A 57,617-nucleotide genomic window follows, 5' to 3' on the forward strand; every position below is an offset into this window, starting at 1 on the left:
GTCATGACCCTGCAATTGATGGCGCTGGGCGTCGTCGGCGGGATCATCCTCGGCACCCTCCTGGCGCTGATGCGCCTGTCCCACAGCAAGCTGCTGTCGAACATCGCCGGTGCCTACGTCAACTACTTCCGTTCAATCCCGTTGCTGCTGGTCATCACCTGGTTCTACCTGGCGGTGCCGTTCGTGCTGCGCTGGATCACCGGCGAAGACACCCCGATCGGCGCGTTCGCCTCCTGCATCGTGGCCTTCATGATGTTCGAAGCGGCGTACTTCTGCGAAATCGTCCGGGCCGGTGTGCAGTCGATCCCCAAGGGTCAGATGGGTGCCGCGCAAGCGCTGGGCATGAGCTATGGCCAGATGATGCGTTTGATCATCCTGCCGCAAGCGTTCCGCAAGATGACCCCGCTGTTGCTGCAACAGAGCATCATCCTGTTTCAGGACACTTCGCTGGTCTACGCGGTCGGCCTGGTGGACTTCCTCAATGCCTCGCGTGCCAGTGGCGACATCATCGGTCGCTCCAATGAGTTCCTGATCTTCGCAGGTCTCGTGTACTTCACAATCAGCTTTGCCGCCTCGCTGCTGGTCAAGCGTCTGCAAAAAAGGTTTGCCGTATGATCTCTATCAAGAATGTCAACAAGTGGTATGGCGACTTCCAGGTACTGACTGACTGCAGCACCGAGGTCAAAAAAGGCGAAGTGATCGTGGTGTGCGGGCCGTCCGGCTCCGGCAAATCCACCCTGATCAAATGCGTCAACGCACTGGAACCGTTCCAGAAAGGCGACGTGGTGGTCGATGGCACGTCCATCGCCGACCCGAAGACCAACCTGCCGAAACTGCGCTCGCGCGTCGGCATGGTGTTCCAGCATTTCGAACTGTTCCCGCACCTGACCATCACCGAAAACCTGACCATCGCGCAGATCAAGGTGTTGGGCCGCAGCAAGGAAGAAGCCACCAAGAAAGGCCTGCAACTGCTTGAGCGCGTCGGCCTGTCGGCTCACGCCCACAAGCACCCGGGCCAGCTCTCCGGTGGCCAGCAACAGCGTGTGGCAATTGCCCGTGCGCTGGCGATGGACCCGATCGTCATGTTGTTCGACGAACCGACCTCGGCGCTGGACCCTGAAATGGTCAACGAAGTGCTCGACGTGATGGTGCAACTGGCCCACGAAGGCATGACCATGATGTGCGTGACCCACGAAATGGGCTTTGCCCGCAAAGTGGCGGACCGTGTGATCTTCATGGACCAGGGCAAGATCATCGAAGACTGCAAGAAAGAAGAGTTCTTCGGCGACATCACCCACCGCGCCGAGCGTACACAGCATTTCCTTAACAAGATTCTGCAGCACTAAGAAAAACACCGCTCCCCAAATGTGGGAGCGGGCTTTTGTGGTGAGGTGGTTTTGTGGCGAGGGGATTTATCCCCGTTCGGCTGCGCAGCAGTCGTCAACCCATCGCATGCGGTTTAACTATGAAATGCTGGGGCCGCTTCGCAGCCCAACGGGGATAAATCCCCTCGCCACAGAAACCCACTCACCGCCCTAGCCAGCTCCCACAAGGGGCCGGCGGCGATATGGAGATTTGTGTTGTGGTTGACCCAAGGCATCTGTGATGAAATGCGACCCCACTCTCTATCGCGCCGCGCCGCCATCACTCGCCGTGAAACCCCGTCTGATTCGCCATCTGTTCCTGCCGCCGCTGGTCATCGCCCTGATGATCGGATTGGGTTACCTCGGCTTCTGGGTCAGTGAACACTACGGGATTCGCAGCCTCAGCGAGAACGGCCAGCGTCAGCTCGAACTGCACGCCCGCGCCGTCGAGAGCGAGATCAGCAAGTACACCTACCTCCCCAGCCTGCTGGAACTTGAATCCAGTGTTTCAAAACTGCTGGCCGACCCGTCACCGGAACACCGGCAGACCGTCAACGACTACCTCGAAGGCCTGAACCGGCGCAGCCGCAGTCGGGCTATCTACGTGATGGACACCACCGGCCGCGTCATGGCCACCAGCAACTGGCGCGATGTCGACAGTTACCTGGGTGAAGACCTGTCCTTTCGCGCCTATTTCCAGAACGCCGTGCGCGGTCAGTCAGGACGCTTCTACGGCATCGGCAGCACCAGCGGCGAACCCGGTTACTACCTGGCCCACGGCCTGGAAGAACACGGCAAGATCATCGGCGTCGCGGTGGTCAAAGTGCGCCTCGAAGCCATGGAAGAACGCTGGCAGCGCGCGCGCCTCGAAGCCTTCGTCAGCGACGAGAACGGCATCATTATTCTGTCCAGCGATCCGGCACGACGGCTGAAGTCGGTTGTGCCATTGAGCGACGAAACCAAAGAGAAACTGGCCCGCAGCCTTCAGTACTACTGGTTCCCGCTGAACGAACTGCAACCGCTGGCCCGGGAACAACTGGCTGAAGGCGAGGAAAAACTGACCTTCCCCGCCAACAGCGAAGTGGAATCAGATGAAGAGGACATCAGCTACCTCTCGCAGACCCGCCCCTTGAGCGACACCCCGTGGAACTTCACCCTGCTCACGCCGCTCCAGGATTTGCGCCGTGAAGCGATCAATCAGGGGATTCTGGTGGCGGTGGCGTTTGCCCTCGTGGCGTTCCTGCTGATCGCCTGGAACGAGCGGCGCAAGGTGATCGCCACCCGCCTCGCTGCCCGTGAAGCCCTGCAGGAAGCCAACAATCAACTTGAACGTCGGATTACCGAACGCACCACCGACCTGCGCGCCAGCAACGAACGACTCAAAGGCCAGATCCGCGAACGGCGTCAGGCCGAAGAGACGTTGCGCCGCGCCCAGGATGAACTGGTGCAGGCCGGTAAACTCGCCGCCATCGGGCAGATGTCGACCAGCATCGCCCACGAATTGAACCAGCCGCTGGCGGCGCTGCGCACCTTGTCCGGCAACACCGTGCGCTTTCTCGAGCGCGGTCAGCTGGACGTCGCCAGCACCAACCTCAAGACCATTAACGAATTGATCGATCGCATGGGCCGGATCACCGCCAGCCTGCGTTCCTTCGCCCGTCGCGGTGACGACAAAGGCCGGGCCAGCCTCGGCAAAGCGGTGGATGCTGCCTTGCAACTGCTGGGCGGTCGCGTGGAAAGCGCGCACCTGAAAGTGCATCGTGACTTCAACGATGTGCAGGTGCAGATCGACCAGACCCGCCTGGAGCAGATTCTGGTCAACCTGATCGGCAACGCCCTCGACGCCATGCAGGCTCAACCGTTGCCCGAGTTGTGGCTCGAAGGCGAAGCGTTCGATGGCAAATATCGCCTGCGCGTACGCGATAACGGCCACGGCATCGACGCCGAAGCGCGCAAGCACTTGTTCGAACCCTTCTTCACCACCAAACCCGGCGAACAAGGTCTGGGCCTCGGCCTGACCCTTTCCGCCAGCCTGGCCGCCGCCACCGGAGGGCATCTGGGTGTCGAACACCCGGCCAGCGGTGGCACCACCTTCGTCCTCAGTTTACCGTTGGTAAGCCCCACTCACGCCGAGCCAATATGAACAACGACCTTAGTGTGCTGATCGTCGAAGACGACCCCCATGTGCTGCTCGGCTGCCAGCAGGCGCTGACCCTGGAAGACATCCCCAGCGTGGGCGTGGGCAGCGCCGAAGAAGCGCTGGAGCGGGTCGGCGACAACTTTGCCGGCATCGTCATCAGCGACATTCGCCTGCCGGGCATCGATGGCCTGGAACTGCTGACCCGACTCAAGGCCCGCGACCGCAGCCTGCCGGTGGTGTTGATCACCGGTCACGGCGACATTTCCATGGCCGTGGGCGCAATGCAGAAAGGCGCCTATGACTTCATGGAGAAACCCTTCTCGCCGGAACGCTTGGTGGATGTCGCCCGTCGCGCGCTGGAGCAACGCAGCCTGGCCCGGGAAGTCTCTTCGTTGCGCCGGCAACTGGCGGAGCGCGATTCCCTGGAAGGCCGCATCATCGGCCGCTCGCCGGCCATGCAGAACCTGCGCGAATTGATCGCCAACGTCGCCGATACGTCGGCCAACGTGCTGATCGAGGGCGAGACCGGCACTGGTAAAGAACTGGTTGCGCGTTGCCTGCACGACTTCAGCCGCCGGCACACCAAACAGTTCGTCGCGCTGAACTGCGGCGGCCTGCCGGAGAACCTGTTCGAAAGCGAAATTTTCGGCCATGAGGCCAATGCTTTCACCGGTGCCGGCAAACGGCGCATCGGCAAGATCGAACACGCTGACGGCGGCACGCTGTTCCTCGACGAAGTCGAAAGCATGCCCCTGCCCTTGCAGATCAAACTGCTGCGGGTGTTGCAGGAACGCACCCTTGAACGCCTGGGTTCGAACCAGAGCGTGGCCGTGGATTGCCGAGTCATTGCGGCGACCAAGTCCGACCTCGACGAATCGAGCAAGGCCGGCGAGTTTCGCAGTGACCTGTATTACCGCCTGAACGTGGTGACGCTCGAATTGCCACCGCTGCGCGAACGTCGCGAAGACATCCTGCAACTGTTCGAACACTTCCTGCAGCAGTCGTCCCTGCGCTTCGACCGCGCCGTGCCGGAGCTGGACAACCAGACCCTGTCGAACCTGATGAGCCACGACTGGCCCGGCAACGTGCGCGAACTGCGCAACGTCGCCGAGCGTTTTGCCCTCGGCCTGCCGGCGTTCAAGAAGTCCGGCGCCAGTGGCAGCAATCAGGGCCTGGCCTTCGCCGAAGCGGTGGAAGCGTTCGAGCGCAATTTGCTCGGCGACGCATTGCAACGCAGCGGCGGCAACCTGACCCAGGCCAGCCTGGAACTGGGGATGGCCAAGACCACGCTGTTCGACAAAGTCAAAAAGTACGGGCTGAGCCACTGATGGACCTGATTCTGAAAGCGGCGTTGGGTGCCGCAGTGGTCCTCATCCTCGCGGCACTGGCCAAGACCAAAAACTATTACATCGCAGGCCTGGTGCCGCTGTTTCCGACCTTTGCGCTGATTGCGCATTACATCGTCGGCAAGGGACGTTCGGTGGATGATTTGAAGACCACCATCGTGTTCGGGATGTGGTCGATCATTCCGTACTTCGTTTATCTGGCGACGTTGTATGTGATGGTCGACCGGATGCGGTTGGAGGCTTCGTTGGCCGTGGCGGCGGTGGCGTGGTTGATGGCGGCCACCGTGCTTGTCACCGTGTGGGTCCGCCTCCACGCCTGACCACCGCCAACCCCTGTGGGAGCGAGCTCCCACAGTAATACGGCTCGCCGCGAGATCAGCTAACGGTGCCGCCTTTTGATTCGCTCATGATCTGCCGGATCGCTCCAACAAAGGTTTCCACCGGCTGTCCACCGCTCACCGCATACTGCCCGTTAAACACCACCGTCGGCACCGAACTCACCCCGCGCGACAGCCACAGCTGCTCTTCTTCAAGCACCTCTTTGGCAAACTCATCGGACGCCAGAATCGCCGCCGCCCGCTGCCGATTCAACCCGACGCTTTCCGCAATCTGCGCCAACTGCTGGTGATCGGACGGATTACCGCCATCGGTGAAGTACGCTTTGAACAGCGCTTCTTTCAAATTGAATTGCAACCCTTCCAGCCCCGCCCAGAACAGCAACCGATGGGCATCAAAGGTGTTGTAGATGCGGCTGTTGCCATCCGTGCGAAACGCAAACCCGACCTCGGCGCCACGGGCGCGGATCATCTCGCGGTTCTTCTGCGATTGCTCAGGGGTCGAGCCGTACTTTTCGCTGATGTGTTCGGTGATGTTCTGCCCTTCCGGCCCCATCTTCGGGTTCAGTTCAAACGGCTGGAAACGGAGCTCGGCCTGGACCTCATCGCCCAGCAAATCCAGGGCCCGGGTCAGGCCATACAGGCCGACCACGCACCACGGGCAGGACACGTCGCTGACGAAATCGATTTTCAGGGGGGTACTCATCATTCACCTCGCAGGCTGGAAAGGCGGCGGAAAGTTTGAACGATACACCTGACAGCACTGAGGTGGGAGCCGTTGCTGAATTCGCCTGTGGGACAGAGGTGGCAGTCATTCCACTATTCCCTGTGGGAGCGGGCTTGCTCGCGAAAGCGGTGTATCAGTCAAGCAGATAGCGACTGACTCGACGCCTTCGCGAGCAAGCCCGCTCCCACAAGGTATTTTCAGTGTTTGGGAGGGGGTGTTTAGTTCTGTTTAAGGTTACTTCCTGAAAGCTACAGCGCCTTGCGCCGTCGCCTACAACAACGTCAGAATCCGCCGGCTTGTGCGCCTGGGGGGCCGTCGGTAACTTGGTTCGTGTCACTGATTCCCAGTGATCGGGTTTAGTAGCCCGGCTTTTCCAATTCGGACGTACATGCGTCATCTATTCAGGCATTCGCCTGCACTTGATGGTAGCTGTGCGCATGGCGTCCTCGGACGCGCCGGTTTTGGATTGGTGGCCGGTCTACTAACTTGCGCACAGCTGCCACCCTTCCGTTTAGTAGCGAGACAGGTTGCGGCTCTATTAACAGGAGTACCAATCCAATGTTCAAGATCACACCAAATCCACCAGAAACCGACGACGTCTCCCCCTACGAAACCCCAGACTCCAAAAAACTCAACGATGCCGCCGACCGCGCCCTCGATTACTACCTCAAACCGGTCATCCCCAAAGACACCCCACGCCGACCCAGCACCATCTACACCATCGCCCCCGACATCGATCACGAAACCCTGCTGGCCAACGCCTGCGAATCCCTGGCGTCAGCCAGCGTAATGCTCAGTGATTTCGCCGGGTTGCTGGAAGGGCCGCAGCGCAACACCGTGCTGGGCATTCAGCAGTCCGTGATGCTGGGTGAACTGGCGGTGAACCGGATGCTGGATAACTTCGTTCCACCAAGCGCCGCGACCTGACTGGCTGCCGATGTTTCACTAGCACAGAAGATCAAAATGTGGGAGCGGGCTTGCTCGCGAAAGCGGTGTATCAGTCAAGCAGATGGCGACTGACACGACGCCTTCGCGCTCCCACATTGGGATTGTGGGTTATAGGAGATTGGGGACCGGCACGGGATCAATCTGTGCCCAATGCGAGGTGTCTTCGCGATGGGCCTGCAAGTACGGCAACACCGCCGCCAGCAACGGTGCCTTGAACGCTTCCTGGAACCGATGCGCCAACCCCGGAATCAGCTTCAACTGACTGCCGCGAATATGCGCCGCCAGGTGCACGCCGTGCATCACCGGCAACAGCGGATCGGCAGTGCCGTGAACCACCAACGTCGGGACGCGCAGTTGGTTGAGTAATGCCACACGACTGCGCTCAGCAAGGATCGCCATGATCTGGCGCTTCACGCCTTCCGGGTTGAATGCCCGGTCATAGGACAGCGCCGCTTGATGCAGCAAGGCCTGCCGATCATCGCTGACGGTCGGGCTGCCCAACGCGGCCAGTAAATCAGCCTGTTGCTCCAGCGCCACTTCGCGATTCGGCGCGCCACGACGGGACAACAACTGTACCAACGCCGCACTCGGCGCCGGCAAGCCTTCGGCCCCGGAGCTGGTCATGATCAGGGTCAAACTCTCGACCCGCTGCGGTGCCATCGCCGCCATGTGCTGGGCAATCATCCCGCCCATGCTCGCGCCCAATACGTGGAATTGCTCAACCTTCAACGCATCCATCAGGCCAAAGGCATCGTCCGCCATGTCTGTCAGGGTGTACGGCGCCGCCACCGGCAAACCGAGTTTGTAGCGCAGCACTTCGAAAGACAGGTTGGCGTCGGCAGGGGCTTGCCGCCAAGTCGACAGGCCGACATCGCGATTGTCATAACGAATCACCCGAAAACCCTGCTGACACAACGCGACCACCACCTCGTCCGGCCAGTGAATCAACTGCCCGCCCAGGCCCATCACCAGCAGCAACGCCGGGTCGGACGCACGGCCGATGCTCTGGTACGCCAAGCTCACCTGCGCCAGATCGGCCTGTTGGGTGGGAACGTTGACATCGCAACGAGACGCCGCGAAAGACGGTAATCCAAACAACAACGCGGCCAGGAAGGCCGCTGTTGATAAAAATCGTGCACGCATGAAAAAACACCGAAACGCAGAACCCCAGTAGAGCGCGAGTTTGATGAAGTTTGATCAAGCGCGCTGCCACAGTTACGTGACAGTTTGATGAAGATTGCCGAGCGGTCGTATTCGGACAGAAGATCGTTCCCACGCTCTGCGTGGGAATGCCTCAATGGACGCTCCGCGTCCGCTTCGACAGGGACGCGGAGCGTCCTGGGCTGCATTCCCACGCAGAGCGTGGGAACGATCAGATCAAATCAGGCCAACTGACTACGCAATCGCCTTGCCGCCGCCACCATGTTCACCAACGCCGCCTCTGTCTCCGGCCACGCCCGGGTCTTCAGCCCGCAATCCGGATTCACCCACAACCGCTCCGCCGGAATGCGCTTCACGGCTTTGCTCATCAATTTGACCATCTCGGCCGTGTCCGGCACCCGTGGCGAGTGGATGTCATAGACGCCCGGCCCGATGTCGTTCGGGTAGTCGAACGCTTCGAAGGCTTCCAGCAATTCCATGTCCGAACGCGAGGTTTCGATGGTGATCACGTCCGCATCCATCGCGGCGATGGACTCGATCACGTCGTTGAATTCGCTGTAGCACATGTGGGTGTGGATCTGGGTTTCGTCCCGAACGCCGGAGGCGCTGAGGCGGAAGACTTCCACCGCCCAATCCAGATATTCCTGCCATTGCGCCCGGCGCAGCGGCAAGCCTTCGCGGAATGCGGCTTCGTCGATCTGCACGATTTTGATGCCGGCGTTTTCCAGGTCGACCACTTCATCACGCAGGGCCAGGGCCAACTGCTGCGCCTGGATTTTGCGCGAGACGTCTTCGCGGGGGAACGACCACATCAGCATGGTCACGGGACCGGTGAGCATGCCTTTCATCACCTTGTCGGTCAGGCTCTGTGCATACGTGATCCAGTCGACGGTCATGGCGGTCGGGCGGCTCAGGTCGCCGTAGATGATCGCCGGTTTGACGCAGCGCGAACCGTAGCTCTGCACCCAGCCGAAACGGGTGAACAGGTAGCCGTCCAATTGCTCGGCGAAGTACTCGACCATGTCGTTGCGCTCGGCTTCGCCGTGCACCAGCACGTCCAGGCCCAGGCGTTCCTGGACTTGCACCGCATGGCGGATTTCGCTGTGCATGGCGTCGGTGTAATCGTTGGCCGACAGCTTGCCTTGCTTGAAGGCCTGGCGTGCCAGACGGATCGAACCGGTCTGCGGGAACGAGCCGATGGTGGTGGTCGGGAACGCCGGCAGTTTCAAGCGTGCACGTTGCTGCTCGATGCGTTTGGCAAACGGCGAATGACGCTGGCTGTCCGCCGCGCCGATAGCGTTGATGCGCGCCTGCACTTGGGCTTTATGGATACGCGGCGACTCGGCGCGGCTGGCCTGAATCGCTCGGCTCTCGGCCAAGGCAGCTTGCACCTTGGATGATTGCGGGTCGTTGAGGGCATCGCGCAGCACGGCGATTTCCCCGCACTTCTGCACCGCAAACGCCAGCCAGCTTTTCAGTTCCGGGTCGAGTTTGTCTTCGCGTTCCAGGTCCACGGGGCTGTGCAGCAGCGAGCAGGAACTGCTGACCCACAGGTTGTCGCCGAAGCGTTCCTGGGCCGGTTGCAGTTGCGCGAGGACTTGCTCCAGTTCGCAGCGCCAGACGTTGCGGCCGTTGACCAGGCCCACCGACAGAATCTTATAGGTCGGCAGACGATCCAGCACCTGGCCGAGTTGATCCGGCGCACGCACCGCGTCGATGTGCAGGCCTTGCACCGGCAGGCCGACCGCCAGGCCGAGGTTGTCTTCCAGGCCACTGAAGTAGGTCGCCACGAGTTTTTTCAGCGGCGAGTATTGAAGGATGTGATAAGCGCGTTCGAAAGCGTTTTTCCAGGACTGTGGCAGGTCGAGGGTCAGGATCGGTTCGTCGATCTGCACCCATTCCACGCCCTGCGCGGCGAGGCGGCCAAGGATTTCGCCGTAGATCGGCAGCAAGCGCTCCAGCAGATCGAGCTTGTCGAAATCGTTGCCTTTGGCTTTGCCGAGCCACAGGTAAGTCAGCGGGCCGATGATCACCGGTTTGACGTTGTGGCCCAGCGCCTTGGCTTCGTCGACTTCGTCGAACAGCTGTTCCCAGCTCAGTTTGAATGGTTGGTCAGCGCTGAATTCCGGGACCAGGTAGTGGTAGTGGGTGTCGAACCACTTGGTCAGTTCCTGGGCGTATTGCAACGGGGTGTGTTCAGCGCCGCAGCAGGCCGCGGTAGCGCCACGGGCCATGGCGAACAGGGTGTCGAGGGTCGGCAGGCCGCGGGAGTCCTTGGCGCTGTCGAAACGCTCGGGGATCACACCGAAGGTCAGGGAATGGGTCAGCACCTGGTCGTACCAGGCGAAGTCTCCGACGGGCAGCAGGTCGATGCCGGCGTCTTTCTGCAACTGCCAGTGGGTGGCGCGCAGTTGGCGGCCGACGCTTTTCAGCGCGTCCTGATCCAGATCGCCCTTCCAGTAGGATTCAAGGGCTTTTTTCAGTTCGCGGTCAGCGCCGATGCGCGGAAAACCAAGTGTGTGGGCCAGAGCCATGGTGAGTTTCTCTCTATAAAAGAAGCTGTAAAACATGGCGCCATTGTCGACAGCCAACCCAACATGAGACAAACTCAACCTTTTCGTGTTGATCACAAGTTTTCCTCATGGAGCCACTCGGTGCTTGAAATCCGTCACCTGAAGACCCTGCACGCCTTGCGCGAGGCGGACAGCCTGGTCGATGCCGCCGACCGGCTGCACCTGACCCAGTCAGCCCTGTCCCACCAGTTCAAGGAGCTTGAGGAACGGCTGGGGATGCCGCTGTTTGTGCGCAAGACCAAACCGGTGCGGTTCACCAGCGCGGGTTTGCGCCTGCTTCAACTGGCGGACGCGACCCTGCCGCTGCTGCGTGGCGCCGAGCGTGATATCGCGCGTCTGGCGGGCGGCACGGCGGGCCGTTTGCACATGGCGATTGAGTGCCACAGTTGCTTCCAGTGGCTGATGCCGACCATCGATCAGTTCCGCGATGCCTGGCCGGAAGTCGAGCTGGACCTGGCCTCTGGCTTCTCCTTCGCCCCGCTGCCGGCCCTGGCCCGTGGCGATCTGGATTTGGTGGTGACCTCCGATCCGCTGGAACTGGCCGGGATCACGTACGTGCCGTTGTTCACGTATGAAGCGATGCTCGCGGTGGCCAACCAGCACCGTCTGGCGAGCAAGGCCTACATCGTTCCGGAAGATCTGCTCACGGAAACGCTGATTACCTACCCGGTGGAACGCGATCGGCTGGACATTTTCACCCGCTTCCTCGAACCGGCCGACATCGAACCGGCGCAGGTCCGCACCTCGGAACTGACGGTGATGATGATGCAATTGGTGGCCAGCGGACGCGGCGTGTGCGGCATGCCCCATTGGGCGCTGCACGAATACAGCTCACGGGGTTACGTGAAGGCCAAGCGGCTGGGCGAGAAGGGTTTGTTTGCGACGCTGTATGCGGGGATTCGGGCGGACATGCTGGATGCGCCGTACATGCGCGACTTCTTGCTGACGGCCAAAGACACATCGTTCTCGACACTCGACGGGGTCAGTGCCGTCCGATAAAGCAACGAAGGACTTGTAGGAGCGAGGCTTGCCCGCGAAGCTTTTTGCCGGCCTCAAGGACGCCTTCGCGGGCAAGCCTCGCTCCTACAGGATCTATGTGATCCTTAGATTTCACGCCACATGTGGATTTTGTCGAAGTAGTCTTCGCCGACGCGTACCGCCATGGGTTCGAGGCCGAACTGGATGAAGCCACATCGCTGGTACAAGTTGAACGCGGCCTCGTTGCCGGCGGTGACGGTCAGCTGGATCAACCGCAGGCCTTGATGGTTTTGCGCTTCGGCCAGGGCGGCTTGCACCAGTTGCTGACCCAACCCACGCTGCCGGACCTTTCCAGACACGTACAGGCCAAACAACGTCGCCTTGTGCCGAGCCTTTTCCCGGGGTTCGAAGGCCAGGCCGACGATGCCCGCCAATTTGCCCTCTTCAAACGCCCCAAGCACCACATCCAGTTGGCTGGTCAGGCGCGATTCCCACCAGCTCAGCGGCATCGCGGCGCGCTCGCGTACGCTTGAGGTGAAGGCCTGCGGATGCAGGTCGTAGGCTTCAAGCATCAGTGCCCGATAGTCCAGGGCATGGCTGGCATCCAGTTGTTCAATCCACACGGTCAAGCTGTCCGTCGTTGCTCAAGCATCAGCCGCACCGCCAGCGCCGACAAAACAAACCCCATGAAGTAACGCTGCACCGCCAGCCAGGTCGGGTTGTTGACGAACCAGGACGCGATGCCCGCAGCGAATATCGCGATCAGCAGATTGACGCAGAAACTGACGCTGATCTGGGTCAGGCCCAGCACGATGCTTTGGGTGAATACGGAGCCATGTTCAGGCGAGATGAATTGCGGAAACACCGACAGGTAAAACACCGCGATCTTCGGGTTCAGGGCACTGGTGAGAAACCCCATGGTGATCAATTTGCGCGACGAGTCAGGCGGCAACTGCTGCGCTTCGAAGGGTGAACGCGCTCCGGGTTTGACCGCCTGCCAGGCTAGCCAGACCAGGTACAGCGCACCGGCCCACTTCAGCACTTCGTACGCCATCGGCACGGCCAGAAACACGGCGGTCAAACCGGCCGCGGCGGCGAACAAATGCACGAAAAACCCCGCGACCACGCCGAGCAATGAGGTCACGCCGGCCTTGCGTCCCTGGCAGATCGAACGGGAGATCAGGTAAATCATGTTCGGCCCCGGCGTCAGCACCATCAGCAACGCGGCAGCGGCGAATATCAGCAAATCTTGAAGCGGGATCATGGGGGCAGTCCTGGTCCGTAAAATAAGTAGCCGTGAATGATCAGACGGTCGCGGTCAGCGAAGCTCGATAAAACGGCAGGATTAGGTCCCGTGTCAATGGCGCCAGCGTGAGATCGCCGTCGGTGGCCGGATCGATCCAGCGCACCTCTTCGATCTCCGCCGCAGGCGATACGTCTGAATCGATGGTCAGCTGAAAGAGTTCGGCCTGTACGACAAAACCCGGCTCGTTGGCGGCCGGTGCCGAGAAGGGTCCCAGGTAGGTGGCGTGCGCGGGGTCGATGACCAGCCCAAGTTCTTCTTCCAGTTCACGGGCCAGGGCATGAACCGGTTGCTCGTGGGCCTCGATCTTGCCGCCAGGTTGCATGAAGGCTTCGGTGCCGCGCTTGCGGACCAACAGCGTGCGACCGTCGGGGCCGATCAGCAGGGCGGCGGCAATGCGGATGATGCGGGGGGAAGCGGCAGATGAAAGCGTCATGGATCAGGATTGGCCTTGGGTAAAAACCGCAAGGATCACATGGGTGTCGGGGCGTCGTCACTGGGAAAAAATATCTGCCTGGCACTGCCGAACCCATTGTAGGAGCGAGCCTGCTCCGGGCGGCGTTCCGACGATAGCGGTCTTTCAGTCGACATCAATGGTGAATGTCAGTCCGTCATCGTCGGAACGCCGCCCGGAGCAGGCTCGCTCCTACACGGGATCAGTGTTGGGCCTGGATTGCCGGGCTCTCTTCGAGGATTGCGGCTTCTCCTTTCTCCGGCACCTTCACAAAAACACTGTATTTCGCCCCTTCCATCGCCTCGAACGCGATCAGCTTCTCCACCAGCGGTCCGCTCAGCACCTTGCCCGCATTGAGCAGCAACATGCCGTTATCGGCATTGAGGTTGTGCGCCAGAATCATGCCGGCCGCCAGGTCCCGGGTGGCCAACACCTTAACCGTCGGATCGACCAGCGACACATCGCTCAGGTAGGCGGCGCAGACCTGAATAAAGTCCTCGACCAGGGCCGGATCGTAAAGTTTGCCGGCGTACTGGCGGATGTAGACCAATGCTTCATCGCTGTTCATCTGGCGCTCGAGGATCAGCCCACGCTGCAACTCGATGAAATCCACCGCCAGTTTCAGCCACCGCGAACCCAGCGGAATCGCCTCGCCCTTGAGCCGGTCGGGGAAACCAGTGCCGTCCCAGCGTTCCTGATGGTGAAGGATCAGGCGAGCGGCATCTTTCATTGGGTCGAGGGTCATCAGCAACGATTCGCTCTGCTTCGGGTAACCGCGATAGCGTTCCTGATCGCTGTGGTGCAGCAGGTCCGCAGGCGCGGTCATCATGCTGTCGGTCCAGCTCAGCTTGCCGATGTTGTAAAGCGCCGCGGCCATGGTCAGGTCGCGGGTACTGCCCTCGTCCAGGCCATGGCGTTTGCAGTACACCCGCACCAGTTCGATGATCTGCCGGTTCGTCTGCTTGGCCGGCGGCAAACGCAGGTTGGCCAGCAACGAAAACACCTCAGTGCCGGTGACATAGCTGTGTTTGAGCTCTTCGTAGGCCAGGTCGAGCATGTCGGCGGTCTGCTGCAGCTCGGAGGTGCGGGACGCGACGTGTTTTTCCAGGGTCGCGTTGAGCAGCTTCAATTCCTCGTTGCGATCCCACGTCTCCTGCATAAGGCGCAACCGTTCGCGCTCGGAATGCTGGTACGCGAGGGATTGTCGCAACGTCAGCAGCAACTCCTCATCGTGCCAGGGTTTGCTGATGTAACGGTCGATCTGCCCCTCGTTGATCGCTTTGACGATCATCGTCAGGTCGGCATAACCGGTCAGCAAAATGCGCAGTGTGTCGGGATGGCGCTGGTGGATGTGCGCCAGCAGCGTCGCGCCGTCCATATTGGGCATGCGCGCATCGCTCATCACCAGGTCGACGGGCTGTTTGCCCATGATTTCGAGGGCCTGGGCACCGCTGGTGGCCAGCAGCACGTCGTAGGGTTGGCCGCGCAAGAGCCGGCGCAGACTGTTGAGGATCGATTCCTCATCGTCGACCAGCAGAATTGTAGGTTTATAGGTGACAGGCGTGGGGAGTTGCTCTTCCATGGCATTACCTCAAGCGAAACGGGCGTTGTTGCGTCAGTCATCAGCCAAAACATTCCGTTTCTGGCCCTGCCTGAGCTACAGGCTAGATGATTTCCAGCAAGCCCCCTGGAAATGATTCGTTTCAGTCACCCGGGCGAAGTGCTGCGCGGGCGACTATGCTCTGCTAACTCGGATCCATTATCTGTACCGTTGCCACGTGATCAGGGAAAGGATGCCCCTATGAGCACACCGCTCCACGCCTCCGCTCCCGGCGTATGCCTATGAATACGCTGCTGGCGCGCACCAACCGTCGGATTCTTATCGTCGACGACACCGCTTCGATCCATGCGGACTTCATCAAGATCCTCAGCCCGCCATCGATCGATGACAACGACCTGATCAGCGCCGAAAACGCCCTGTTCGGGACTCAAGCGACGGCAACACTGCAAAGTTTCATGCTCGATTCGGCATTTCAGGGCCTTGAAGCATTGGGCAAGGTCGAGCGAGCGTTGGCCAACGACCTGCCCTACGCGATGGCCTTTATCGACATGCGCATGCCGCCGGGCTGGGACGGTCTTGAAACCATCGAACGACTGTGGCAGATCGATCCCAAGCTGCAAGTGGCGCTGTGTACTGCCTATTCCGACTATTCCTGGGAAGACATCGATGAACGCCTGGAGCTGGGCGATCGCCTGCTGATTCTGAAAAAACCCTTCGATGCCATCGAAATCCGGCAGATGGCCAGCGCACTGACCGCCAAATGGCAAATGACCGAAGACGCAGCGCTGAAGATGTCGCTGCTGGAACAGGCCGTCGAAGAACGCACCCGGGAGCTGTCCGACGCCAATATCATCGTGCAGAACAGCCCGACCATTCTGTATCGCCTGCGGGGCGAACCGTTGTTTCCGCTGATGTACATCTCCCACAACATCACCAAATACGGTCACGTCGCGGCGAACCTGGTCGCCTCGGCCAATTGGGCCCAGGAGTTGATCCACCCGGACGACCAATCGAAGGTCGACACGGCCATGGCCCGGGTGCTGGACCGCCATGCGGCGGGCGCGTCCATCGAGTTCCGGATGCGCACCGGCGACGGTGCCTGGCGCTGGGTCGAAAACCGCTATATCCCGGTGCGTGACGACGAGGGGCGTTTGCTGGAAGTTGAAGGCATCATCATCGACATCACTGAACGCAAGGTCGCCGAGGAGAAAATCGCCCTGCTGGCCCGCACCGACGGGCTCACGGGGCTGGCCAACCGTGCCACCCTGATCGAACGCCTGCACCAGGCGTTCGCCGCCGCGCGTCGGGGCGCCACACCGTTTGCGATGTTCTACCTGGACCTGGATCACTTCAAACGAATCAACGATACCCTCGGTCATCCGGTGGGCGACCTGTTGCTGCAGGAAGTCGCCCGGCGCATCAAGGCCTGTGTACGCGAAAACGATGTGGTCGCCCGTCTCGGCGGCGACGAGTTCGCCATCCTGCAACTGGACGTCAGCGACCCGACGCACTCCGCGGCACTGGCCGCCAAGGTCCGCGATGCGCTGGTGCTGCCCTATTCCCTGGCCGGCAATGACGTACGTGTTTCGGTCAGCATCGGCATCAGCAGCTACTCGCCGCTCATCACCAGCGCCGACGGCCTGCTGAACCAGGCCGACATGGCGCTCTATCGCTCCAAGGAAAAGGGCCGCAACCAGTATCACTTCCATTCCGAGGAGATCAATCAGGAGGTGGTCGAGCGCATGACCATCGCCAACGATCTGAAAACCGCCATTGAACATGAAGAACTCGAACTCCGTTACTGGCCGGAAGTTGACCTGAGCAGCGGCAAGATCCTCGGCATGGAAGCCCAGGTCAGCTGGAATCACCCCGAGCGTGGATTGCTGGAAGCCCCGGCGTTCCTGCCGGCCGCGGAAAAAACCGGCGTTATCATCGCCCTCGGTCACTGGGTGCTGGATCGCGCCTGCCAGCAAATGCGCCAGTGGCGCGACGAAGGCATGGCGCCGCCGGTCATTGCCATCAAGCTGTCCCTGGCTCAGCTGAAAAGCGGGCCCGAACTGATCTATGACGTGCTGCGCACCACCGCGCGCTGGGAACTGTGCGCCTGGGACCTGCGCTTCGATGTCACCGAAGCGACCCTGGCCCAGACCAAATGGACCCACAACGACGTGCTGCCGCGCCTGCGGGAGCTGGGGGTGAAGATCGCCATCGACGACTTCGGCACCGAATACTCCTCGTTCGACTACCTCAAGACCTACCAGGTCAATCACCTGAAACTCGCCCAGGCCTTCATCGACACCGCGGCTCGCGACCCGGCCAGCGCCAACACGTTGCGCGCGATTATTAATTTCGCTCGAGAGGTAGGGATCGGAATCATCGCTGAAGGCGTCGAAACCCAGGAACAGCGCAGTTCGCTGATGGCCACAGGCTCGCCAATGAACGCTCAGGGTTACTTCTTCAGTAAAGCGGTCAGCAGCCAACAGGCCGCTCAATTGCTCAAAGCCGGCAGCATCATACCCACAAGTCACTACACCGGACCGATCCTGGACAACCCGCATACCACGGAGGACAAGGAATGAAATCTTCGTCCGTCCAGACCAACCGGCGCATCCTGATCATCGACGACACGCCCTCGATCCATCAGGACTTTCGCAAGATCCTCGGACCCGATACCGAAGGTGAACAGACCCTGGCCGGCACCGAAGAGGCGTTGTTCGGCACGCAACAACGGGCTCGCCTCACCTTCCAGCTCGATTCCGCCTATCAGGGCCAGGAAGCCCTCGAGCTGGTCAAACGTGCCCAGTCCGAAGGACGCCCGTACGCCATGGCGTTCACCGACATGCGCATGCCGCCAGGTTGGGACGGGCTGGAAACCATCGAACAACTCTGGAAGATCGACCCGCATCTGCAAATCGCGCTATGCACCGCTTTTTCGGATTACAGCTGGGAAGACATGGCTGAACGGCTGGAGTTCGGCGACCAGTTGCTGGTGTTGAAAAAGCCCTTCGACAGTCTGGAAATCCGTCAGATGGCCAGCGCCCTGACCTGGAAATGGCAGATGACGCACGACGCGGAGACGAAAGTGCAAAGCCTGGAGCAAACCATCGAGGCGCGGGTCCACGAACTGCTCAAGGTGTCTCACCTGTTGCAATACGACGTATTGACCGATCTGCCCAACAGCACGCTGCTCGGTGATCGGCTGAACCAGTCGCTGGCGTTGTCGCGCCGCCATGACAAGCAACTGGCGGTGATGTTTCTGGGTCTTGATCGCTTCAAGCGCATCAATAATGCCTTGGGCCATCCGGCCGGTGACGAGATGCTCAAACGGGTCGGGCATAGCCTGGTGTCCACGGTGCGCGAGTCCGATTCGGTGTTTCGCTACGGCGCTGACGAATTCGTGGTGATCCTCGCCGATATCCGCCATCCCCAACAGACCAAAGGCATCGCCGAAAAACTCTTGAACGCCATCTGCACGCCCCAGCACATCGCCGGCCATGACCTGAGCGTGACCGCCAGCCTGGGCATCAGCATCTACCCCGATGACGGCTTCGATGCCATCGCACTGATCAAGAAAGCCGAAACCGCGATGCGCAACGTCAAAGAAAGCGGCCCCAATGACTTCCGCTTTTTCATCGACGAGATGAACCAGCGCGCCCGGGATCAGCAGAGCATCGAATCAGGTATTCGCCTGGCACTGGAGCGGGACGAATTTGTCCTGCATTACCAGCCAAAACTGGACCTGAGCACCGGCGAGGTGGTCGGTGCAGAGGCCTTGATTCGCTGGCAGAAACCGGGGCACGGCTGGGTTTATCCGTCGGATTTCATTGGGGTGGCCGAAGACAGCGGCTTGATCGTGCCGTTGAGCAAATGGGTGCTGGCCCAGGCCTGTGGACAAGCCTGCGCCTGGCAGGCAGCCGGGCTGCCGAAGCTGTGCATGTCGGTGAATGTGTCGGCCATCGATTTCCGTCAGCGAGGCTTTGTCGAAGGCATTGAACAGGTCCTCGAACAAACCGGTCTGGACCCGTCCCTGCTGGAGCTGGAAATCACCGAAGGCGTGCTGATGCAAAACATCGATGCCACGGTCACCGCCCTGAACCGGATCAAGGCAATGGGGGTGCGACTGGCCATTGACGACTTCGGCACCGGTTATTCCAGCCTGAGTTACCTGCGGCGTTTTCCCATCGACGTGCTGAAAATCGATCAGTCGTTCATTCGCGGCCTGAGCCGTGACAGCAACGACGCGGCGCTGGTCAGCGCCATCATCAGCCTGGGCAAGAGCCTCAAGCTGACCATCATCGCCGAAGGGGTGGAAACCCTCGAACAGCTGGATTTCCTCAAGGCCCATCAGTGCGAGGAAGGCCAGGGTTACTACTTCAGCAAAGCCGTGGCGCCGGATGACTTTGTGCAATACCTGACGTCGGTGAAATCCCCTCCTCCTGCCGCCACATGACCGATAAGCAGCGACACACGGGCCATCAGCCAAGGAATCATCAGATGTCGCCATCCTCCTATCGTCTTCTTCTGCTGCCCTTGCTCGGGTTTTGTTTGATCGCCAGCGGTGCACCACTGAACGAGCCGCTCAAACCGCTGCCGGCCGTCCCACAGCAAAATCCTCTGCGGGTCGAATTGGGTCGCCAGTTGTTCAATGAACCACGTTTGTCGGTCAACAGCAGCCTGTCCTGCGCCAGCTGCCACCGACTGGAGAGCGGCGGTGCCGACAACAAGGCGTTTTCCATCGGCTTCAACGGCCATCCAATCGCCATCCACACCCCCAGCGTGTTCAACGCCAGCCTGAACTTCCGGCAGTTCTGGAACGGTCGCGCCGACACCCTGGAAACCCAAATCCACACCGTGGTGCAGAGCCCCAGTGAAATGGGCAGCAACTGGGAACTCGTGGTGCAAACGCTGTCTGCCGATCCGGCTTATGAAACCGCGTTCGGCGACGCCTACCCGGACGGCGTGACCATGAACAATGTGCAAAACGCCCTGGCCACCTACGAGCGCACGCTGATCAGCGCCAACTCGCGTTTCGACCAATACCTGCTGGGCGACACCGACATTCTCACCCGCGAGGAGAAATACGGTTATCAACGCTTCAAGGACTACGGCTGCATCACCTGCCATCAAGGGGTCAACATCGGCGGCAACATGTTCCAGAAGTTCGGGGTGATGGGCGATTACTTCAAGACGCGAGGCAACTCGACTGAAACCGACCTGGGCCGCTACCTGGTGACCAAGGACGAAGAGGACCGCAATGTGTTCAAGGTCCCGAGCCTGCGTAACGTTGCGGTGACCGCGCCGTACTTTCACGACGGTTCGGCCAAAACCCTCGAAGAGGCCGTGGACGTGATGTTCACGTTTCAGCTGGGGCGCATCCCCTCCGCAGAGGACAAGGTGCTGATCATCCAATTCCTCAAGACCCTGACCGGTGAATGGGAGGGCAAACCGTTATGAAAATGTCCCGCCGACGCAGCCTGGCGCTCCTCGGTATCGTGGCCCTGATACTGGCCTCGATACTGCTGTTTCTGTACCTCAAATCCAGTTCGAACCAGACGTCGACCTACACCGAATCCCGGGATCTGGTTTCCCGGATGAAACAGCTGAACGCGCAATGGGAAACGGAAATCCTCAAGACCAGGATTGCCATCAACCATAACTACGATCCGCTGGTCGCACCGCTGACCGAGATGACGAAACTGTGGGAGCGGTTCGACACGATGGAGTCGAATCACGGCCGCAACGACTCGCCCGTTTGGCTCACCAGCCATGATGCGTACCTGAGCGCCATCGAGGAAAAGACCCGACTGGTGGAACAGTTCAAGTCGCACAATGCCGTGTTGCGCAACTCACTGGCGTTTCTGCCGACCGCCGAGGACGACATTCAGGAACCCCTCGCCCAGTTGCAGGACGGAGACAAACTGCAACTGCAAAACATCGCCAACGACACGTATGACCTGGTACTGAGCACCATGGAGTTCGCCATGGTCACCTCTGACGACAAGGCCGCCGAAATTCTGGTGGGCCTGAGCAAACTGAAAGTGAATAAACTGCGACTGCCGGAGCAATTCCACAGTCCGCTGGATATTCTCGACAAGCACATCGCGCTGATCCTGCGGGAACAGCCGGTGGTCAACCGGTTGCTGGAAAACATCGAGGCCATTCCCGTGGCGGAACGGTTGGACGACATCACCGATCTGCTGAACAACGATCAGCAGCTCACCGACGCGATCGACCAGCTTTATCACTTCTACATGCTGGTGTTTTCGGTGCTGCTGGTGCTGTTGCTGGTGTACCTGGCGATTCACCTGATGCGCAGTTTCACGGTGATCAATCGCGTCAACAAAGCCCTGCAAACCGCCAATGATGACCTCGAAAAACGGGTCGAAGAGCGCACCCGCGAGCTCAAGGATACTCAGAGCGAACTGCTGGACACCGCGCGCCAGGCCGGCATGGCCGAAATCGCCACCAATGTGCTGCACAACGTCGGCAACGTGCTCAACAGCGTGAACATTTCCGCCGACCTGGTCAGTCGCAAACTGCGCAGCAGCAAGGCCCAGGGGCTGGGCAAGGCGATGCAGCTGATCAACGAACATCAAGGCGACCTGGGCACCTTTTTAACCCTGGACGAGAAAGGCAAGTTACTGCCCGGCTACCTGAATCAATTGGTCGACGCCATTGCCCTCGAACAGCAAAGCATGACCGAGGAACTGGCCCAACTGACCAAAAGCGTCGACCACATCAAGGACATCGTCGCCACCCAGCAGTCCTACGCCGGCGCCAACAGCCTGATGGAACCGCTGCACATCAGCGAACTGCTGGAAGACGCCTTGCGCATGAACTCCGGCGCCCTGACCCGGCATCACGTCACGGTGGTCAAGGAGTACAACGAGGTGCCGCAGGTCATGGGGGACAAGCACCGCTTGCTGCTGATCCTGATCAACCTCATCAGCAATGCAAAATACGCCATGTCCGACCTCAGTAATCGTCCGCGACAAATGACCCTGGGGGTAAAAATCGTCGAAGACGCCACCCTGCAAATCAGCGTCAAGGATGATGGCGAAGGCATCGCGCCGGAGAACATGACGCGAATCTTTGCCCACGGGTTTACCACCCGCAAGGAAGGTCACGGCTTTGGTTTGCACAGTTGCGCATTGGCGGCGATCGAAATGAACGGCCACCTCAGCGCCCACAGTGACGGGCCTGGCAAAGGTGCGCAGTTCACCCTGCAGATCCCGCTGAAAACCGTCACGGAGGAGGCATGAGTGAACTTTCGAACCGGCGCATTCTGCTGATCGACGACACGCCGTCGATTCATGATGACTTTCGCAAGATCCTCACACCGGTTTCGGTGCAGCACGTCGAACTGGACGAGATGGAGGCCACGCTGTTTGGCAGTGAAGTCAAAGCCACCACGGCCCTGTTCGAACTGGATTCGGCGTATGGCGGCCAGGAAGGCCTGGGCAAACTCACTCAGGCCTTGCAGGAAAGCCGCCCCTACGCCCTCGCGTTCGTGGACATGCGCATGCCTGAGGGTTGGGACGGCGCGCAGACCATCGAACACCTGTGGCAGGAAGACCCGCGCCTGCAAGTGGTGGTGTGTACCGCGTACTCCGACTATTCCTGGGATGAACTGCTGGACCGGCTCCAGGCCCATGACCGCTTGTTGATCCTGAAAAAACCGTTCGACAACATCGAAGTCCAGCAGATGGCCAACACCCTGCTGACCAAATGGGAGATGACCGAGCGCGCGTTTGTGCAAATGAGCCACCTGGAGCATCTGGTGGACCAGCGCACCACCGAGTTCAAACAGGCCAGTGAGGCGTTGCAGCGAGAAATCGACGAGCGCAAACAGCTTGAATCGCAACTGGTGCAATCGGAAAAACTCGCCTCACTGGGGCAATTGGCAGCCGGCGTCGCCCATGAAATCAACAACCCCATCGGCTTCATTTCCTCCAACCTCGGCAGCCTTGATGGCTACTTCAAGCAACTGCAGGAAATGCTCGACGCCTATCGTGAGGCCGAAGAAGCGATTGCTTCAATCGTGGTCATCGAACGGCTTGGGCAGTTACGTGAACGGATTGAACTGGAATGTTTGCGCGACGACATTCCGTTGCTGATCAAGGAATCCAAGGAAGGCATCAACCGCGTCGGGCAGATCGTCAAAGACCTGAAGGACTTCTCCCGGGTGGACTCCAACCAGGAATGGCAGTGGACCAATCTGCAACAGGGCATCGAATCGACCCTGAACATCGTCGCCAATGAACTCAAGTACAAAGCCGACGTGGTGAAGGCGTATCAGCCGCTGCCCGACATCGAATGCCTGCCGTCGCAAATCAATCAGGTGATCATGAACCTGATCGTCAACGCGTCCCAGGCGATGGGTCCGCAGCGCGGCACCATCACCCTGCGCACCGGGCTTGAGGGTGAACGGGTGTGGATTGAAGTGGCAGATACCGGGTCGGGAATTGCGCCGGACAGCCTGCAGAAAATCTTCGACCCGTTCTTCACCACCAAGCCGGTGGGCCAGGGGACGGGGCTTGGATTGTCTCTGTCTTATGGGATTGTGAAGAAGCATGGGGGGGATATTTCGGTGTGCAGTGAGGTGGGTGCAGGGAGTACGTTCCGGGTCGAGCTACCCGTGCACCAGACAAAACCTTCTGCCTGAATACCGTAATAAATGTGGGAGTGAGCCTTGTGGTGAGGAGATTTATCCCCGTTCGGCTGCGCAGCAGTCGTAAACCCATTGCATGCGGTTTGACTTTGAAATGCCGGGGCCGCTTCGCAGCCCAACGGGGATAAATCCCCTCACCACATAGCTCACTCCCACAGGGTTATGCATTGTCCGGGGGTCAGGTGGTCTCCTGGAAATCCATCTCCGGTGGCTGGCGGCGGAAACCACCGGTCAGCACCGCCAGGTACACCACGCCAATCGCCAGCCAGCTCAGGCCCAGGTAAATCGCCCGGTGATCGAGGCTGACCATCAGCCACAAATCCGCGGCCAGGCCAATGAACGGGAACAACAGGAACAACACGAATTCACGCAGGCCTTTGTTCTCACCGCCGATCCAGTAGTGAAAGATCACCGACAGGTTCACCAGACTGAACGCCAGGAACGCGCCGAAGTTGATGAACGAGGTCGAGGTGGTGACGTCGAGTTTAAGTGCCAACAAGGCCACCACGGCGCACAACAGGATGCTGTTGACCGGGGTGCCAAAGCGTTCGTGCAAGGTGCCGAAGAACGATTTGGGCAGCACACCGTCGCGGCCCATGGCGAACAACAGACGCGAACCGCTGGCCTGAGCCGACAGGCCCGAGGCGAACTGGCCGACGATCAGGCCGATCAGGAAGATCGACACGAACAGGTCGCCGCCAATGTTGCGGGCGATTTCATAAGCCGCCGAGTCGACGCTGTCGAACTGGAACGACGGATGCGCGATCTGCACAAAGTACGAGACGCTGACGAAGATCAGGCCACCGATCAGGGTAATCAACATGATCGCCCGCGGGATGGTGCGGCGCGGATCGCGGGTTTCTTCAGTCAGGGTGCTGACCGCGTCGAAACCGAGGAACGAGTAACAAGCAATGGCCGCACCGCTCATGATCAGCGGCATCTGCATGTCGCCGTTGAAGAATGGCTTCATCGACCACAACGGTGTACTCGCATCGCCACCGACGTAGTGAATGCACAGCGCGACGAAGGCAATCAGCACCAGGAATTGCACCAGCATCAGCAAGGCGTTGATGCCATTGGCCAGTTTCAGGCCGACGATATTGATCGCGCTGGTGATGCCAACGAACGCCAGCACCCAGGTCCACTGCGGCACGGCCGGGAACGCGGAGTTGAGGTAGGCGGCGCCGATCAGCCAGATCGCCATGGGCAGGAACAGGTAATCAAGTAGCACCGCCCAACCGGCGATGAAGCCGAGTTTCGGGCTGATGGCCTTGCGTACATAGCTGTAGGCCGAGCCTGCGACGGGGAACGCCGAGGCCATTCGGCCGTAGCTCATGGCGGTGAAAAACATCGCCACCAGCGCTGCCAGGTAAGCGGCCGGGACCCTGCCGGCGGTGGATTGAGCGAGGATGCCAAATGTGCCGAGCACAATGATCGGCGTCATGTAGGCGATGCCGAACAGCACCACCGAACCCAATGACAGGGTGCGTTGCAAACGAGCCATGAGCGACTACTCCGAATTTATTAGATTTATGGGCAGAGCCGAGTTCGGCGCAAAAATTTCGGGTGTTGCCTGATCGTTCCCATGCTCCGCGTGGGAATGCAGCCGGGGACGCTCCGCGTCCCAAAAGCGGACGCAGAGCGTCCGTTGATGCATTCCCACGCAGAGCGTGGGAACGATCGGTGGTCAGCGCGAAGGAATCAGCAACTCCCGCACGCCAGAAGCCCGCTCGACAATCTCACCCGGCAACTTCAGCCGTTGATCATCCAGATACCGATAGTCCTTGCGTGCCGCCTCCAACCGGCTGAAATCCAGCTCAACCGCAAACTGCCCTTCCTCCCGCCCGGCCTCGAACAACAAGGTGCCAAACGGATCGACGAGCGCACTGCCACCGGCAAACACCAACCCGTCATCGCTCTCTTCCACCCGGTTGACCATCAGCGCAAACGCCTGGTTTTCCTGGGCCCGCGCCATGATCGCGGTGCGGTGAGTCGGGCCGTAAGGGTCCATGTTGCCGTTGGTGACGATCAGCAATTCAGCGCCCAGTTGCGCCAGGGCACGGGCGGTTTCCGGGAATTCGATGTCGTAGCAAATCAGCAGGCCGACCCGCACGCCGTTCCACTCGCAGGTGGCGTAACGGTCGCCTGCCTCGAACACGCCGCGATCCGACGCCCAAAGGTGGGTCTTGCGGTATTTCAGGGCGATGCCTTCAGGGGTAATCAGCAACGTGGTGTTGTAGAAGCGACCGTTGTCGTTCTCGGCCATGCCGATCCCCACGGCGATGTTGCGCTCGCGGGCAGCCGCCACGACGGAGCTGACCGCCGGTCCGTCCAGCGGTTCGGCGGTTTGGGCCACGGTGTCGGCGGACGGAAAGCCCATCAGGTGGGTTTCCGGAAATACGATCAGCTGCGTATCGACGTGGCAGGCAGCGATGGCGGCCAAGGCCCGTTCGAGGTTGTACGCGGTGCCGTTGTCACGGCCCGCCAACTGGGCGAGTTCGACTTTCATGGGTAGTCCTTGTTATGGGCCGGGCGGCAGAAAGATTGCCCGGTCTGTGTCTGTGCGCCAGTATGCGCAGCAAGCCACCGGCCGGGGAATCACGCCGCTGGGGTAACCCGATAGGGGTAGAGGCATGACACTTTCATTAGACGATATCGCTTGGCACCGCTCGGTCGGGCAACTGATCGACGCCCTGGACAAGCCCAATTTCTGGACGCAGCTGGTGCGCCTGCTGGATCAGTACGTGACCTTCGACAGCTGGGTGGCGCTGCTTTTCAGCGCAGACCAGCACCCGCAAGTGTTCGCCGAATGCCCGGGCGAGGACGGCAGCCCTGATCAGTTGTTCCAGGATTACCTGCGCGGCCTGTACCTGCTCGACCCGTTCTACATCGCTTGCCGCGAACAGTCGCGCACCGGGCTCTATCGCCTGTCGGAAGTGGCGCCGGAGCATTTCGAGCTGACCGAGTATTACCAACGCTACTTTCGTCTGAATGTGGTGGCCGATGAAATCCAGTTCAATTGCCAGCTCGAAGGCGACCGCACGCTGTGCCTGTCGTTGGGCAGCAAGCAGCGTTTCAGCGGCCAGCAGATTGCCTTGCTGTCGCTGATCCAGCCCTGGGTGCTCGGCCTGTTGCGCCAGCGCCTGCCCTACGAAATCAACGAAGCCGTGGCCCTCGCGCCGGCGCCGGTCAAGGGCGACTGGCGCGTTCAGCTGGAGGCTTCGGTGCAACAACTCAAGGGTGCGCAATTGACCGCCCGGGAACTGGATGTCGGCCGATTGATGCTCAGCGGTTGCTCCAGTAAAGAAATCGCCCGTAAGCTGGAAATCTCTGCTGAAACCGTGAAAGTCCATAAGAAACACATGTACAGCAAGCTGGGGATCAAATCCCAGTCCGAGCTGTTTTCGATATTCCTCCAGGCGCAGAATGCCTGACATGGCACGGTCCTGTAGGAGCGAAGCTTGCTCGCGAAAGCGGTGTGTCAGCCAATATCAATGTTGAATGTGATGGCCTCTTCGCGAGCAAGCTTCGCTCCTACAGGGTCCGTGTGTACCTGCTAACCGAGACCGAACCCAAGGAACCCGTATGAGCCTGTCACTCCTGAGCCGCTACGCCTTCTTTGCCGCTTGCGTGATATTCACCCTCGCCAGCCTGCCCTTCCTGGAACACGACTGGCTCTGGCCGATCACCGCCGTGACCGGTGTCTTGAGCCTCGTGGGCCTGTTCGACCTGCTGCAAAGCCCTCACGCGGTGCGTCGCAACTACCCGATCCTGGGCAACATCCGCTATCTGGTGGAGGGCATTCGCCCAGAGATCCGCCAGTACCTGCTCGAATCCGACAGCGACGCCCTGCCCTTCTCCCGGGCCCAGCGCTCGCTGGTCTATTCCCGGGCCAAGAATGAAAGCGCCGACAAACCCTTCGGCACGCTGATCGATGTGTACCAATCGGGTTTCGAATTCATCGGCCACTCGATGCGCCCCGCTCCATTGAGCGATCCGAGTGCTTTTCGCGTCATCGTTGGCGGACCGCAATGCACCCAGCCGTACTCGGCCTCGGTGTTCAACATCTCGGCCATGAGCTTCGGCTCGCTCAGCGCCAACGCCATTCGCGCGTTGAATCAGGGCGCCAAACTCGGCAACTTCGCCCATGACACGGGCGAAGGCAGCATCAGCGCTTATCACCGGGAAAACGGCGGCGACCTGACCTGGGAACTCGGCAGCGGCTACTTCGGTTGCCGCACCCCTGACGGACGCTTCGACCCGGAGCGCTTCGCCGCCCAGGCGCAAACGCCGCAAGTGCGGATGATCGAAATCAAAATGAGCCAGGGCGCCAAACCCGGTCACGGCGGCATACTGCCCAAGCACAAGGTCACCAAGGAAATCGCCGAAACCCGCGGCATCCTGATGGGTGAAGACTGCATCTCGCCGTCGCGGCACAGCGCGTTTTCCACGCCGATCGAACTGATGCACTTCATCCAGCAGTTGCGTGAACTGTCCGGCGGCAAACCGGTGGGCTTCAAGTTCTGCCTCGGCCACCCATGGGAATTCATGGGCATCGCCAAGGCCATGCTGGAAACCGGCATTCTCCCGGACTTCATCGTCGTCGACGGCAAGGAAGGCGGGACAGGCGCGGCACCCGTGGAGTTCACCGACCACATCGGCGTGCCGATGCGCGAAGGTCTGCTGTTCGTGCACAACACGTTGGTAGGCCTGAACCTGCGGGACAAAATCAAACTCGGCGCCAGCGGCAAGATCGTCAGCGCCTTCGACATCGCCAGCGTCCTGGCCATCGGCGCCGACTGGGCCAACTCGGCGCGCGGCTTCATGTTTGCCATCGGCTGCATTCAGTCGCAAAGCTGCCACACCAACAAATGCCCGACCGGCGTCGCCACTCAGGACACCCTGCGCCAGCGTGCGCTGGTGGTCCCGGACAAGGCCCAGCGCGTCTTCAACTTTCACCGCAACACGCTCAAGGCCTTGGCGGAAATGCTCGCGGCCGCCGGTCTTGACCATCCTTCACAGCTGTCGGCCAAGCATCTGGTGCGGCGCATGTCGGCAACCGAGATCAAGCTGTTCTCGCAGCTGCACGTGTTCTTGAAACCAGGGGAGTTGCTGACGGGTGAGGTGAATGGCGAGTTTTACTCGCGGATGTGGCAGATGGCGCGGGCGGACAGTTTTGAGCCCAACGAGGTGATTGCTGCGTAAGGATTGCTCTGCATGCCAGCCTTATGGAGAGGCTGGCATCAGCGACACCTTCACGCTTCGCGCTCGCCAGACAGGACAAATCTGGAAAAGAAGAACCCGCAGATCAGACTCAACAGCGAGAACGACGCGACGGTCACCAACCCGTGGATTTTCCAGACATCGGCGTAATGTCCGACCACAAAACTCATTACCCCCATAAAGAACACATAGATCAGATAACGAACCACCGACGCCCCGGCCTCAAACGTGTAAAGCGCATGCACATAGAATGAGAACGTTGCTGCCACACAAAACGCCGAAAAATTACTGGAGGCCTGGCTAAACTCGGCCGCGGTAGTCAGTACGTAAAATATCTGCCAATGAATCAGCGTATTGGCCACGCCAACGACCGCGTAAGTGGAGAGTGCTTTCCATAAGGCTTTCATGTTCGTTCCTTGAACTGTTCCCGTTTCAGGTAGGTTTCAAACCTAAAGTCGGGGGCAGGTGTGTGTCTACTGTAAGAACTAACAGGTAGCGCGGCATTCCAGACCAATGGGCACGGGGTTCACCACTGGAGAGAGGGAATACGGGCGGGTTCTTTCATGACGATAAAGCCGTAATCCCCCAGCAGATAAACCCGATAGAACAGACTGTCCACCAGCGGTGGATAACCCTGATAACCCACCAGCGTGGCGTTGCGCCGTTCCTTTTCCCTGACCACATTGGTAATGCCTGCTTTGGGCAGGTTTTCAGCGAGCATGTAAAAGTCGATGTTCAGCAGGTAATGCAAAACCGGCATCTGCTTGAACGAGCCGGCGGCACTCACCAACCAGTGATCGGAATACGTCACCGACATGTAAATACGCTTGGCATCGCGCAACGCCGGGCGGGAAGCAATGTCGGCACTCAAGGCATACAACGCTTGGGTCGCGAAGGTTTTTTGTAACGTCAGCACCCGCCCATAAGCGAAGGAAAGCGAAAGCATCGCCAACAGCGGAACCAGCAACAGCAACGGCAGCTTTCCATGCACCGGCGCCAGCGCCCGATGGCTCAGGTAGAACAGCAGCACCAGCACGACTGCAAAGCCCATCAAGGTGCGGGCGCCTTCATTGAAGTCGCGGAAAAACAATGAAGCCCCCGGCACCAGCACCATCAGGACGGGCAAGATCAACAGGCACAGCAGGCCGATCACGGTTTTGTTCAGGCCTCTGTCCTCACGCTCCAGTACGCGTTGCCCTACACGCACGGCACCGACAATGGCGCACAGCAACAGCACAGCGAACATCCAGGCAAACCCGCCATGGAACAGCAACACGATTTTTTCCAGCACCCGGCCCGCATTGGTTTCAATTTGCTGCAACGGTGCCGCTGCCCCGTTCAACAACGCAGTACGGCCCTGAGTCATGAAGGAATAGGCCGTGGCGAAATAGATCAACCCCGCCAGCCCCACCTGCGCCACTTTGTAGCCTATCAATCGGTAAAACGCGGGCCATGGCAATTTGTCGTCCGCCCCCCGCAACAGCTCCAGGCAACAGAGCCCGAGAAGCACATTGAAGCTGACCTGATAAAGCCCGATGGCCAATGCAATCAGCGCGGCAGGTATCAGCAGTCGTTGGACGCGCGAGGGGCTTTGAAAGGTGATCGCATAGATCACCGCCACCAGGCTCAGCGCCATGGTCGGTCCGTCGTATTGATACGACAGGTTTTGCAGGAAAAACGGGTTGTACCAAAGCGGCAGCACCACCAGGCAATGGGCAAATGTCGGCTCGGGGAAGTAGTGGAACGTCAGTCGGGTCAGGGTCGTACTCATCGCCAGCGTGGCGATCAACAGCGGTAACGGGAAGATGTTCGGCGCAGCACTGCTGAAGGTCAGCAGGTTGTAGAACCACTGTGCGAACAACCGACCCTCCCCTGCCCAACCAGTACCGGCGGCCAGGGCACGCCAGTTGTCATCGATGTAGGGAAAATCCGCGAGGATCAACGGCAGGATGTAAATCAGCGTCGCAAAAAAAAACATCAACCAGACCTGACGGCCTGTGAGCTCTTTGTCGAGCCATTCGCTGATCCGCATGCCGGCGCCTCTTGGGAATTTCGCCTTCAATCGATAAAGCTTTGAATCTCGACGGTAGTCAGAGATCGCCGACCTGCGCAGCTTTTAGACAAGCGGTTGCTCCCTCAGCGATGCACTGAGACATTCCGTAATATCCGCACTTTGCAATTGCCGGCGAATCCCTGCACCCTGCGCGCCGCCAATGTGCGGCGCGCAACCTTTTGTGTCGCCGGCGCTCCTGCTTCAAAACCCGTTCAAGAGCCCGCAGCCATGACGACTGAACGCGATCACCGGATCGACTTTTTCCGTGGCCTGGCACTGATCTTCATTTTCTGGGATCACGTGCCCCACAACCCGTTGGGTCAGATCACCCTGCGTAACTTCGGTTTCAGTGATGCCGCCGAAATCTTCGTGTTCCTCGCCGGCTACGCCGCCGTTCTGGCCTACGGCAAGATCCTTGCCCGCGACGGTTACTTGATTGCCTGCGTAAAAATCCTGCGTCGTGCCTGGGTACTGTATGTGGTGCATATTTTTCTGCTGGCGATGCTGATGGGCATCGTGTTCTTCGCCAACAGCCACGTGGAAACCCGAGATCTGGTGGAGGAGATGGGCATGCACCACTTCATCAGCAATCCGCAGCAAGCCTTGATCGATGAGTTACTGTTGCGCTTCAAACCGAACCTGATGGATCCGTTGCCGCTCTACATCGTGCTGCTGGCAGGCTTGCCGCTGGTGCTGCCGATATTTGTGCGCAAGCCATGGGTGGTGGTGGCGATGTCGTTTGCGGTGTACCTGACGGTGCCGTTGTTCGGCTGGAATCTGGCTGCCATCAAGGACGGCGTGTGGTACTTCAACCCCGTCGCCTGGCAACTATTGTTCGTACTCGGCGGTGCCGCTGCGATTCACGCGCAGCGCCCAGGCTTGCGCGACAGGCGCCCCTTGCTGCGCCAGCCTTTGTTTGTGAGTGCGGCGTTGTACGCCGGCGTTGCCGGGGTGCTGACCGTATTATGGCGGTGGCCGCAACTGCATGATTCGATGGTACCGGCCACCCTGAGCAACTTGCTGTACCCGATCAGCAAGACCGACCTGTCGCCGGTGCGCCTGCTGCACTTTCTGGCGCTGGCGTATGTCACGGCGAAACTGTTGCCGGACACTGGCTGGACGCAGAACTGGCTGGCACAGCAATGCAGTCGCATGGGGCGTTACTCGCTGGAAGTGTTTTGCCTTGGAGTGTTGCTCGCGCCGTTGGCGGACATGGTCAATGCCTTGACCGATGATGCGTTTGCCATGCAAATCTTCACAGCGTTGGTGGGGGCCGGGTTGATGGGGTTGCTGGGGGTTTGGCTGGATTTCAACAAACGCCTGACCGCACCGATTCAAACGGTGCCGGTCAACTGAGGCACACCAAGCCTTTGTGGCGAGCGAGCGAGCTTGCTCGCGCTCGGCTGCGAAGCAGTCGTAAGTTTTCAGGGCCGCTACGTGCCCGCGCGAGCAAGCTCGCTCGCCACAGGTAATTTCGTCAGCCAACAAAGCCCCGGCCAATGGACCGGGGCTTTTGCGTTTCAGGCGTGACGACTTTACGAAGCCGAGCGCACCGCACCTTGCGACACATTGGTCGGTTGCAGCTTGAACACGTAGAACACCACAGTCAGCAATACCAGGAACGCCGGGCCGACATACAGCGCCACGCGGGTGTCCGGGAAGTACGCCATCAGGCCGACCACCAGCACCAGGAACGCCAGCGCCAGATACGAGCTGACCGGGTACAGCCACATTTTGTACTTCAAGCCGGCACGTTCGCTGGCACTCAGGCCTTTGCGGAACCTGAGCTGGGCCAGCAGGATCATCACCCAAGTCCAGATCGCGCCGAAGGTGGCAATCGCCGTCACCCAGACGAAGACTTTTTCAGGCACCAGGTAGTTGAGCAACACGCCCAACAACAACGCGCCGATCGACAGCAGCAGCGCACGACGTGGCACGCCGTTGTTCGAGGTCTTGGCGAAACCGGCCGGGGCCTGGCCATTCTGCGCCAGGCTGTAGAGCATGCGCCCGGTGCTGAAAATGCCACCGTTGCACGACGACAGCGCAGCGGTGATCACCACGAAGTTGATGATGCCGGCCGCGGTCTTGATGCCCAGGCGTTCGAAGGTCATCACGAACGGACTGCCCTGAGTGCCGATTTCGTTCCACGGGTAGATCGACAGGATCACGAACAACGCGCCGACGTAGAACAGCAGAATCCGCCAGAACACCGAGCCGATCGCGTTAGGAATGGTCTTCTGCGGGTTCTTCGCTTCACCGGCAGTCAGGCCGATCATCTCGACGCCGAGGTAGGCAAACATCACCATTTGCAGGGACATCAACACGCCTTGCACGCCGTTGGGCATGAAGCCGCCGTGGGCCCAGAGATTGGAAATCCCCAGCGCCACGCCGTCGTTGCCGAAGCCGAATGCGATCACGCCGATGCCGCCGACCACCATCGCGATGATGGTGACGATCTTGATCAGAGCGAACCAGAACTCGAATTCACCGAAGGCTTTCACCGCAATCAGGTTGATCGAACCCATGCTGATCAACGCGGCGAGTGCCCAGATCCAGCGCGGCACATCGGGGAACCAGACGCCCATGTACACCGCCACCGCAGTGATTTCCGCGACACAGGTCACCAGCCACAGGAACCAGTAGTTCCAGCCGGTCAGGAAGCCCGCCAAGGGGCCGAGGTAGTCTTGGGCGTAACGGCTGAAGGAGCCGGCGACCGGGTTGTGCACGGCCATCTCGCCGAGGGCGCGCATGATTACCAGTATCGCCAGACCGCCGATGATGTAGGACAGCATGATGGCGGGGCCGGCCATTTCGATGGCCTTGGCCGAACCGAGGAACAGACCGACACCGATACAGGCGCCGAGCGCCATCAAGCGAATATGCCGTTCGCCGAGTTCGCGTTTAAGCGGGCCGCCCTGAGCGGTCTCGCCGTGGGGCAGGTGATTGCCGACTGGCATAGGGATACAACCTCGTCTTGTTATTGGATATGACCACCGAGTAACAAAGCGCTGACCGGTAAGCCATTGCTTCTGAGAAACCGGGCCTGCTTCGTGAGCAAACCCGTCTTGCAGGACAAACCTGCAAGATCAGCGGGGCGTGCAGTATAAAAAGCTTCGTACAGGATTTTTCACTCTATAAACCACAACATTCAGCCAGAACCCCCGGGAAAAGCCCGGTTCGCGGAGGGGCATTACCTGGGCTTTGTAGGATTTTTCACCAGCTGAAACGGCGCCGAGTATTGCACAGCATTGGTGCATCGTCATGTCCCTGCTCCGGCCTTATTTACCGTTCGACGTGTCTGGCAAAGGCATTCCAGGCCGACCCACACCTTTTTGGTGAAATAGCTGTCGTGGCGAGGGGATTTATCCCCGTTCGGCTGCGCAGCAGTCGTAAAAACCGTTGCACTCGGTACATCTGATAGACCGCGATTGCTGGTTTTGGAGCGGCTGCGCCACCCGACGGGGATAAATCCCCTCGCCACAAAAGTCCTCATCGCCAAATCCTTCACAAGAATCAGAAATTTCTCTTAACAGTCTCAACGTCGATACAGATCACTGCCTACTAGCCTGAAAGCGTCACTCAACTGTCTTGCAAGGAAGCAATGGATTGCCTACTCAACCTAACTCGCATCGTCTGCGCTTGGGCCGACACTCCGAAACCGGTCGTGCTTATCTCATCACCGCAGTCATCCATGATCGCCAACCCATTTTCTCTGACTGGCAATTAGGTCGCCTGCTTGTTGCAGAAATGCGACGGGTTCACGACTCCGGGCTGGTGAACTCAATCGCCTGGGTGGTTATGCCCGATCACTTTCATTGGCTGATGCAATTGCAAGATGGCAAATTAGGGGATGTCGTCAGTGCTACCAAAGCACGATGCTCCCAGGCAGTGAACAAAACGACCGGCCGAAGTGGCTCTTTGTGGCAAACCGGCTATCACGACCGCGCAATCCGCGATGGAGAAGAAATTCTTCCGTTCGCTCGCTACATTGTTGCCAACCCGTTGCGCGCAGGATTGGTAGAAAAAATCGGTGATTACCCACTCTGGGATGCCTGCTGGTTGTAACGTCACTCCCCTTCTGTGGCTACCGAACTCCCCGTGGCGAGGGTAATGCTGTTCACTTAAGCGCGAACACCTGCATTTGTGGCGAGGGGATTTATCCCCGTTCGGCTGCGAAGCAGTCGTAAATCCAGACAACTTAGTCTGTCTGAAAAGACGCTGGGGCCGCTTCGCAGCCCAACGGGGATAAATCCCCTCGCCACAAAAATCCCCCTCCCCACATAAATCCCTGTCACAAAAAGCTCCAGCACCACAAACGCTCCTTTCCACAGGCACTTAACGATGAGAATTCGAAATTTGTATGTTCACAATTTTTTCACCATCGCCAACCACCGACTAAGCTTCAGACAAGTCCGATCAATCTGCGTGAATGGATCAGTCGACTATGGGCGCGTTATGGCAAACCGATACGAGTAAAACTGTGGTTCCGACTGAACGTGTGGATGAAGCGCCTATACCTGAAAAACCCTCTAGCAGTCGTACGAAGCACGGCTGGGGGGCTTTCTGGTTGTTGCTGTTGATTATCCTGATTGTCCTGGGGCTCGCTGCCGCCAAGGAGATGCGCACCTCGAAGTTTCAATCCCGTGAGGTGAGCAAATTCGCCGCGTCCCTGAGTTATGAAATGAGACCCGGCCCCAGCGACGCCATTCGCTATCCAGGCGCTGGCCCTTTCGATCTGCGTCTGGGCTACAGCTCCCTGAATGAATTCCTACCGCGTTTGATCAAGCGTGACTACGTCATTGCGTCACAAACCCGCTTCTCTCAAAAGCTGATGGACTACACCGACAACGGCTTTTTCGTGCCCTACGCGGAAAAAATACAGGCTGGATTGTCGATTACCGATTGCCGTGCGGCACCGCTGTACCAGTACAAATACCCGCAACAACTCTATTCAAGCTTTGACGCGATCCCGCCGGTGGTGGTCAGCAGCCTGCTGTTTATCGAAAACCGCTTTTTGCTCGATCCTCGTCAGCCCTTGGCCAACCCCGCTGTGGACTGGCCGCGGTTCGGCATGGCGGTGTGGTCCCAGGTGGCCAAGCTGATTCACCTGCCGGGCCAGTCGGCGGGCGGTAGCACGCTGGCGACGCAACTTGAGAAATACCGACACTCACCCGACGGCCTGACGGTGTCGGGCGCGGAAAAGATCCGGCAGATGATTTCCGCCACCGTGCGGGCTTATCAACCGGGCCCCGAAACCTTGCAGGTCCGGCAAAATGTGGTTCGCGATTACCTCAACAGCGTGCCGCTGTCGGCGGTACCGGGCCACGGTGAAGTGCATGGCATGGCCGAAGGGTTGCGCGTCTGGTACGGGGCCGACTTCAACAAGGCCAACGAACGGCTGGCCAACACCGACACGGATCCCAAGAGCATGGCCGAAAAAGGTCTGGCCCTGCGTGAAATGCTCTCGCTGATGATCGCCCAGCGTCGCCCTTCTCACTACCTGACCAAGGGCCATGATGAACTGGCCGACCTCACCGACAGCCACATCCGCCTGCTGGCGGCGAATGGTGTGATCGATGCGTCCTTCGCAGCGGCAGCCATGGCCAGCAAAGTGATCTATCGCGACTGGCAAACCCAGCCGACCATTCAGCCGATTGAAACCAACAAAGGCATCAGCGTGGCGCGCAGCCGCTTGGGCGGGCTGCTCAATCGTCCCCTGTACGATCTCGACCGCCTCGACCTCTCCGCCACCAGCACCCTGCAAGGCGATTTGCAAACCCAGACCACCGAGTACCTCAAGCACCTGGCCGACCCGGCGTTTGCGACCCAAATCGGTCTGATGGGCGAACGCTTGCTCACCCCCACCAGCACCACCCAAGTGCGCTACAGCTTCACGTTGTTTGAACTGACACCGGACGGTGCGCGTGTGCGGGTGCAGACCGACAGCACCGACCAGCCGTTCGACATCAACGAAGGCAGCAAGCTGGAACTGGGCTCTACCGCGAAAATGCGCGTGCTCACCACCTACCTGCAAGTCATGGCCGAGCTGCACGATAAGTACGCCGAAATGACGGTCCCGGAATTGAAGAAAGTCGACGTCCCGGATCAGGATCGCCTGAGCCGCTGGGCCGTCGATTACTTGATTCAGAACAAGGACCGCAATCTGTCGACCATGCTGGGCGCCGCACTGGACCGCAAATATTCCGCCAGCCCCGGCGAAGCCTTTTTCACCGGCGGCGGGCTGCACACCTTCGTCAACTTCCGCAAGGAAGACAACGGCCGCATTCCCACCTTGCGCGATGCCCTGCGGGAATCGATCAACCTGCCGTTCATTCGCCTGATGCGTGACCTGGTGCGCTACACCACGTATTCCGGCCCCAACAACAGCGCCGAATTGCTCAAGGACGATCGTGACCCGCGGCGTCAGGAATACCTGGCCAATTTCGCCGATCGCGAAGGTACTTCATTCCTGCTCAAGTTCTGGAAGAAGTACAAAAACAAGGACACCCAGGCGCGGCTCGATACCTTCCTCGACAGCATGCGCCCGACCCCGATTCGTATGGCGGCGGTGCATCGTTATTTGCTGCCGCAGGCCAGCCAGGAAAGCTTCAACACCTTCGTGCGCTCGCACCTCAAAGGCGCGAAGCTCACCGAAAAACTCACCGACGAACGCCTGCAACGGCTCTACGAAAATTACAGCCCCGGCGCCTACGACCTGCCGGATCAGGGCTTCATCGCCAAGGTTCACCCGCTGGACCTGTGGCTGATGGGCTACCTGCTGAATAACCCGGATGCGAAATGGAGCCAGATCGTCAAGGCCAGCCATTTCGAGCGTCAGGAAGTCTACAGCTGGCTGTTCAAGAGTCGTCACAAGGGCGCCCGCGACAGCCGTATCCGCACCATGCTGGAGATCGAAGCCTTCCTCGACATTCATCAGCGCTGGCAGAAAGTCGGTTACCCGTTCGATCACCTGGTGCCGTCGCTGGCCACTGCCATCGGCAGCTCCGGCGACCGTCCTGCGGCGCTGGGCGAGTTGATCGGCACCATCCTCAACGACGGTGTGCGCATGCCGACATTGCGCATCGACACCCTGCACTTCGCGGCCAATACGCCGTACGAAACCAAACTGATCAACGACCCGGACGCCGGTAAACGGGTGATGCCGTCCGAAGTCGCCACGGCCATGCGCGAGGCCCTGTCGCAAGTGGTGGATGCCGGTACGGCCAAACGTGTTTCCGGCAGTTTCATCACACCCGATGGCAAACCATTGGCCATGGGCGGCAAGACCGGGACCGGGGATAACCGCATCGAAGCCATTGGTTCCGGCGGGCGGATCCTGAGTTCGAAGTCGATCAACCGCACGGCCACCTTCGTGTTTTTCATCGGTGACAACCACTTCGGAACGCTGACCGCCTTCGTACCGGGGCGCACCGCCGAAGCCTTCAAGTTCACCTCGGCGCTGCCCGTGCAGGTACTCAAGGGCATGGCACCGATTCTCACGCCGTATCTGCAACCGGGGACGCATACGCAATGTCTGCCGGTGGAGGTAGCGCGACGCTGATAAAACAATGGCGGTAATTAATTGTTTTCGGCATTGAAAATTCCAATGCTTTACGAGGACGAACACTTATTTAGCAGCTGTAATTGAGACTTTTACTTTGAGCCCCGGGCGTTAGGCTGGTCACTCCACTTAACGCTCAAGGTTTATTAAAAGCATGACTGACTTACACGGACGTATATCAGCGCTACCGACACCCGGGGCCGATAACAATAAAGGTCGCCACTACGGGTTCATCAACAGCCGAATCAACCCAACGTTCAAAGGCGCATCACTGCAACGGATTCGGGAACTGAGCCTCACACAAACGGCTTCAGGGCATTGGGTACAGACCACAAAAGATTTCGATCACACGCCGTTACAAGACGCCAACCTTGAACTCTGGTCCGCTCAAAACGCAGTCGACCGGGTAATGGATAAAGTACAAGGCGTGTATGAGTTCGCCGAACCGTTACTGACCGAGGCGTTACTGAAACAGTTCGGGGTCGACGTCGATGTAACGACAACTTGTTTGTATCTCTATCTACCGAAAAAGCTGCCCTGGTATGCCAGCGATCTCGGCGGTGTGGTGACCCGAACCGTTTCACTGCTGGATGCGGCCCTGCACAACTTCGCGAGCCACGAGACCTGCGAGGCAGACTCGAACTTCATCAGCCAGCCCGATGCGCGTGGGCACTTCGATATCCTGCCGATCAAACGCAAAATGTCCATCGCGCAGTTTCAGACCCTGTGTCGCCAGCTGGACATTGGCGCGCGCTATAAGAAATACCTCGAAGAGCAGTTGCTGCCCAGTGACGGCCTCGCCCTGGGTTACTTGAAACTCAAAATCGTCGAGAGCGAGAAAGCCGCGTTCAAAGCGGCCGCTCAACTGGCCGTTCTGACGGGCGACATCGATGCCGATGCCAGCGACCTCGTCCTGAAGATGCTCGATGGTCAGCGCAATCTCACCCGTAAAGGCCGGGTGATGCAATTCGCAGAATTGTCCATCCTTGACAGCTTGCTGACCGGAATCGTGTTGATCACGCCCATGCCGGAACAACGCATCCGTGACGTGACACCGGTGATTGTCTACGTCCCGCAAGACCCTGAGCACCCACTGAAAGAGTACCCCTCGACCGTCGCTTTCATGGATGAACTGACGCGTCAGCTACGCGACAACGAAATCGTGTCGTCCACCGGCATGACCTACCAGCAATTCTTCAGCCGGTTCGTCGATCAATCAGACCGAGGGCATTTTTTCGGCGGGCTGCAACAACGCCTGTTCGAAGTGAAATGGCATCAGAAAGAGCCATTGGAGCAAGGGCCGAGCTGGCGGGAAGTTGCCGTCACCCATCCTAGCCTGCATTTCAAAGCCGCACCGATTCCCGGCGAACTCTGGGAGTACCTCTTTCAGCAAAAGCTCAACAAGGTTTTCAACGACGCCCGACACATCGCCGTGTCCACCGCCGATGCCGATACCGATGCCCGATGGGCCTGGTGGGAGAACTTCAAGAAAATAGCCTCGGACCTCTTCAACATCGCCCTGATGGTGGTCACGCCGTTCGTTCCGGGGCTGGGTGAATTGATGATGGTCTACTCCGTGTATCAGATGACCAGCGACGTCCTCGAAGGCATCGTCGACATGGCATTGGGGCTGTGGACCGAAGCCGCCGAGCATATTACCGGAGCAGTCACAGACTTTCTTTCGCTGGTGGCGTTTGCCGCCGGCGCGAAGATCGGTGAGCTTGCACGCCTGAAACTGTCGCCGCTGATCGAAGGCATGAAACCGGTGACACTGCCCAATGGCGAACCTCGTCTGTGGCATCCCGACCTCACACCTTACGAGCTACCCGATGTGAAGTTACCGGCTGATTCCAGCCCAGACGCGCAGGGGTTTCACGCCCACGAAGGCCAGGACATTCTGCCACTGGATGACAAGCACTACGCCGTGCAAAAGGACCCGCAAACCGGTGACTACCGCGTCAAACACCCCCATCGCGACACTGCTTATTTACCCGAGTTGAAACACAACGGCCGCGGCGCCTGGACCCACGAAGCCGAAAACCCGCGCGTATGGGAACGCCCGACATTAATGCGGCGTCTGGGCCACTCCGTGGACGGCTTCAGCGACGCAGAACTCGAAGACGTTCGTATCGCCAGCGGCACCGACGACGCTGCGCTGCGCCGGATGTACGTCGACAACACGGCCCCGCCACCGTTACTGGATGACAGCCTCACCCGCTTGAAAAATCAGCGCCAGACCCGCCAGGCCATTGAAAAAATCCGATCAGGTTTGCCCCTGGATCCGTCGTCCTACTGGTTTGAACCGCTGGCGACTTACCTGGACGGCTGGCCCGCGGACAAAGCCCTGAAGGTCTACGAAAACGCCGACAGGACCGGCCGGTTCCGCCAGTATGGCAATGCCGATGCAACCGACGAGCAGACGCTGTCCACCAGTTTGTCCAACCTGATGAGCGAGCAATTTGCGCCGCGCCTTGTCGAGTTTCTCAGCGAAGACGAGCGGCAAGCCATGCTCGGTCGGTCAACCGCCAAAAGTGAACGGGTGCAAGCGTTGCGTGATCGACTGGCGGACGAAGCCAATCGACTGAGCGCTGACATCGTCAATCAGCTTTACCACGGTGCGCAAGCGTCCGACGATCCTCAGATCCGACTCATTCGCCAGACATTTCCCGAGCTGCCAACACGTGCGGCACAGAAGCTGCTCAACAATGCCGACGCGGCCGACCTCAAGCGCATGAACCAGGAGCAGCGCCTACCGTTGAGCCTCAAAAGCCGTGCGCGTGACGCCGCCTTCGAAGTCCGGACGAACCATGCCTATGAAGGTTTTCACGACGGCGCGCAGTGGGTGGCGGAAACCGAACGCCTGGTGCTGAACGCACTGAGGATTCATACCGACACGTTCGCGCAATTGCGCATCGAGGTTCGCGAAGGCAGCGATGCTGGCCCCTTGCGCAGCAGTGTGGGTGCGCAGGACGCGTCGACGGTTCGGATGCTGGTCAAGGATGAGGGGAACCTGTTTGAAGTCTGGGACGCCGACAACCACAAACTGCACGACGCCGCTGATTTTTATGAAGCCGTCCTCAACGCTTTGCCGAAAAACAAACGAGCGCAGCTGGGTTATCGGCCGGGCCAGGGTGAATTTTTCAAGCAATGGGTGATGGCAAAGACCGAGACACCTGCGCAGCGCCGCACCGCGCTCGCCGCACCACCGATCCGTCCGGTGGCGAACCATGAAGACATGACGCTGCTGCGCGGCCCCGGTTTTTCGACCACCGGCGCCACACTCATCCAACGGGTGGAGGATTTGTACCCCCACTTCAACGAACGAGAGGTCAATACCTTCGTTCGATCCCTGGGTTCGCCAGAGCAAGGGCGTCAGACTCTGGCGAGGCTGGACCGAGAGCTGTATGACCTTCAAAAGCTGCTCCATCGGTGGCAAAACCAGCGACCTGACGCGTGGGGGCCTGATCGACAAGGGTTCGTGCGCGGTGGCGGGCTGCATATTGCCGATCGACTCATCGATTGCTTCTCAAGAAAACCCACGGTATTTGGTGAACGCAGTATCACTGCCGACGGCGGTTATGCGCTGGACCTGTCCGTAGAGTTCGATATGCCCGATCTCGAACGCTGGTGGAAGGAACTGCCGGACATCAAGCACTACCTCGATCAGATCAGCACCTTGAATCTGGACCGCACAAACTTTTCCGAAACCTCCTCCAACCTGTTGAGTGACTTTTCTCATCTCCGGCAACTGAGCGCACGCAGCTGCGGGTTGACGCGACTCCCCGAAACCATCGGCAAGATGCACTACCTGCGAACGTTGCGGCTGATGAACAACGACATCAGGTTGACCCCGTCGGCCGTCGAGCAACTGCGAAACCTGACCCACATGGAAACACTCAGGCTCGATGACAACACGCAACTGGGCAGGCTCCCGAACGTCGGGCGCATGCCCAAACTGAGGATCCTGAGTTTGAGCAACACCGGGGCAACCACCTGGCCCGATGGGCTTCTCGGACCCTCCAGCAAGCGCCGACCGCGTGGCTTCTTTCTGGATTTGCAGGAGAACCCGATCAGCGTGATTCCGACCGTTGTGCCCGGCTCGGAGGATGCCTTCCTTGTGGCGCGAACCCGCTTGTACGAAAAGCATCTCTCGGACGCAAACCTGGTCATTTTCAAGGCATATCGACGGTCAGTCGGCATCGCTCCCAAGCAGGTCTACGCCGACGCTGCAAGAGACGCGATGAACCTGTGGCCGATGAACGACGACTCTGTCTGGTGGAGTGCCGAGGTCTCAGGGCTGGGTACTTTCCGGGAGGAAGCCTGGCACGATTTGATGACCGAGCCGGGCTCTGAAGATTTTTTTGCCTTGATCCAGAAACAGACACGCTCGGCCGATTACAAAGCCGGTGGTGATTTGCGTCAACAGCTCAGCAGCCGGGTATGGCGCATGATCGAAGCCATCGACCTGGACACCGAGTTGCGCAAGGAACTGTTCGAAATGGCCAAGGCGCCCACTACGTGCGCCGATGCCGGGGCTCAGGTGTTCAACCACATGGGCATCAAGGTGCTCGCCTCCGAAGCCTATGCCTTATCGACGTCCAACGCCGTCCTGGAAAGCAAACTGGTGAACCTGGCAAAAGGCGCCGCTCGCCTGGCGCGCGTGGATGACATTGCCCGTGCCGATTTCGGCAGCCGTGAGGGCAACCCCGATGAGGTGGAGGTGTACCTCGCTTACGAAACCGGCCTGGCTCAACGCCTCGGTTTACCGTGGCAATCGGAGTCGATGCTGCATCGCCCACTGGCCAAAGTGAGCGCCAAAACCCTCGACACCGCCTTCAATACGGTGATGTCGATGGAGGCCGGCGAAGGGTTGATCAACGACATGATCGATCAGCCGTTCTGGCAGAAATACTTGCATGACACGTACCCGAACGAGTTCAGTCGCAATACCCGGTTTTACGAAACCAAGAGCGACTTGCTGGAGGAGTTGCGCGAAGCACAACAGGCCTGGGCGAGCTCCAAAGGCCTGCAGATTGCGCAGCGACGAGCCCTCAAACAGCGCCTCCTAGACCTCGCACGACGACTGGGTGTCGATGACAGTGTGGTGTTTACCGATCAAGACATGACCGATGAGGTCTACGGCCGATTGCTTCACGACATGGGCTACGAAGAAAAAGAGCTGAGCAGGAAGCTGACCCGCGCAGCGCTGCAAAAAGACGCACAGCAGTAATCGGCAAACCCTGATGCACCCGTTGCTGCATCAGGGTTCAACCCTTAACCCACTTCCGAATCCCAGATGACCGTTACATTGCCCGAATAAGATCTGGCGATACCGGGTTTGAGCATTTCGTCGACCTCGTCCGGCGCAATCTCGAAGTGCAACGTTCCGGGCTTGCGATCGACATAAAAGCGCGGCTGGAAAAGCTCAGTGCCACTGCCGTCGCGCCGCAACGGTCGACGACTGACCGGTTGAGCGGCGGCATCCACCAGACCATTGGGCAGAGTCAGGCTGACGTCGAGTGGCACGACATGACCTGAAACCGGATCGCGCACCGAGCAGCGGTTGCCATCCAGGCTGTACTGGCAGTCCAGGCTCATCTTGAAGCGACTCGACGAAGACACATTGAACGTCTGATCCCGAAACAACCGTGTCGGCTTGCGCCCCTGCGTCAGCCAGGCTTGCCAACCGCCCTGCGGGACCAGTTCAACGCGATTGCCACCCGGCGGTATCTCGACCTTGAGGGTGTGCCGAACATCCAGGGAGAAATTGAGGGTCAGTTGATTGTCAGCCGGAATCATGACATCACCCATGTCGAAATCCTGATGAGGACCGACCCTGTAGGTAATCGAACCGTTGTATTTGCCCGCGACCATGTTCAGCGGATCGGGTGTGCGCAGTTCATAGGCGAAAACGAAGTACAGATACCGGAAGGACATCGGGATGTCGAAAAGTGCCTTTTTGCTGCACACGCCAGCACCAACCGGAACTCTCCAGAAACTGTTGTAACCCCTGGGACCATGGGAATACCAACCCACACCCTGGCAAGGACTCGGGGCGTAGGCCCAGCCCCCTCCTGCCCAAAGTTGATCCCAGTACCCGCCCCCGGTCAATTCGGTAACGGGGCGTGGAACTTGTGCTTCGTGACCAATACCTCCGATCCGAACGGAAAGCACTTTTGAATCTCCCGATTCATGCGTAACACGTACTTCTCTCCACGCTGAGGGAACCTTGGCCATACCGCCTTGGCGAGGGTCGGCATGATTGGCCAGAATCGGCGCATTGGCCGTGAAAGCAATGGGCGCACCGAGACTGAAAAGTCCAAAAGGCTCACAGGCCGCCGGGACCTGCCGACAAAACCCCTCCGAAGGCGTCTTGTTGACGAATTCATTTTTCTGCGGCTTTGCCGAATCCGGCACGAATTCCGCTTCAATCTCCAGGACTGCCGCCTGCACAGGCAGTGAAAACACAGCGAACATCAGGCTGATCACTGCACAGCCACCCGGCATTTGAAATAATCGTCCAACTGAAAAATTCATCGATTCTCCTTAAATCATGAATGGCTGATCCCTCCTGGCTTCACTCTCCCGGCAACACCGCGTTGAAAACCATGTTGACGCTGCCAAAATAGTTACCGGGCTTATAAACCCCATCGGCAGGTGGCACCGGCACGATTTGCAGTAAAACCCGCTTGCCCTGCGCCGCTTCGCTCAGCGAAACCACCTCGCGGCTTTCCCCCTCGCTTAACAACTTGTCGTTGAACGTGACACGCAAACCAATGTCATGGGCATCCGTCCCGTTGGACAAGTAGGGCCTGCCCTCAAGGCGGGCTTCGATGGAGCCGGCTTCATTCTTCACATCGAAATACTTGCGCAAGCCACCCAGGGTCGAGGTCGCCAGATTCCACGGCAATGGCTGTTCACGGTGAATCCAGTCGGGATCTGCGGGAATGACGTAGAACGCCTGGCTCGGGATCGTCACGAACACTTCGAAGTGCTGCACTTCGCGGGCGGCAAACGCTGAATGGCAGGCCACTGCCAACACCATCAGAACCGTGAGTTTTCTGAACATGGTCATCAGCCTTTCACATCGAGTTTCTTGCTGCTCGCGCCTTCAACCAAAGTGAAGCGATACTCGCGACCGGCCTGTTTCTCGAACTCGAAACTGCGCCCTGCCAGGATGTGATGCTTGGTGGTTGGCTGGCAGTCCTGCTCGTTCTTGACCGAGCAATCCTTGAACTCATCGATCACCACCACGGTGTTGCCGTTGTTGCGGATCCGGTACCTGGCCGCATCGTTTTCGATCACGCTGGCGTAACGCGTGTCCTTGGGCCGGACGAAAAACACCGCGCCATAACCGGCCAGCACCGTGACCCCGGCGGAGAGGGTTTTCTTGTATGCCTCACGGTCTTCAACGGAGACCGCGAATTCGTCTTCTTTCTCGGGCACCACCGGCACGAAACGCACACGAAAATAACGCTCTTTGTCGCGTTCGCCCATGTACAGCAAGCGCGTGCCTTGCATGCCACTGGCGGGCACGATCAGCCGCGCCGGGCTGGCCATCAAGCCATCCCGGGCGGTGCCGTCGGCACTGGATTTGAGCGGCACTTCCTGGGATTTGCCTTCAGCGTCGTAAAGGATTTCAAGGATGTTGACCTTGACGAAGGCGGTGCTGTCACCACCGTTGAAGACGCGTTTCAAGAACGTACTTTTGTCGCCGTCCAGGTAGTCGTAAACCGAGCCGATGTTGATGCTCGGCCCGGCGTGCGCCGTCTGGGTGAACAAACAAAAACCAATCAGTGCCAACCGACGTTTCATCGTCATTTACCTCATAGAAAAATGCGTTTCGCCGGGCCTCAGCCTGCCGTCGGCGTCTCAAGCGTCAGGTCCGCCAATGTGTCCGGCGTGCAACGCAGATCGCCGATCATCAGCACATTGTTTTCCGTGCGACCGCTGCTCGGATCGAGTCGGAACTGGCACAGCAACTGATTGCCGTAGCGCACTTCCAGGGTCGGTGAGCCGGCGTTCATTTCCATGGAGAAGAAGCCGTCCACCTCACTCACCCCGCGACTGGCGTGGTTGATGATGTGATGGCCCTTGAGCGGGTTGCCCTGGGGGTCGATCAGGCGGCCGAGTACGGTGAGGGTTCGCATCACACGAATCTGCCGATAATCCACGCCGCCCTTGTTCAGGTGATAGCTGGAACGGGCCGGCTGGATGGTCGCGGCGGGGACGTGATTGCCTTCGAAATCGAAACTGACGGAGCTGCTTTTGTAAGCCGTGATCGGTACGAAATTGCGCCCGGGCTTGAGTACCGCACTGCCGCCGCTCAAATCGTCGGCGCGCAGGGTAATGTCGTCGATGTCCGATTCGACATCGATGATCATGCCCGCACCGTCGCGCTGGTATTGGCTGGTCATGATCATTTTTTGCCCGCCAACCGCCACAGTGCTGTCAAGGTTCAGGCCGCCGGTGAGGTCGTTGTTGTAGGACGAGCGCTGAATAAAGCCGTCGCCGTTGACCAGGTCCGATTGCATCGTCGCCAGCGCGTTCAAACCGATGCCATAGGTGTCGGTGATCGCCGTGGCGGAAACGCTTTGCAGCAGGTGGTCCTGCAAACTTTTGCGGTAGGTGATCGAGGCATTGTTATCCCGCCCGCCGTCGCGATCGGTGCGGGTGCCGATGCTGCCGGACAGTTGTTCTCCCGGACCGCCCAGCGCGATGTTCACGCTCAAATCAAGGCCACGATTTCGATCATCTCCGGAGCTGAAACTGCCCGGCCTGTCGAACAGCGACAAACGCCAATTGGCGTCGCTGCCGAACAGTTGCGTGCGTTGGCTCCAACCCAAATCAACGCCGACACCTTCGGTATTGCCTTCGCTGTGGGACACCCGAGCGTTGACCGAACTTTTGCTGGTGAGTCGATGATTCACCGACAAGGAAGAGTTGCTGGTCTGGCCGATAAACACGTTGCGCTGCCGCACTCGCGTGCCGTCGGGCAGGGTGTCGTAGAGTCGCGTAGTGTCGAGCCAACTGCGGTTATGGCTGGCGACGATGCTGCCGCTGCCGTAGGAATAGAGCCCCTGCACGTCGAGGCCGGTGCCGTAGTCCTGCGTTTGATAGACGTTGGCATAGACGCTGGCGTTATTGACGATGGCCCAGTCGACCGATGTGCCGTATTGCAGGGTGTCTTTGACCTGTCGACCCGACAGGCCGAGGATCACCCGCGGGTGCAACAGGAAGTTGAAGGCGGCACCGGCGGTCATGTCGCCGTCGGCCTGCTCATCCCAGTTGCTGAGCACTTTCGATTCACGCCCGGCGAACAGGTTGTAGCGCCAGCGCTCGTCATGATTGCGCCAGTTGTTGGGTTTGTAGACCAGTTCCTGAGTGCTGGAGGTGATCTGGCCGTCTTCGATCAGGCGCACTTCCACTTCATAGATGCCACCGGGCAATGGCCGCGTATCGAGGGTCTGCAAACCGGCCGGCATCGCCTGCGTGTTGATCAGCAAACCGTCGCGGTAGATTTCCACCGAGCCCTGGCGATTGGCCGTGACGTAGATCGGGTAGACCGCCGGTTTCGGGTTGCTGATGGCCAGGCTGTCGGAGCTGCCGTACATGACGCCCACTGCGGTGTCGGGGCTGGCGCCAAATGAGCGCGGCTGACGGGTCAGGCCTTCCGAGTTGGGTGTGAATAAGCCCAGCCGCAGAAAGCTGCCTTGCAGTTCGCGCTGGGTGAAGAGCTCATGCACGGCGTGATAGGTCTGGTTGTCCACACCGCCCAGGCGGGACAGCTGCAAATTGACGGCTTGGGTCCAGTTACCGAGGCTGCTGCTGGCTTCCAGACCGTAACGACCACCGAGGTCCTGGTTCTGGCCGCCATTAAGGTTCAGCTGGTTGCGCACGATCAACCCGGTGCTGCCACCTTCGGGCTGGTTGTAATACAGCTGCACTTGATCATCGCGCTCAGCGTTTTCTGTGAGGATCGACACCAGGGAGTTTTCCAGGCTGTAGTGGACCGCCAGCAATTGTTCGGGGCAGTTGGCCTGACAGGTACCCAGCACCACGCCTTGTTTCAGATAATTGGCCCAGATGTCACGTTCACTGGGCTTGATCGTGCTGTCGCTGACATCGGAGAAGTCAACGAGGGTGATGCGATCGTCGCGGGTCAGCACGACCATCGCCTCACCGAGAAACTGTTGATCAAGTTCCACGCGCACCGCCAGCGGCACATCAAAGAAATGCTCTTCGAACTCGCTCGGCAAACCCTTTGCCTGCGCCAGCAGACTTCGCGGTGTAGTACCGTTATCCGCTGGCGTGGCCAGGGCAGTTGCACAAAAACATAGGGCAAGCGCCGTCGCGATGGGAGTCATCGGGAACATGAACGAAATACTCTAAAGATAAATTCGTTGAAACCCGATCGACAGGGGCGAAACCCTATCGATCGGTGAACGTTGCCAAGTAAGACAGAACTTACTTACAGAACGCGCTTTGGTTTAGATGCGCGGAATGGCATCAAACATGACGACCGGGTTGGCGGTGTAGACACCGACCTGATTGTTGCCCGGTTTAGCGGCAGTAATGACCAGGTCTGCGCGCATACCACCGTTGGACTCGACGTCACCAACCACTTCCTGAGAATCGGCGGTCAATTCCTTACCGTTGAAGGTGTAAGTCAGAGGTATGTTCAAGGTCGCATTACCGTTGAACAGCGGCGTAGGACCGCCGACAACGTATGCGCCTACCGAGCCATTGGTGTGTTGAATATCAAAGGTACCGCGGACCTCCGACAGGACGCCAGTCCCTACGACGTACTGCATTTTCTCGTCTTTTCCGAAGTCTTTGTCTACAGGCTGAGCGTGGAAAACCTTGCTCGGGATTTCAGCGGTAATGTTGATGGAGGTGCGCGATTCTTCCGCAGCGAACGCCATCGAAGCGCTCAGGGCCAGGAGGGTCATCGGAACGGCGATTGCAAGCTTCTTGAACATTATTGAGTACCTGTTTTTTTCAAAGGATTGGACCGAGGAAAGTCTGAACAAGCCATCGCCATTCACTCCTGTGTTGGCGATTTCACTTAACTTTCGACGCCGGAGAATGATCGTCCAATCCCTTGAGAAAGTAAGTACGCAACTTCCGAAGAACATGTAGTAACAATGGCTTTCGAACAGCAGGAAAAAAGTTGGAAAATCACTAATTAGATTGTTTGACCCTCAGATAAATACTACACACAGTTTTAACTTAAAAAGCACACAGACAAGAACCAATCAAACTTCCGTAAGACCGAGACTACTTATGTCATGCGGGTGGATTAATTACCAACCCATGAACTTCTATAATTAGTTTAATTACTCTAAAAGAGCAACCCATGCATCCTTCCTCGTCGCTGATTGCGCCTGGCCCTCAAGCGGCGCCCGAGGCCGACCGTTGGTCCAGAACGCTTGCGCAGACCTAAAGATATATCTTAAGTTGTATCTAAACACGACGAGAGAAGACGCAAAATGAGAGACCATCATTCCCATCGAGACCACAGCGACAGCCGCGATAGCTTCGAAAAACGCCCAGGCCCCGGCCGTGAACGAGGTGGACGCGGTCCCCGGGTGTTCGCCCCCGGTGACCTGAAACTGCTGCTGTTGGCTTTGATCGCTGAGCAGCCCTGCCATGGCTATGACTTGATCCGCCAGATCGAAAGCATGTTCGACGGCGCCTACAGCCCCAGCCCCGGCGTGATCTACCCGACCCTGACCTTTCTCGAAGAAAGCGAAATGATTCTGGGCGACGCCGAGGGCGGCAAAAAACGCTACAGCATCACCGACGCCGGACGTCTGTCGTTGACCGAGCAGGCGATTGCGCTGGACGGCGTGCGGATGCGCATCGAGGTCAGCAAGCGCTCATTGCGCGGCCATGATCGTCCGGCCGAGATCCACGAGGCTGTGCACAACTTGCGTCACGCCTTGCAAATGCACCACGGCCGCTGGAGCCCCGAAGAAATCCTGCGGGTTCGCGACCTGCTCAATAACACCGCCAAAGCCATCGTCGATGGCCCTGCCGTTCAACCCGTTCAGGAGAAAGCCGAATGACTGAAGTGATCGTGCAATCCATTCACCGTGTCATGCATGAGATCAAACGCCGTCGCCTGGAAGTGCTGCGCGTGGTCGACCTGACCCCGCGGATGCGCCGGGTTACCCTGGGCGGCCCGGAACTGGCCGGTTTCGTCAGCCTCGGTACGGACGACCACGTCAAACTGCTGTTCCCACAAAACGCGGCGGAACACGCGGCACTGGAAACACTGGTGCTCGGCGCCGGTAAAGACAACGGGCCGATGCCCGCAATGCGCGACTACACGCCCCGTCGTTACGACCTCGATGCCCTGGAACTGGACATCGATTTCGTCCTGCACGGCGACGGCCCCGCCGCGACCTGGGCCGAGCAGGCCAAACCTGGCCAGTTCCTGCACATCGGCGGGCCACGCGGCTCGATGATTGTGCCGGACATGTTCGACAGCTACTTGTTGATCGGCGACGAAACCGCCCTGCCCGCCATCGCCCGTCGGCTCGAAGGTCTGGCGGCCAATCGGCGTGCGTTGGTGATTGTGGAAGTGGAGAACGGCGCCGAGCAGCAGCGACTGGAAAGCGCCGCACAGGTCAATGTGATCTGGGTCTTGCGCGAGGGCGACAAAGACAATTTGCTGACCACCGTGAAGCAACTGCACGTGCCGAGCGGCAATCTGTATGCGTGGGTGGCGACCGAGACCAAGGTGTCACGGCAGATCCGCCGAGTTTTGCTTGATGAGCACGGTTTGAACGAGCAATTTGTCAAAGCCGTGGGTTACTGGCGCCTGGATGACAGCGACGAGGAATGACCGCAGCTCTTGTGGCTGCCAAGTTTCCTGTGGTGAGGGGGCTTTGTGGCAAAGGGTTTTCTGAGGCAAGGAGAACTCTGTACTGAGGCGCTTCTGTGGCGAGGGGACTTGTCCCCGTTGGAGTGCGAAGCGCTCCCCAAAACCTTCGACAGCTGCCGAGATTTTGGGGCTGCTGCGCAACCCAACGGGGACAAGTCCCCTCGCCACAAGTGTTCACTTTGGAGCGCGCCATCTATCAAGGGCGATCAATAACAACGCGATCACAACAAACCCCGCCAACAATCCCCCCGCATTCACAAACACCTGTGGATAACCCAGCGTGCCGACGTCAATGAACGGATAGGGATAAACCGCCAGCTCGTGACCACGCAGCAGCGAATAGGCGAAGTACACCAGCGGATAAATCACCCACAGGCCGATATGCCGCAACCGCAATGTGCCTTTGGGCACACACAACCACCAATACGCCAGAAACAGCAGCGGCATGACGTCATGCATCAGCTCGTCCGCCAGCAACTGCCAGCCTTCGGGGTGCCACAAGTGGCGCAGTAACACGCTATACGCCAGGCCGACAACCACGATGCTCACGGCAATCGCGCTGCTGACCCACGGCTGCAAAAACCAGCGTCGCGCCGCCGATTCGCGAGGGGTCCACTCACAGGTCAGCACCACCGCCACCAACGTATTGGTCAGCACGGTGAAGTAACTGAAAAAGCTCAGCAGCCCACCCAGCAGACTGGCTTCCAGCGTCCAGCGTGAGTACAGAATCAGGTACAGCTGAATCGCCAGCCCCGACCAGCCCAGCACTGCGGCCACCGCAACAAAACGACGCCTCGCGGCAGAACCTGGCGTCGATAGGCTGATCATGTTCAGAGCGGGCGCTTGGTGCGCATCAGCTTTACGTACAAGTGTTCGACCTTCTCCCTGGCCCACGGAGTTTTGCGCAGGAACGTCAGGCTCGACTTGATGCTCGGGTCACTCTTGAAGCAGCGGATATCAATGCGCTCGGCCAGCCCCGACCATTCGTAATGTTCAACCAGGGCATTGAGGATTTGCTCCAGCGTCACGCCGTGCAGCGGGTTGTTGTTCTGTTCGGTCATGCCGGGCCTTCGAGCGATGTAAGGATGGGAAGCCGCGCACCTTAGCCGAGGGCTTCCTTGGGGGGAAGCGATCTGTGTGCTGTCAGCTAAATGTAGGTGAAACGCAAAAGATCGCAGCCTCGTTTCACTCGACAGCTCCTACATTGGCGTTCACCTGTAGGAGCTGTCGAGTGAAACGAGGCTGCGATTTTTTCCCACGGACTGTTACCAAATCCGAAACGCTCCATGTCAGCAAAAGCGCTTTCTCTATTTGTAACAGGACATTATCCTTGCACCCGTCAAGCTGAAACGCTTCATCAGCCCGCGACAAAGTGCCGCTTTCGATTCACTCCCCCAGAAAAAGATCAAGAATTCCTTCTCTATGCCTGATTTCCCAACTCCGCGAGACAGCGCTGTCTGCACCGCTATTGCCAGTCGAAAAACCCTGACCCTGATCGCTGGGTTCAGCGCTTTTGGCCTTGCCACCTGCACCCAGGCTGCTCCCGCTTTCGATAGCGAATCCCCCTGGATGCTCGGCGACTGGAACGGCACGCGCACCGAACTTTCGGAAAAAGGCTACGACTTCAAAGTCGATTACACCGGCGAAATGGGCAGCAATCTGCACGGTGGCTACGATCACGATCGCACCGCGCGCTACAGCGACCAGTTTGGTTTTGGCACGCATCTGGACTTGCAGAAGATTCTGGGCTGGGACGATGCTGAATTTCAGCTGACCATCACCGAGCGCAGCGGCAACAACATCAGCAACGACCGGATCAACGACCCGCGCGTCGGCGGCTTCACTTCGGCTCAGGAAGTCTGGGGGCGTGGGCAAACCTGGCGCCTGACGCAGATGTGGTATCAGCAGAAATTCTTCGACCAGAAGCTCGACATCAAGGTCGGCCGCTTCGGCGAGGGCGAGGACTTCAACAGCTTCCCCTGCGACTTCCAGAACCTGGCGTTTTGCGGTTCGCAGGTCGGCAACTGGGTCGGCGGTATCTGGTACAACTGGCCGGTCAGCCAGTGGGCGATGCGCGTGAAATATCACCTGACGCCGGAGTTGTACGCGCAAGTCGGCGCGTATGAGCAGAACCCGTCGAACCTCGAACGCGACAACGGCTTCAAGCTCAGCGGCAGCGGCACCCAGGGCGCGATTTTGCCGGTCGAGCTGGTGTGGTCGCCAAAGCTCAACGGCCTGCCGGGCGAATACCGCGCCGGTTATTACTACAGCAACGCGAAGGCCACGGATGCCTACAAGGACAGCAATGGCCAGCCGGCAGCCCTGAGTGGCGAGGCGTACCGCAGCGCATCGAGCAAGCACGGCGTTTGGCTGGGTGTTCAGCAACAAATCACCAGCCGCGCCAGCGACAACTCTCGCGGCTTGAGCGTGTTCGCCAACGGCACGATGCACGACAAGAAGACCAACGCCATCGACAACTATGTCCAGGCAGGCGTCGTCTACAAAGGCCTGTTCGATGCGCGCGCCAAGGACGACATCGGGTTCGCCCTCGCCCGGGTTCACGTCAACCCGGCCTATCGCAAGAACGCCGAAGCGACCAATCAGGCCCGCGCCGTCTTCGACTACGACGACCCCTCGTTCCTGCCACCGCAGGACACCGAATACAGCGCCGAACTCTATTACGGCGTGCACGTCACCAACTGGCTGACCGTGCGCCCGAACCTGCAATACATCCGCCACCCAGGTGGCGTGGACAAAGTCGATGACGCGTTGATTGGCGGGATCAAGATCCAGTCATCGTTCTAACAACCACCGCATTACCCGGTAGGAGCGAGGCTTGCCCGCGAAGGCGATCTCACGTTCAACATTGATGTCGACTGTGAAACCGCCTTCGCGGGCAAGCCTCGCTCCTACAGGGATCGCGACAACCAACCAGTTTTTTATATGAACCATGCCCACGCGGGATCGTCATCTACAGTGAACTTGCGTGGGACTACTTGAAACGTCACGGAGAACCACACTATGAGCACTGATGGTGCTTTGAGTCGAAGCCGTCTACTGCCGACCCTGCTCGGCATTCTGCTTCTGCTAATGGGCCTGGCCATGCTGGTCGGCGGGATCAAGCTGAGCATGCTTGGCGGCTCGCTGTATTACCTGCTGGCCGGTATCGGCCTGACGCTGACCGGCGTGCTGCTGATCCTGGCCCGCCGCGCTGCGCTGGGCCTTTACGCACTGGTGCTGTTCGCCAGTACCGTGTGGGCCTTGTGGGAAGTCGGCCTCGATTGGTGGCAACTGGTGCCGCGCCTGGCGATGTTGTTTGCGCTGGGCCTCGTCATGCTACTGCCGTGGTTGCGCCGTCCGCTGCTGATTACCGGTCCTGCGCCGATGGGCACCGGCGCACTGAGCGTGGCCGTGGTGCTGGCCGCCGTTGCTGCGCTGGCCAGCCAATTCACCAACCCGGGTGAAATCAAAGGCCAACTGGACCGCGACAGCGTGCCGGGCATGACCAACATCGCACCGGCCATGCCCGACGGTGACTGGAATTCCTACGGCCGCAGCGCCCATGGCGATCGTTACTCGCCACTGGCGCAGATCACCCCGCAAAACGTGAACAAACTGGTACCAGCCTGGACCTATCGCACCGGCGACCTGCCTGGGCCGAACGACCCGGGCGAAACCACCGCCGAAAACACCCCGTTGAAAGTCAACGGCATGCTCTACGTGTGCACGCCGCACAGCCAGGTGATCGCCCTTGATCCGGACACCGGCAAGGAAATCTGGCGTTTCGATCCGAAGCTCTCCACGCAAAACGCGGCGAACTTCAAGGGATGGGCGCACATGACCTGCCGTGGCGTGACGTATCACGATGACGCCGCTTACGCTTCCGAGCAGAGCCCGACGGGCACCGCCAGCCCTGCGCCGGTCAGCACGGTCTGCCCACGCCGGATCTTCCTGCCAACGGCCGACACCCGTCTGATCGCCCTCGACGCCGACACTGGCAAGATGTGCGAAGACTTCGGCAACAAAGGCCAGGTTGATCTCTCCGCCAACATCGGCGGCTTCAATGCCGGCGGTTACTACTCCACCTCGCCTCCAGCCGTCACTAAAGACCTGGTGGTGATTGGCGGCCACGTCACCGACAACGTTTCCATCGACGAGCCAAGCGGCGTGATCCGCGCGTTCGACGTGCACACCGGCAAACTGGTGTGGAACTGGGACAGCGGCAACCCGGACGACACCACGCCGATTGCCGAAGGCAAGGTCTACACCCGCAACTCGCCGAACATGTGGTCCATGTTCGCCGTCGACGAAAAACTCGGCATGCTTTACCTGCCGATGGGCAACCAGACCCCGGACCAGTTCGGTGGCGCGCGCACCCCTGAGTCGGAACTGCACGCCGCCGGCCTGACCGCACTGGACATCGCCACCGGTAAAGTGCGCTGGCACATGCAGTTGACCCACCATGACCTGTGGGACATGGACGTGGGTGGCCAGCCAACCCTGATGGACCTGAAAACCGCAGACGGCGTGAAGCCAGCGGTACTCGTGTCCACCAAGCAAGGCAGCATCTACGTGCTGGACCGCAGCACCGGCAAAGCGATCGTGCCAATCAACGAAGTGCCGGTTCCGCAAGGCGCTGTCGAAGGTGATCACACCTCGCCGACCCAACCGAAATCCGACCTCAACCTGATGCCGCCGCCGCTGCAAGAGCGCGACATGTGGGGCGTGACCCCGTTCGACCAACTGATCTGCCGGATCGACTTCAAATCCATGCGCTACGACGGCCCGTTCACGCCGCCGTCGCTGCAGGGTTCGATCGTTTACCCAGGCAACTTCGGCGTGTTCGACTGGGGCGGCATTTCGGTTGACCCGGTGCGTCAGATCGCTTTCGTGAACCCGAGCTACATGGCGTTCAAATCGAAAATGATCCCGGCCGCCGAAATCGCCGCCCAAGGCCCACGTAAAAGCGAAACCGAAGGCGTGCAGCCGAACAAAGGCGCGCCGTATGGCGTGGTCCTCGAAGCCCTGCTTTCGCCAATGGGCCTGCCGTGCCAGGCACCGGCGTGGGGCTACGTGGCGGCAATCGATCTGACCACGTCGAAAGTCCTGTGGAAGCACAAGAACGGCACCGTGCGCGACAGCTCTCCGGTTCCGATCCCGCTGAGCATGGGCGTGCCTAGCCTGGGCGGCCCCTTCACCACTGCCGGTGGCGTTGGCTTCCTGAGCGGCACGCTCGACCAGTACCTGCGCGCCTACGACGTAAAAAACGGCAAGCAACTGTGGGAAGGCCGCCTGCCAGCCGGCGCGCAAACCACGCCGATGACCTACACCGGCAAGGACGGCAAGCAGTACGTGCTGGTCGTTGCGGGCGGCCACGGTTCGCTGGGCACCGAGCAAGGTGACTATGTGATTGCGTACAAACTGTCGGAATAAATTGTAGCGACAGATAAAGGAAAGGCGACTCCTGCGAGGGGGTCGCCTTTTTTTGCATCGCTGCAAATCAAAATGTGGGAGCGGGCTTGCTCGCGAAAGCGGTGTTTCAGGCGACTTCCATGTTGAATGTTAAACAGCCTTCGCGAGCAAGCCCGCTCCCACATTTGGCCGAGGTTGGCCTGAGAAATACTGCGAACGTCCTACAGCGGATGCTGTTCGGGAGGACGATTCCGACAGGTTCTATCGGTTGTAGTGTCAGAAGCCCGGACGATAGGCTTTCGAGGTCGCTGCAAATTCAGCGGCCGGGTTTGGTCGCCCAGGTTTAGAATGGCGCACTTTTCGTGCTTGCTTCATGGCGAGCTGTGCGTGGGAGGGCTTCGGCCCTGCCGGGTTCCATTCCCTGGTCGACCAACCTGCGTACGGTTCGCCACCCAACTGCTTGGTCGTAGTCGTGGCGAACTCCCTGTCCCCGAATGGAGCTTCACCATGTTCAAAGAAACCCCAAATCCCACGCATACCGACGACGTTTCCCCCTACGAATCCGTCGATTCAAAAAAACTCAACGAAGCCGCCGAGCGCGCGTTGGATCACTACCTCAACCCCCCCGCCCTCAAATCCCCTGCCATCCGCAAACCCAGCACCATGTTTGTAATTGCACCGGACATCAAAGACGAAGACCTGTTGGCCCATACTTGCGAGTCATTGGCCCAGGCCAGTGTGATGGCGAGTGATTTCGCCGACTACCTGGAAGGCCCGCACCGGCACAAGGCGATGGCGATTCAACAGATCGTCATGGCTTCGTGTACCTCTGAGGAATCAGCTCGGCTGGCGGCAGCCAAGTTCAAAAGAAGCAAACCCTGAACACACACCCAGAAATATCCCCCGCCATTGAAA

The 57,617-nt window shown here is 59.3% G+C and carries 42 protein-coding genes (1 of these 42 cut by a window edge); 23 read left to right on the forward strand and 19 right to left on the reverse strand.

Annotation, left to right across the window (positions count from 1 at the left end):
• The 5 genes from EYC95_RS14140 to EYC95_RS14160 all read left to right on the forward strand — a co-directional run.
• On the forward strand, positions 1-615 hold the 3' portion of the coding sequence (locus tag EYC95_RS14140; protein ID WP_131060899.1) for an amino acid ABC transporter permease. It extends 57 nt beyond the left edge of the window; 615 of the gene's 672 nt are visible here — the last part of the coding sequence; its start codon lies beyond the left edge, outside the window; the stop codon is at positions 613-615.
• A complete protein-coding gene (locus tag EYC95_RS14145; RefSeq protein WP_131060900.1) occupies positions 612-1,346 on the forward strand; it encodes an amino acid ABC transporter ATP-binding protein in 735 nt (244 codons plus the stop codon). The genes EYC95_RS14140 and EYC95_RS14145 overlap by 4 nt, the downstream gene beginning before the upstream one ends.
• Positions 1,347-1,605: 259 nt before the next feature.
• Positions 1,606-3,507: a sensor histidine kinase gene (locus EYC95_RS14150; RefSeq protein WP_131060901.1), complete on the forward strand. Its 1,902-nt coding sequence runs from the start codon at positions 1,606-1,608 to the stop codon at positions 3,505-3,507.
• On the forward strand, positions 3,504-4,832 hold the full coding sequence (locus tag EYC95_RS14155) for a sigma-54 dependent transcriptional regulator (RefSeq protein WP_131060902.1): 1,329 nt from the start codon (positions 3,504-3,506) through the stop codon (positions 4,830-4,832). Before EYC95_RS14150 ends, EYC95_RS14155 begins: the two co-directional genes overlap by 4 nt.
• 8 nt (positions 4,833-4,840) lie before the next feature.
• Complete coding sequence (locus EYC95_RS14160) at positions 4,841-5,170, forward strand: GlpM family protein (protein WP_178083837.1); 330 nt, start codon at positions 4,841-4,843, stop codon at positions 5,168-5,170.
• 55 nt (positions 5,171-5,225) lie between these two features.
• Here the strand turns inward: EYC95_RS14160 and EYC95_RS14165 are convergent, their stop codons facing one another.
• A complete protein-coding gene (locus EYC95_RS14165; RefSeq protein WP_131060904.1) occupies positions 5,226-5,891 on the reverse strand; it encodes a DsbA family oxidoreductase in 666 nt (221 codons plus the stop codon).
• A 579-nt stretch (positions 5,892-6,470) separates the two neighbouring features.
• Here EYC95_RS14165 and EYC95_RS14170 point away from each other — a divergent pair.
• Positions 6,471-6,839, forward strand: a complete 369-nt coding sequence (locus EYC95_RS14170) for a DUF6124 family protein (protein WP_131060905.1) — start codon at positions 6,471-6,473, stop codon at positions 6,837-6,839.
• 129 nt (positions 6,840-6,968) lie between these two features.
• Here the strand turns inward: EYC95_RS14170 and EYC95_RS14175 are convergent, their stop codons facing one another.
• Both EYC95_RS14175 and metE read right to left on the reverse strand, forming a co-directional pair.
• Positions 6,969-8,003: an alpha/beta fold hydrolase gene (locus EYC95_RS14175; protein ID WP_131060906.1), complete on the reverse strand. Its 1,035-nt coding sequence runs from the start codon at positions 8,001-8,003 to the stop codon at positions 6,969-6,971.
• A gap of 239 nt (positions 8,004-8,242) precedes the next feature.
• Complete coding sequence (gene metE / locus EYC95_RS14180; protein WP_131060907.1) at positions 8,243-10,555, reverse strand: 5-methyltetrahydropteroyltriglutamate--homocysteine S-methyltransferase; 2,313 nt, start codon at positions 10,553-10,555, stop codon at positions 8,243-8,245.
• Between the two features lie 120 nt (positions 10,556-10,675).
• Here metE and metR point away from each other — a divergent pair, with 120 nt between their 5' ends.
• On the forward strand, positions 10,676-11,593 hold the full coding sequence (metR, locus tag EYC95_RS14185; protein WP_131060908.1) for a transcriptional regulator MetR: 918 nt from the start codon (positions 10,676-10,678) through the stop codon (positions 11,591-11,593).
• A gap of 104 nt (positions 11,594-11,697) precedes the next feature.
• Here metR and EYC95_RS14190 read toward each other — a convergent pair whose 3' ends face one another.
• The 4 genes from EYC95_RS14190 to EYC95_RS14205 all read right to left on the reverse strand — a co-directional run bounded on the left by EYC95_RS14190 (position 11,698) and on the right by EYC95_RS14205 (position 14,911).
• Positions 11,698-12,195 (reverse strand): GNAT family N-acetyltransferase, encoded by a 498-nt coding sequence (locus EYC95_RS14190; RefSeq protein ID WP_131060943.1) that lies wholly within the window; start codon positions 12,193-12,195, stop codon positions 11,698-11,700.
• 2 nt (positions 12,196-12,197) lie between these two features.
• A complete protein-coding gene (locus tag EYC95_RS14195) occupies positions 12,198-12,836 on the reverse strand; it encodes a LysE family translocator (RefSeq protein ID WP_131060909.1) in 639 nt (212 codons plus the stop codon).
• Positions 12,837-12,876: 40 nt separating this feature from the next.
• On the reverse strand, positions 12,877-13,311 hold the full coding sequence (locus EYC95_RS14200; RefSeq protein WP_131060910.1) for an NUDIX domain-containing protein: 435 nt from the start codon (positions 13,309-13,311) through the stop codon (positions 12,877-12,879).
• Between the two features lie 220 nt (positions 13,312-13,531).
• On the reverse strand, positions 13,532-14,911 hold the full coding sequence (locus EYC95_RS14205) for an HD domain-containing phosphohydrolase (protein ID WP_131060911.1): 1,380 nt from the start codon (positions 14,909-14,911) through the stop codon (positions 13,532-13,534).
• 254 nt (positions 14,912-15,165) lie between these two features.
• Between EYC95_RS14205 and EYC95_RS14210 the strand changes: the two genes are divergently transcribed.
• The 5 genes from EYC95_RS14210 to EYC95_RS14230 are packed head-to-tail and all read left to right on the forward strand — an operon-like array spanning position 15,166 to position 23,555.
• Positions 15,166-17,469, forward strand: coding sequence for an EAL domain-containing protein (locus EYC95_RS14210; RefSeq protein WP_131060912.1), 2,304 nt, complete (start codon positions 15,166-15,168; stop codon positions 17,467-17,469).
• Positions 17,466-19,340 carry a bifunctional diguanylate cyclase/phosphodiesterase gene (locus EYC95_RS14215; RefSeq protein ID WP_131060913.1) on the forward strand — a complete coding sequence of 625 codons (1,875 nt, stop codon included), beginning with the start codon at positions 17,466-17,468 and terminating at the stop codon, positions 19,338-19,340. Before EYC95_RS14210 ends, EYC95_RS14215 begins: the two co-directional genes overlap by 4 nt.
• Positions 19,341-19,384: 44 nt before the next feature.
• Positions 19,385-20,344, forward strand: a complete 960-nt coding sequence (locus EYC95_RS14220) for a cytochrome-c peroxidase (protein WP_131060914.1) — start codon at positions 19,385-19,387, stop codon at positions 20,342-20,344.
• Positions 20,341-22,152 carry a DAHL domain-containing protein gene (locus EYC95_RS14225; RefSeq protein WP_131060915.1) on the forward strand — a complete coding sequence of 604 codons (1,812 nt, stop codon included), beginning with the start codon at positions 20,341-20,343 and terminating at the stop codon, positions 22,150-22,152. Before EYC95_RS14220 ends, EYC95_RS14225 begins: the two co-directional genes overlap by 4 nt.
• On the forward strand, positions 22,149-23,555 hold the full coding sequence (locus EYC95_RS14230) for an ATP-binding protein (RefSeq protein ID WP_131060916.1): 1,407 nt from the start codon (positions 22,149-22,151) through the stop codon (positions 23,553-23,555). The genes EYC95_RS14225 and EYC95_RS14230 overlap by 4 nt, the downstream gene beginning before the upstream one ends.
• A gap of 184 nt (positions 23,556-23,739) precedes the next feature.
• Here the strand turns inward: EYC95_RS14230 and EYC95_RS14235 are convergent, their stop codons facing one another.
• Entirely contained in the window at positions 23,740-25,065 is a 1,326-nt protein-coding gene (locus EYC95_RS14235; RefSeq protein WP_131060917.1) for an APC family permease, read from the reverse strand.
• A gap of 183 nt (positions 25,066-25,248) precedes the next feature.
• Positions 25,249-26,070 (reverse strand): carbon-nitrogen hydrolase family protein, encoded by an 822-nt coding sequence (locus EYC95_RS14240; RefSeq protein ID WP_131060918.1) that lies wholly within the window; start codon positions 26,068-26,070, stop codon positions 25,249-25,251.
• 124 nt (positions 26,071-26,194) lie between these two features.
• Between EYC95_RS14240 and EYC95_RS14245 the strand changes: the two genes are divergently transcribed.
• Together EYC95_RS14245 and EYC95_RS14250 are read left to right on the forward strand one after the other, a co-directional pair.
• Positions 26,195-26,995 carry a helix-turn-helix transcriptional regulator gene (locus tag EYC95_RS14245; protein WP_131060919.1) on the forward strand — a complete coding sequence of 267 codons (801 nt, stop codon included), beginning with the start codon at positions 26,195-26,197 and terminating at the stop codon, positions 26,993-26,995.
• Positions 26,996-27,146: 151 nt separating this feature from the next.
• On the forward strand, positions 27,147-28,766 hold the full coding sequence (locus EYC95_RS14250) for an FMN-binding glutamate synthase family protein (protein WP_131060920.1): 1,620 nt from the start codon (positions 27,147-27,149) through the stop codon (positions 28,764-28,766).
• A 50-nt stretch (positions 28,767-28,816) separates the two neighbouring features.
• Here the strand turns inward: EYC95_RS14250 and EYC95_RS14255 are convergent, their stop codons facing one another.
• Both EYC95_RS14255 and EYC95_RS14260 read right to left on the reverse strand, forming a co-directional pair.
• Complete coding sequence (locus tag EYC95_RS14255) at positions 28,817-29,191, reverse strand: GtrA family protein (protein WP_131060921.1); 375 nt, start codon at positions 29,189-29,191, stop codon at positions 28,817-28,819.
• 119 nt (positions 29,192-29,310) lie between these two features.
• Positions 29,311-30,816, reverse strand: a complete 1,506-nt coding sequence (locus EYC95_RS14260) for a glucosyltransferase domain-containing protein (RefSeq protein ID WP_131060922.1) — start codon at positions 30,814-30,816, stop codon at positions 29,311-29,313.
• A 249-nt stretch (positions 30,817-31,065) separates the two neighbouring features.
• On the opposite strand from EYC95_RS14260, the gene EYC95_RS14265 reads away from it, so the two are divergent.
• The gene (locus tag EYC95_RS14265; protein ID WP_131060923.1) at positions 31,066-32,193 is read left to right on the forward strand and encodes an OpgC family protein; all 1,128 of its coding nucleotides are present in this window, start codon (positions 31,066-31,068) and stop codon (positions 32,191-32,193) included.
• A gap of 179 nt (positions 32,194-32,372) precedes the next feature.
• Here EYC95_RS14265 and EYC95_RS14270 read toward each other — a convergent pair whose 3' ends face one another.
• Entirely contained in the window at positions 32,373-33,794 is a 1,422-nt protein-coding gene (locus EYC95_RS14270) for an amino acid permease (RefSeq protein WP_131060924.1), read from the reverse strand.
• 649 nt (positions 33,795-34,443) lie between these two features.
• On the opposite strand from EYC95_RS14270, the gene EYC95_RS14275 reads away from it, so the two are divergent.
• The 3 genes from EYC95_RS14275 to EYC95_RS14285 all read left to right on the forward strand — a co-directional run bounded on the left by EYC95_RS14275 (position 34,444) and on the right by EYC95_RS14285 (position 43,628).
• On the forward strand, positions 34,444-34,902 hold the full coding sequence (locus tag EYC95_RS14275; protein WP_131060925.1) for a transposase: 459 nt from the start codon (positions 34,444-34,446) through the stop codon (positions 34,900-34,902).
• A gap of 379 nt (positions 34,903-35,281) precedes the next feature.
• Positions 35,282-38,398, forward strand: a complete 3,117-nt coding sequence (locus EYC95_RS14280; protein WP_131060926.1) for a transglycosylase domain-containing protein — start codon at positions 35,282-35,284, stop codon at positions 38,396-38,398.
• 409 nt (positions 38,399-38,807) lie between these two features.
• Positions 38,808-43,628 carry an NEL-type E3 ubiquitin ligase domain-containing protein gene (locus tag EYC95_RS14285; protein WP_371928420.1) on the forward strand — a complete coding sequence of 1,607 codons (4,821 nt, stop codon included), beginning with the start codon at positions 38,808-38,810 and terminating at the stop codon, positions 43,626-43,628.
• A 44-nt stretch (positions 43,629-43,672) separates the two neighbouring features.
• On the opposite strand, the gene EYC95_RS14290 is transcribed toward EYC95_RS14285, so the two are convergent.
• The 5 genes from EYC95_RS14290 to EYC95_RS14310 all read right to left on the reverse strand — a co-directional run bounded on the left by EYC95_RS14290 (position 43,673) and on the right by EYC95_RS14310 (position 49,380).
• Complete coding sequence (locus tag EYC95_RS14290; protein ID WP_165557460.1) at positions 43,673-44,905, reverse strand: hypothetical protein; 1,233 nt, start codon at positions 44,903-44,905, stop codon at positions 43,673-43,675.
• 70 nt (positions 44,906-44,975) lie between these two features.
• Positions 44,976-45,467: a CS1 type fimbrial major subunit gene (locus tag EYC95_RS14295; protein ID WP_131060929.1), complete on the reverse strand. Its 492-nt coding sequence runs from the start codon at positions 45,465-45,467 to the stop codon at positions 44,976-44,978.
• Between the two features lie 5 nt (positions 45,468-45,472).
• Positions 45,473-46,213, reverse strand: coding sequence for a molecular chaperone (locus EYC95_RS14300; RefSeq protein WP_131060930.1), 741 nt, complete (start codon positions 46,211-46,213; stop codon positions 45,473-45,475).
• Between the two features lie 38 nt (positions 46,214-46,251).
• The gene (locus EYC95_RS14305) at positions 46,252-48,774 is read right to left on the reverse strand and encodes a TcfC E-set like domain-containing protein (RefSeq protein ID WP_131060931.1); all 2,523 of its coding nucleotides are present in this window, start codon (positions 48,772-48,774) and stop codon (positions 46,252-46,254) included.
• 114 nt (positions 48,775-48,888) lie between these two features.
• A complete protein-coding gene (locus EYC95_RS14310) occupies positions 48,889-49,380 on the reverse strand; it encodes a CS1 type fimbrial major subunit (protein WP_131060932.1) in 492 nt (163 codons plus the stop codon).
• Between the two features lie 510 nt (positions 49,381-49,890).
• Between EYC95_RS14310 and EYC95_RS14315 the strand changes: the two genes are divergently transcribed.
• Positions 49,891-50,469, forward strand: a complete 579-nt coding sequence (locus EYC95_RS14315) for a PadR family transcriptional regulator (protein WP_131060933.1) — start codon at positions 49,891-49,893, stop codon at positions 50,467-50,469.
• Positions 50,466-51,251, forward strand: coding sequence for a siderophore-interacting protein (locus tag EYC95_RS14320; protein WP_131060934.1), 786 nt, complete (start codon positions 50,466-50,468; stop codon positions 51,249-51,251). Before EYC95_RS14315 ends, EYC95_RS14320 begins: the two co-directional genes overlap by 4 nt.
• A 213-nt stretch (positions 51,252-51,464) precedes the next feature.
• Here EYC95_RS14320 and EYC95_RS14330 read toward each other — a convergent pair whose 3' ends face one another.
• Together EYC95_RS14330 and EYC95_RS14335 are read right to left on the reverse strand one after the other, a co-directional pair.
• Positions 51,465-52,118 carry a Pr6Pr family membrane protein gene (locus EYC95_RS14330; protein ID WP_131060936.1) on the reverse strand — a complete coding sequence of 218 codons (654 nt, stop codon included), beginning with the start codon at positions 52,116-52,118 and terminating at the stop codon, positions 51,465-51,467.
• A 2-nt stretch (positions 52,119-52,120) separates the two neighbouring features.
• Positions 52,121-52,351, reverse strand: a complete 231-nt coding sequence (locus EYC95_RS14335; protein WP_131060937.1) for a VF530 family DNA-binding protein — start codon at positions 52,349-52,351, stop codon at positions 52,121-52,123.
• Positions 52,352-52,712: 361 nt separating this feature from the next.
• On the opposite strand from EYC95_RS14335, the gene EYC95_RS14340 reads away from it, so the two are divergent.
• From EYC95_RS14340 to EYC95_RS14355, 3 genes are all read left to right on the forward strand, one after another.
• Positions 52,713-54,095: a carbohydrate porin gene (locus tag EYC95_RS14340; protein ID WP_131060938.1), complete on the forward strand. Its 1,383-nt coding sequence runs from the start codon at positions 52,713-52,715 to the stop codon at positions 54,093-54,095.
• A 216-nt stretch (positions 54,096-54,311) separates the two neighbouring features.
• Entirely contained in the window at positions 54,312-56,723 is a 2,412-nt protein-coding gene (locus EYC95_RS14345) for a glucose/quinate/shikimate family membrane-bound PQQ-dependent dehydrogenase (RefSeq protein WP_131060939.1), read from the forward strand.
• Between the two features lie 486 nt (positions 56,724-57,209).
• Complete coding sequence (locus EYC95_RS14355; RefSeq protein WP_256656957.1) at positions 57,210-57,584, forward strand: DUF6124 family protein; 375 nt, start codon at positions 57,210-57,212, stop codon at positions 57,582-57,584.
• Positions 57,585-57,617 lie beyond the last annotated feature (33 nt).

Origin of the sequence: Pseudomonas sp. BGI-2 (genome assembly GCF_004310295.1) — a bacterium.
In the GTDB taxonomy this organism is placed as follows: Bacteria; Pseudomonadota; Gammaproteobacteria; order Pseudomonadales; family Pseudomonadaceae; genus Aquipseudomonas.

Excerpts from the sequence above, each read along its gene's own strand:
- EYC95_RS14145 (WP_131060900.1), top strand. The coding sequence starts at position 612 with ATGATCTCTATCAAGAATGTCAACAAGTGGTATGGCGACTTCCAGGTA.
- EYC95_RS14150 (WP_131060901.1), top strand. The coding sequence starts at position 1,606 with ATGAAATGCGACCCCACTCTCTATCGCGCCGCGCCGCCATCACTCGCC.
- EYC95_RS14155 (WP_131060902.1), top strand. The coding sequence starts at position 3,504 with ATGAACAACGACCTTAGTGTGCTGATCGTCGAAGACGACCCCCATGTG.
- EYC95_RS14165 (WP_131060904.1), bottom strand. The coding sequence starts at position 5,891 with ATGAGTACCCCCCTGAAAATCGATTTCGTCAGCGACGTGTCCTGCCCG.
- EYC95_RS14170 (WP_131060905.1), top strand. The coding sequence starts at position 6,471 with ATGTTCAAGATCACACCAAATCCACCAGAAACCGACGACGTCTCCCCC.
- EYC95_RS14175 (WP_131060906.1), bottom strand. The coding sequence starts at position 8,003 with ATGCGTGCACGATTTTTATCAACAGCGGCCTTCCTGGCCGCGTTGTTG.
- metE (WP_131060907.1), bottom strand. The coding sequence starts at position 10,555 with ATGGCTCTGGCCCACACACTTGGTTTTCCGCGCATCGGCGCTGACCGC.
- EYC95_RS14195 (WP_131060909.1), bottom strand. The coding sequence starts at position 12,836 with ATGATCCCGCTTCAAGATTTGCTGATATTCGCCGCTGCCGCGTTGCTG.
- EYC95_RS14200 (WP_131060910.1), bottom strand. The coding sequence starts at position 13,311 with ATGACGCTTTCATCTGCCGCTTCCCCCCGCATCATCCGCATTGCCGCC.
- EYC95_RS14205 (WP_131060911.1), bottom strand. The coding sequence starts at position 14,911 with ATGGAAGAGCAACTCCCCACGCCTGTCACCTATAAACCTACAATTCTG.
- EYC95_RS14210 (WP_131060912.1), top strand. The coding sequence starts at position 15,166 with ATGCCTATGAATACGCTGCTGGCGCGCACCAACCGTCGGATTCTTATC.
- EYC95_RS14215 (WP_131060913.1), top strand. The coding sequence starts at position 17,466 with ATGAAATCTTCGTCCGTCCAGACCAACCGGCGCATCCTGATCATCGAC.
- EYC95_RS14220 (WP_131060914.1), top strand. The coding sequence starts at position 19,385 with ATGTCGCCATCCTCCTATCGTCTTCTTCTGCTGCCCTTGCTCGGGTTT.
- EYC95_RS14225 (WP_131060915.1), top strand. The coding sequence starts at position 20,341 with ATGAAAATGTCCCGCCGACGCAGCCTGGCGCTCCTCGGTATCGTGGCC.
- EYC95_RS14230 (WP_131060916.1), top strand. The coding sequence starts at position 22,149 with ATGAGTGAACTTTCGAACCGGCGCATTCTGCTGATCGACGACACGCCG.
- EYC95_RS14235 (WP_131060917.1), bottom strand. The coding sequence starts at position 25,065 with ATGGCTCGTTTGCAACGCACCCTGTCATTGGGTTCGGTGGTGCTGTTC.
- EYC95_RS14240 (WP_131060918.1), bottom strand. The coding sequence starts at position 26,070 with ATGAAAGTCGAACTCGCCCAGTTGGCGGGCCGTGACAACGGCACCGCG.
- EYC95_RS14245 (WP_131060919.1), top strand. The coding sequence starts at position 26,195 with ATGACACTTTCATTAGACGATATCGCTTGGCACCGCTCGGTCGGGCAA.
- EYC95_RS14250 (WP_131060920.1), top strand. The coding sequence starts at position 27,147 with ATGAGCCTGTCACTCCTGAGCCGCTACGCCTTCTTTGCCGCTTGCGTG.
- EYC95_RS14255 (WP_131060921.1), bottom strand. The coding sequence starts at position 29,191 with ATGAAAGCCTTATGGAAAGCACTCTCCACTTACGCGGTCGTTGGCGTG.
- EYC95_RS14260 (WP_131060922.1), bottom strand. The coding sequence starts at position 30,816 with ATGCGGATCAGCGAATGGCTCGACAAAGAGCTCACAGGCCGTCAGGTC.
- EYC95_RS14265 (WP_131060923.1), top strand. The coding sequence starts at position 31,066 with ATGACGACTGAACGCGATCACCGGATCGACTTTTTCCGTGGCCTGGCA.
- EYC95_RS14270 (WP_131060924.1), bottom strand. The coding sequence starts at position 33,794 with ATGCCAGTCGGCAATCACCTGCCCCACGGCGAGACCGCTCAGGGCGGC.
- EYC95_RS14280 (WP_131060926.1), top strand. The coding sequence starts at position 35,282 with ATGGGCGCGTTATGGCAAACCGATACGAGTAAAACTGTGGTTCCGACT.
- EYC95_RS14285 (WP_371928420.1), top strand. The coding sequence starts at position 38,808 with ATGGATAAAGTACAAGGCGTGTATGAGTTCGCCGAACCGTTACTGACC.
- EYC95_RS14290 (WP_165557460.1), bottom strand. The coding sequence starts at position 44,905 with ATGCCGGGTGGCTGTGCAGTGATCAGCCTGATGTTCGCTGTGTTTTCA.
- EYC95_RS14295 (WP_131060929.1), bottom strand. The coding sequence starts at position 45,467 with ATGTTCAGAAAACTCACGGTTCTGATGGTGTTGGCAGTGGCCTGCCAT.
- EYC95_RS14300 (WP_131060930.1), bottom strand. The coding sequence starts at position 46,213 with ATGAAACGTCGGTTGGCACTGATTGGTTTTTGTTTGTTCACCCAGACG.
- EYC95_RS14305 (WP_131060931.1), bottom strand. The coding sequence starts at position 48,774 with ATGTTCCCGATGACTCCCATCGCGACGGCGCTTGCCCTATGTTTTTGT.
- EYC95_RS14310 (WP_131060932.1), bottom strand. The coding sequence starts at position 49,380 with ATGTTCAAGAAGCTTGCAATCGCCGTTCCGATGACCCTCCTGGCCCTG.
- EYC95_RS14315 (WP_131060933.1), top strand. The coding sequence starts at position 49,891 with ATGAGAGACCATCATTCCCATCGAGACCACAGCGACAGCCGCGATAGC.
- EYC95_RS14320 (WP_131060934.1), top strand. The coding sequence starts at position 50,466 with ATGACTGAAGTGATCGTGCAATCCATTCACCGTGTCATGCATGAGATC.
- EYC95_RS14330 (WP_131060936.1), bottom strand. The coding sequence starts at position 52,118 with ATGATCAGCCTATCGACGCCAGGTTCTGCCGCGAGGCGTCGTTTTGTT.
- EYC95_RS14335 (WP_131060937.1), bottom strand. The coding sequence starts at position 52,351 with ATGACCGAACAGAACAACAACCCGCTGCACGGCGTGACGCTGGAGCAA.
- EYC95_RS14340 (WP_131060938.1), top strand. The coding sequence starts at position 52,713 with ATGCCTGATTTCCCAACTCCGCGAGACAGCGCTGTCTGCACCGCTATT.
- EYC95_RS14345 (WP_131060939.1), top strand. The coding sequence starts at position 54,312 with ATGAGCACTGATGGTGCTTTGAGTCGAAGCCGTCTACTGCCGACCCTG.
- EYC95_RS14355 (WP_256656957.1), top strand. The coding sequence starts at position 57,210 with ATGTTCAAAGAAACCCCAAATCCCACGCATACCGACGACGTTTCCCCC.